Below are 57,671 nucleotides of genomic sequence, written 5' to 3' on the forward strand. Positions count from 1 at the left end.
CGCTGCTGTGGTGAATTCCAACCCTGCCTGTTGCAACAACTGCTTACGAAAAGGGCTGGTGGATGCCAGCACGAGGGGTAGAACCATAACAGCCTCGAAACGTTAAAAACCTGAATTTGGCTTAGCGCAGCTTGCTGCGCAGAGCAACGATTGCGGCCGCCGTCTCTTCAATTGAACGGCGCGTGACATCAATAATCGGCCAATTGTGGCGCGCGCACAGCATTCGCGCATATTTCAGCTCTTCGGCAATGGTGGCGCGATCTGTGTAACCGCTCATATCCAGCCCCGAAACTGTGCCCAGCTCACGATGACCACGCACCTGCGAAATCCGGTCCGATGTGGCAATCAGCCCCACGATCAGAGGCGTGCTGGCGCTCAGCAAACTTGCGGGCAAAGGAACACCGGGAACAATGGGAATATTGGCGGTCTTGATGCCCCGATTGGCAAGATAGATGCTGGTGGGTGTTTTGGATGTGCGGCTGATGCCCACCAAAACCACATCAGCCTGATCATAATCATCCGTCATCTGGCCGTCATCATGATCCATCGTGTAGTTCAAGGCTTCAATGCGGGCGAAATAATCGGCGTTCATCACATGCTGCGCGCCAACCCGCCTGCGTGCCAGCGGGCCGAGATAGGTTTGAAAGGTGCCAATAATCGGCTCCATCACATTGACACTCGGCACGCCAATTTCCACACAGCGCTTATCAAGGAAATCAGCCAGCTCCGGATCAACGATTGTGTAGAGAACAATGCCTGGTTCTTTATCGATGGCGCTCAGCACAGCGTCGGCCTGTTTGCGGTTTCGCACCAGCGGATAGACATGCTCAATCGGGCTGGCGTGCAGAAATTGCACCGCAGCGGCGCGCCCCGCCGAGATCAGCGTTTCTCCTGTTGAGTCAGAAATCAAGTGAAGATGAAAGAAGTTTTTGCGGTTCTCCACGTTATCCTGCCCCCTCTGTTGATAAGCTTGTACAAAAGCAGGTAGCGTCGGGAAGCGATTTTAGGCAAGTGGAAAACCCCCAAGTTGTCCACAGAAGTCACCCGTCGGGACCAAGTTTCTACCGGCCTGTGGATAGAGTTTGACGCCGCACGTTTCAAATCAGTCATACCCAGCTTATCCACAGGGTGGTTCATCCAGAAAGCGCAAATCAATTCTTTGATTTTTCGAGATTTTTTTGAACCATTCCCATTGTTCTTCCAATGAGACAATATGCCATTCCACAGTGTGGATATAATCCCATAACATGGCCGCGATTTGTGGATAGTCTTTAACCCGTGCTAATCACAGACTCTTAGAAATAGAAGAAAAAAGATTCTCTCTTTTATAATTTGAAAGGTACGGATGTGAGCGTCGAAAACCGTAAGATCTTGAAGGTGCTCCAAGGCGAAACCCTGTCTCCGCCACCCATCTGGCTCATGCGTCAGGCTGGCCGATACCTTCCCGAGTATAGAGAAACGCGCAAAGTCGCCGGAAGTTTCCTCGATCTCTGTTATTCTCCAGAACTTGCCACTGAAGTCACCTTGCAGCCGATCCGCCGCTATGGCTTTGATGCGGCCATTCTGTTTTCTGATATTCTGGTCATTCCAGACGCATTAAAGCGCAATGTCACCTTCAGCGAAGGTGTCGGCCCTGAGATGACGCCCATTACGGCCGATGAGATTTATGCGCTTTCGATCAACTCGGTCTTTCCGCACCTGAACCCGGTTCTAGACACCGTTGAGAAGCTCAGAGCCACCCTCCCCCATAATACCACCCTGCTGGGCTTCTGTGGCGCTCCCTGGACGGTGGCGACCTATATGATTGCCGGTCATGGTACGCCCGATCAGGCCCCGGCCCGTTTGTTTGCCTATCGCGAACGGCAGGCATTTTTACGACTCCTGGATATTCTGGCGGATCTGTCGGCAGAATATCTTATGGGTCAGCTGGAAGCGGGCGCGGATGCTGTTCAGATTTTCGATTCCTGGGCAGGTGTTCTTGGCGAAGATGAGTTCGCTGATTTTTGCGTCGCGCCGGTCAAGCGCATTGTCGATACAGTGCGTGCCCGCCGTCCGGACGCCAAAATCATTGCCTTTGCCAAGGGTGCCGGCATTTTGTTGAAAGACTATGCGCGCAAAACCGGCGCGGATGCCATTGGTCTTGATTGGAGCGTGCCGCTGTCGTTCGCAGCGGATCTTCAAAAAGAAAGCCCGGTGCAGGGCAATCTCGATCCCATGCTGATGATCGCCAGTGGCCAACCGATGAAGGATGGTGCCAGCCGCATTTTGGATCGGCTTGGCAATGGCCCGCTGATTTTCAATCTCGGCCATGGCATTACCCCTCAGGCTTTGCCGGAAACAGTCAGCGAGCTGGTGCGCCACGTGCGTGGGGAGACGGCGTGAGATGAGTGAGAGCCAAAAGAGCGCAAAGGTCGGAAAAAAAGCGCAAACTCGCGCGGTGATAGCCCTGTTGATATTTTGCGCAATCGGGCTGTGGTTGTTTTGGCTGGGTCCGGATGAGGCCTATCTCTGGATCAAAGCGCTTCATATTATTGCGGTGATGTCTTGGATGGCCGGGCTTTTGTATATGCCCCGGCTGTTCATTTATCACTCCGATGCGCCCAAAGGATCGGTGCAGGCAGAGACGTTTGCGGTGATGGAAAGGCGGCTGATGAATGTCATTATGCGGCCAGCCATGGCGATTTCATGGATACTGGGCCTGTATATGGCCTCTGCTTTTTTTCATTTTCAAGGCGGATGGTTGCATGCCAAGATCGCAGCCGTTCTGGCACTGACCTTGGTGAACGAATATTTCGGCAAAAGCGCCAAAGCTTTCGCCAGAGGCGATTATGTAAAAACCCCGCGCTTTTGGCGGGCAATGAATGAAATACCCACAGTGCTGATGATCGTCATTGTGGTTCTCGTGGTGGTCAAACCCTTTTAATTGAGGGGGACAGGTCGGAGATTTTGGTTATTTTGCGCTGAAATCGCCGTGTCCCCTTGCGGCGCAGTCTGGTTTTGGCTATTTTCGCCACACAATTCTTCGAGGCATGCATATCACGTTCTTATCGGTCCACCCGAGAGGGCCGAATTTCCCCCGCACGCCCTTCCCCAAACCGATAGATTATGGTCCCCTTCATGGCTGAAATGAAGCTACAAGAACTTAAAAGCAAATCGCCAACCGATTTGCTGGCCTTCGCTGAATCGCTTGAGGTCGAAAACGCCTCCATTATGCGCAAACAGGAATTGATGTTTGCAATTTTGAAAATGCTGGCGGCTCAGGACGTCGAGATCATCGGTCAGGGCGTGGTTGAAGTTCTTCAGGATGGCTTTGGATTTTTGCGCTCGGCAAATGCCAACTATCTGCCGGGTCCAGATGATATTTACATCTCTCCCTCCCAGTTGCGCCGCTTCTCACTGAAGACGGGCGACACGGTTGAGGGTCCGATCCGGGGTCCCAAGGAAGGCGAACGCTATTTCGCCCTTCTCAAGGTCAACACCATCAATTTTGAAGATCCGGAAAAAATCCGGCACAAGGTTCACTTCGACAATCTCACACCGCTCTATCCGAATGAGCGGTTCAAGATGGAGTTGGAAAATCCAACCACCAAGGATCTTTCCGCCCGTGTGATTGATTTGATTGCTCCGCTCGGCAAAGGCCAGCGCGGCCTGATTGTGGCACCGCCACGCACCGGTAAAACGGTTCTTTTGCAAAACATCGCTCATTCCATCACTGCCAATCATCCGGAATGCTACTTGATCGTGCTGCTGATTGATGAGCGGCCGGAAGAAGTCACGGATATGCAGCGCTCCGTGCGTGGCGAGGTTGTCTCCTCGACCTTTGACGAACCCGCCGTGCGCCACGTGCAAGTTGCCGAAATGGTGATTGAAAAGGCCAAGCGCCTGGTGGAACATGGACGTGATGTTGTCATTCTGCTCGATTCCATCACCCGCCTCGGCCGCGCCTACAACACTGTTGTTCCATCATCGGGTAAAGTTTTGACCGGTGGTGTTGACGCCAACGCCCTGCAACGCCCCAAGCGCTTCTTCGGTGCGGCGCGTAATATTGAAGAAGGCGGATCGCTGACCATCATTGCCACGGCCTTGATCGATACGGGCAGCCGTATGGACGAAGTGATCTTTGAAGAGTTCAAGGGCACAGGCAACTCGGAAATCGTTCTCGATCGCAAGGTTGCCGACAAGCGCATCTTCCCATCAATGGATATTCTGAAATCCGGCACGCGTAAGGAAGATCTGCTGGTACCGCGTCAGGATCTGCAGAAGATTTTTGTTCTTCGCCGAATTCTCGCGCCAATGGGCACCACCGATGCCATTGAATTCCTGATCGACAAGTTGAAGCAGACCAAGACCAACGGCGATTTCTTCGAATCGATGAATACATAAAGTAAGCCGGATTCTTTTTTACGACAAATGACCTCTGGTTTGAAAAAACTGGAGGTCTTTTCGTTTATCTGGATAGAGATTCGGTCCGAGAATTGAGGACCGAGAGCGCAATACAGATGACGCAACGAAATAGCGGTGTGATCTGATGCGGTTGGAAATGAGGATGCCTATGGCAGGTGATACAATTTTTGCTTTGTCCACGGGAGCTCTTCCCTGCGGCGTTGCCGTCATACGTCTCTCAGGATCATCCGTGCAAGACGTGCTTCGCGCCGTATGCGGCACACTTCCCTCGCCGCGCGTTGCAGCATTGAAATCGATTCGGGACCGTGACGGTCAAACCATTGACCGCGGACTGGTGTTGTTTTTTCCAGGCCCCGCCTCCTTCACGGGCGAGGATTGTGCAGAATTTCATGTTCATGGCAGTCGTGCGGTTGTCGCCTCTCTGTTGTCGCGGCTGAGTGATGAAGCCAATTGCCGCATGGCTGAGGCCGGTGAATTCTCCAGACGCGCGTTTGAAAACGGAAAACTGGATCTTGTTGAGATCGAAGGTCTGGCTGATCTTCTGGCTGCTGAAACCGAAATGCAACGGCGGCAGGCCATGCAACAAGCCGATGGCAAAGCGACAGCGCTCTACAATGGTTGGCGGGAACGTCTGATCTACTGCCGCGCCATGATCGAGGCCGATCTGGATTTTTCAGATGAGGGAGATATTCCGGGGTCTGTTGCTCCCATTGTCTGGAAGGAATTGTCGGCCTTGCGGCAATCCATCCATGAGGCCAGTCTTGATGAACGTCGTGGCGAGATTATTCGCGACGGGTTTAACGTGGTGATTGCCGGTCGTCCAAACGCTGGCAAGTCCAGCCTGCTGAATGCTTTGGCCGGGCGCGACGTTGCAATTGTGACGCATTACGCCGGCACCACCCGCGATATCCTTCAATGCGACATTGACCTTGAAGGTTACGTCGTTCGCCTGTATGACACCGCCGGTATTCGCGAGACTGAGGAAGAAGTCGAGCAAGAAGGCATTCGTCGCGCTCTTCGCAAGATAGAAGAGGCTGACCTTGTTCTCTTGCTTGAAGATTTGTCGTCAGAGCGGGCGGATAGTGCAAAAGGATTCGTTTCGGTTCCGTATCTATCCATTGGAACAAAAGCTGATCTGATTGAAGCTGAAACTCAGTCTGATCGATTCGATTTGATGCTATCCAGCCAACGAGCAAGTGACATTGAATCGCTCAGAACGCTTCTCCTAAAAACGATTCGGAACCGTATCGGTTCGGGAGAATCGATTATTCCGAGCCGCCAAAGACATATTCAATGTCTTCGACAGGCGCTGGATTATATCGACAGCGCGCTGGATAGCCGCTTTGGTCTGGAAATACGCGCGGACTATCTGCGCTTGGCGTCAGATAGCTTGGGTCGGTTGATTGGTCGAGTCGATACCGAAACATTATTGGGCAAGATTTTCTCTGAATTTTGCGTTGGAAAATGACTCACGTGAAACATTGGTGATCAAGATGGCAGTGGCAAAGCAAAAATTCGATGTTGTGGTGATTGGGGGTGGCCATGCGGGTACCGAAGCTGCTAGCGCCGCTGCACGCATGGGTGCTTTAACTGCGCTGGTGACCCATAAGCGGGATACCATCGGGGTGATGTCGTGTAATCCCGCCATCGGAGGCTTGGGCAAAGGTCATCTTGTGCGTGAGATCGACGCCCTCGGCGGCGTGATGGGTCTGTGCGCTGACGCTGCGGGCATCCAGTTTCGTCTGTTGAACAGAAAGAAGGGCCCAGCTGTCCGTGGTCCTCGAACGCAGGCTGATCGGAAACTCTATCGCAATGCTGTGCAGGCCACTCTGTTCGGCCAGGACAATCTTTCCATTGTTGAAGGCGACGTGTTTGATTTGACGATCATTGATGGTCAGGTTCGAGGCGTGGTGCTGGCTGATGGGCAGGAAATTTCGGCGGGCGCCGTCATTCTCACGTCTGGCACATTCTTGCGTGGACTCATTCATATTGGTCAAAAGAAAATTCCAGCCGGTCGTGTCGGTGAAGCGCCATCTTTGGGTTTGAGTGAGACTCTTGGAAAGTTGGGTTTGAAGCTGGGCCGTTTGAAAACCGGCACACCTGCGCGTCTTGATGGCCGCACAATTCGCTGGGCCGAGTTGGAAATGCAGTCTGCCGATGCTGATCCTGTGCCGTTCTCGTTCATGACCGATGCGATTACCAATCCGCAGATTGATTGTGGGATCACCCGCACAACAGCGGCAACCCATAAAATCATTCGAGACAATATCCATCTCTCGGCCATGTATTCTGGCCAGATTGAGGGCGTCGGCCCACGCTATTGCCCGTCCATTGAAGATAAGATCACGCGCTTTGGCGATCGTGATGGCCACCAGGTCTTTCTTGAGCCGGAAGGACTGGATGACTTCACGGTCTATCCGAATGGCATTTCGACATCCTTACCCGAAGACGTTCAGCACGCCTTTATGCGCACCCTGCCCGGACTTGAAAATGTAACAATTTTGCAGGCGGCTTACGCGATTGAATATGATCATGTTGATCCGCGTGAGCTGTCTCCGAGCCTGGAGTTGAAACGACTAAAGGGGCTCTATCTGGCCGGCCAGATCAATGGCACGACCGGTTATGAGGAAGCGGGTGCGCAAGGTCTTGTGGCAGGCATCAACGCGGCGCGTGCGGTCGGTGGTTTGGATGCGGTTCACTTTAGCCGGACACAGTCTTACATCGGCGTGATGATTGACGATCTGACCAGTCGCGGTGTTGCCGAACCCTATCGAATGTTTACCTCGCGCGCTGAGTTCCGTCTGTCTCTGCGGGCTGATAACGCCGATGAACGGTTGACACCGCTGGGTATTGAAATTGGCTGCGTGGATAGCCCGCGTGCCGAGAAATTCGGCCGCTACAGTGCGGATGTAAGGCAGGCAATTGCAGAGCTGCAGAGTAAGGTCGTCACTCCCAATGAAGCACAGGCGCGCGGCATTGCGATCAATCAGGACGGACGCCGACGTTCGGCCCTTGAATTGCTTGCTTACCCGGATTTGGACCTCGCAAGCCTGACCAAGATTTGGCCGGAACTCTCGGATCTTGAACCGAAGATTGCCGAGGCCGTCGAAATCTATGCCACTTATGCTGTCTATATGGATCGGCAAAATGCCGACATTGCAGCCACCAAGCGCGACGAAGAGCGGCGCATTCCACCCGAATTTGACTTCGCGTCTTTGTCGGGACTATCGAACGAATTGAAGCAGAAGTTGGAAAAAGCCCGGCCCTTGAATTTGGCACAGGCCGCGCAATTGGACGGAATGACGCCTGCGGCGATTTCACTTCTTATTGCATATTTAAACAAGGAAACAGTGCGTCATGCCAGCTGATACAATGTCCGCGAGTCTTCTGGCTGATCTTACCGGGCTACGTGTTTCACGTGAAACACACCAAAAGCTGATCCATTTTGTTGACCTGTTTCAAAAATGGTCGAAGACCATGAACCTTGTGGCCAATTCCACCCGAGATCAGGTGTGGCACCGACACGTGGCTGATAGTGTACAATTGTTCAAGCTCTCGCCGGAACCAAAGCATTGGATCGATCTGGGCAGCGGAGGCGGATTTCCTGGCGTGATCACGGCAATTCTTCTCAGCGAATTCGCGGATGGTTGGGTTGATCTGGTTGAGAGCAACCATAAAAAAGCGGGCTTTTTGCGTACAGCTTTGATGGAGACCGGAGCGCGCGGCAAGGTGCATCCCGTTCGAATCGATGATGCCTATAAAACCCTTCCTCACTGCGACGCAGTTTCAGCACGCGCACTGGCTGACCTTGATCTGCTTTTTGATTACAGTGTGCCTTGGGCGGTCGAAAACCCCAAGGCAAAGCTCTTTTTGCATAAAGGCCGGGATTATCTCGCCGAAGTGGAGAAAGCGCGTGGTCGTTGGGCTTTCGATCTGGTAATACATCCAAGCGTGATCGAGAGAGACTCCGTAATCCTCGAAGTTGGCGGTCTCGCGCGATCAGATTAAGATCAGTCGGGTGACCTCATGGCTTACGAGAAAAATCGCATCATTACCATTGCAAATCAAAAAGGCGGCGTCGGTAAAACCACGACGGCCATTAATCTTGCGACGGCCTTAGCAGCGATTGGCGAACGTGTGCTGATTGTTGATCTTGACCCGCAGGGCAATGCCAGCACGGGTCTGGGCATCGAGCGGAAAAACCGCAAGCTGTCATCCTATGACCTGTTGATTGGCACGCACACAGTGGATGAAACCGCGGTCGAAACGGCTGTTCCCAATCTTTCGATTATCCCATCGACGCTCGATTTGCTGGGCCTTGAGATGGAAATTTCGCAAAAAACCGATCGTGCATTCCGCTTGAAAAATGCTTTGGCGTCGCCCGAAGCCCTGGGCTATTCTTATGTTTTGGTGGATTGCCCACCGTCCTTCAATTTGCTGACAATGAATGCGATGGCGGCAGCCCACTCTATTCTCGTTCCGCTGCAATGTGAGTTTTTTGCCCTCGAGGGTCTTAGCCAATTGCTGGAGACGATCAGTCAGGTGCGGCGCAGCCTCAATCCAACCTTGGACATTCAAGGTATTGTGCTGACAATGTTTGATTCCCGAAACAATCTTGCTCAGCAGGTTGTCAGCGACGTGCGCACGCACCTTGGCGAGAAAGTCTATCATACGCTGATTCCTCGGAATGTGCGCGTATCAGAGGCACCGTCCTATGGTAAGCCAGCCATTCTGTATGATTTGAAATGCGCGGGCAGCCAGGCCTATCTCCAGTTGGCCTCTGAGGTTATACAGCGCGAGCGCCAGCGCAAAGCGGCCTGATTGAATTTCGACGAAAGAGGTTCGTTATGAATGACGATATTTCAAAGCGGCGTCTGGGCCGTGGTCTTGCCGCGTTGATTGGCGAGATGGATCAACCCATCCCAGTTGATGAGGCGAGAGCGCCTGTTTCGCCTGATCGGATGACACCCATCGAGTTCGTATCACGCAATCCGCGCAACCCCCGTCGCTATTTCGACGAGACTGTTTTGCAGGAGCTTGCTGGTTCCATCCGTCAGCATGGTATCGTGCAGCCCGTTGTTGTGCGCACTGTTGGCACCGGACGGTATGAAATCATCGCCGGTGAGCGTCGTTGGCGCGCAGCGCAACTGGCAGGTTTGGTTGAAATCCCTGTCATTATTCGGGATGTGGATGACAGAACCGCTCTTGAGCTGGCTATCGTTGAAAACGTTCAGCGTGCTGATCTTAATCCGCTGGAAGAAGCCATGGGTTATGATCAGTTGATTGAAGATCACGGCTACACTCAAAATGATCTCGGTGAGATTATTGGCAAAAGCCGAAGCCATGTCGCCAACAGTTTGCGATTGTTGAAACTGCCAGAACCGGTGCGAGACATGCTGGCGGATGGCTCACTGTCCGCAGGGCATGCAAGAGCGTTGGTTTCCACGTCTGACCCAACTGCCCTCGCCCGCCAGATCGTGGCAAAAGGCATGTCTGTGCGCGATGCAGAGCGGATCGCACAAAACGATATTCGCGGCGTGACCCAAGGCCGTCAGACGGTTGCCAGCCAGAGCAAGGATTCTGACACGGTTGCGCTTGAGCGGAGCCTGACGGATCGCCTCGGTCTGGACGTTACGATTAGTCACAAAGGAAGTGGCGGCCAGTTGCGGATCAATTATAAAACCCTTGAGCAATTGGAGGAAATTTGTCGCCTCCTCGAAGCACGCTGAGATCAATCGGTCTTGGAGTGATCACACGAGCTCCGGCTTTGATCAGAATTTTAACCCGGTGATGCTTCGCGTCGCCGGGTTTTTCATGCGCTATCACTCGATTGTTTGAGTTTGTCTGATCAGAAACCGGGTTCCACTTTTCGCTGACAAACTCTAGCCAGCTAATAATTTCTTATCGGTTGCGCCGTGCTGATTGCAATGTGATCGCCAAAAGGCTGTGTAATGCCAATGTGTCTTCCAGTGATTGTTGGCGTCGGCTCGCCAAAATCGTGGCCTGCAGGCGCTGCATTTCTTGTGTGATGGCGGCGAGCGGCCAGTTTCGCAACGCCTTTTCAAACAGCGGTTTGCGCTTGAAATGGATGCCCCTGCCCAAGGTCTGCATGACCTGGGCTGGCTGCTGGCGCTTCTCTTCCATTTCACTGCGCATAACATCGAGCAGCTGGAATTGGCGCAGGCACCCCTGAAGCACCAGAAACATCGGTGTCTTGGATGTCGAAATCTTTTGAATGGCGTGAATCAATGCATCCAGGTTGCCGGCCAGCACGGCATCCACGGCTTCATCGGTGGAAATGGCGCTGGCATCGCCAATAATGGCTTCGACATGTGCCTCATCGATCAGCTCATCGTGGAGGCAATAGAGCAGCAATTTGGAAATTTCATTGCGGGATGCGCGTCTGTCTCCGCCCAGGGATTCCGATAACAGGGTGCGGGCGGCGGGTGTGATTCGCTTGTTGGCAGCAGCGCATTCAGCATCGATCAACGCATTGATGGCGCGTATGTCATCCTGATAGCAAGGGATGACGGCGATATTGCGGGCTGGTTCTGCGACCTTACGCGTCGCCGCCGTTTTCTTCAAATCACCGGCTTCAAGGATCAGGCAGGCCGTTTCGGGTGGGTCTTTTGAGAGCAGTTGAAGCGCATCCACCACAGATTTTTCGTTGGCAATGCCGCGCACCCACACCAAACGTTCGCCACCGAATAGACCCAGTGCGTTCATTTCATCAAGAAGACGGCCAGGATCGCCTTGCAGATCGCTGCTGTCGAGGCGAATAATCGAGAAAGGATCATCCAGTGCTATGCCGGTGGATTTCGCCAAAGCGGCAGCGCGCTCAGCAACAAGGCCAACATCTGGTCCGTAAATCAGGAAAAGCTTATAGTGTTGCGCCGATTTTTGTAAAAATCCATCGAACTCGTGCGACTTGATTTCAACCATGTGCCTCGTGTCCGAACCAACCGCATTCGCTTACCAATCGCAATTGGTCTAGGCAATTTTGCGGCGGATTTAAAGTGTTACAGCATGTTCGTGCGTATTATAGCACGCGCCATGCTGTAAATTTCATAGTGAATTGAACACGATGGTTGAAAACAGCATCGTGTTCAAGCAGGGTCGTGACTCTCGCGCTTAGCGGGTCAGCACGGCAGCGAGATCCGCTGAGATCAACTCAGCCAACTCGTTGGCGGCACGGTTTTCGCCATCGCGGATTGCCCGAAGCTTTGCATATTCCTGGCCGGGGAAATCCAGCAGTGCCACCGATTGCCGATGGGCAATCCGCAGAACGGTGCCTTCCTTGGCTTTTTTAAGCACATAATCGCCGCGCACAACAACGCGACCCGCGCTAAGCGTGTTGGTTGATTGGTCCGGAAGCACTTCGCTGACGCTGGTGCTGACGTTCAAATTGACAATATATTCCGGATGCGCAGGCTCCCCTTGGCCGCCAGCGGCCAGGAAAATCAGTCGATTGCGCACAACCTGACCGACGCGATCTGTCGCATCGGAGAAGGCAATGGATGCCATCAAGCGGCGTGTGCCTTTGGCTTCGCTATAGAGAGGGCGAACCTGACAGCTTGCCAATCCACCAAGAAGACCGGCCGTGCCGATCAGCATGGCACGGCGGGTGATAGTGTTGCGTGAATCAAACGACAATGTTCACAATCCTCTGCGGAACCACGATAATTTTCTTCGGGCTTTGGCCCTGAAGAGCGGCTTTGACGGCATCCAGATCAAGCGCCGCTTGGCTGACGGTATTTTGATCTGCATCGCGCGCGATTGTCAATTCAGCCCGCTTCTTGCCATTGATTTGCACCGGCATCATGACATCGTTTTCAGCCACGAGATCAGCGATAAACACCGGCCAGTCGGCCTTGGCCACCAGACCCTGATTGCCCAACACGCTCCAGCATTCTTCCGCTAGATGCGGTGTCATGGGGGCAACGATCTGGATCAGGATTTCGGTGGCATTGCGCACGGCAGCAGTAAAGGCTGCGTCGGCCGTGCCAGCAGCCACCTTGGTGAGTGGGTTGGCAAGGGTGTTGACCAGCTCATAAATGCGCGCCACAGCCTTGTTGAAGGCCAGTTTATCAAGATCGGCTTGCACCGCTTGCAGCGTCTTGTGCGCAGCCTGAGACACGGCTTTGCCTTCGCCATCCAGCGCGGGCTTTGCCGCAACAGCCGAGAGATGGATTGCCGCTTCCGAGATCAGGCGCCAGACGCGCTGCACGAAGCGGTGCGCACCCTCGACACCGGCCTCAGACCAGATCACGTCGCGGTCTGGCGGAGAGTCAGACAACACGAAGAAACGCGCGGTATCAGCACCATAGGAGGCAATAATATCATCGGGATCGACGACATTTTTCTTCGACTTCGACATTTTCTCGATTGAGCCGATGGTGACTTCTTCGTCGGAGCTCAAAAGATAGGCCTTGCGGACGCCGTCTTTTTCTTCAATGCGAATGTCAGCGGGCGCAACCCAATGACCATTTGCGCCCTCGCCTAAGCGATAGGTTTCATGCACCACCATGCCCTGCGTGAACAGGCTCTTGAACGGCTCGCTCACCGCCACATGGCCGGTTTCGCGCATGGCGCGGGTGAAGAAACGCGAATAGAGCAGATGCAGGATCGCGTGTTCAATACCACCGATATATTGATCGACTGGCAGCCAATGGTTGGCAATGGCCGGATCGGTCGGATTAGCCTCGTTTGGTGCCGTGAAGCGGGTGTAATACCAGCTGGAATCGACGAACGTATCCATGGTGTCGGTTTCACGCCGGGCAGGCTTGCCGCAGCAGGGGCAGGCAACAAAACGCCAGGTGGGGTGGCGATCCAGCGGATTGCCGGGCACATCGAATGTCACATCATCGGGCAGCTTGACCGGCAGATCGGCCTTGGGCACCGGCACCACGCCGCAGTCTTCGCAATGGATGACCGGGATTGGGCAGCCCCAATAACGCTGGCGCGAAATGCCCCAGTCGCGCAGACGGAAATTGACCTTGCGTTCGCCCACCGGGGCACCATTCAGCTGTTCAGCGCTGAGCTTACTGGCCACTGTTTCAAACGCTTCATCGGTGGTCATGCCGTCGAGGAAGCGTGAATTGATCATCACGCCGTCTTCGACATAGGCGGTGTCGCCGACGGTGAAGCTGGCTGCATCGCCATCCTTTGGCATGACAACAGGCACAACGGGCAAATCATATTTGCGAGCGAAATCAAGGTCGCGCTGGTCGCCAGACGGGCAGCCGAAGATGGCGCCCGTGCCGTAATCCATCAGCACGAAATTGGCGACATAGACGGGCAGCTCCCAAGCAGGGTCCAGCGGGTGCTTGACCTTAATGCCGGTGTCGATGCCCTTTTTCTCGGCGGTTTCGAGTGCTGCCAGCGAGGTGCCGGCGCGGCGGCATTCGTCACAGAAAGCAGCAACGGCTTCGTTGCTCTCGGACACGGCCTTGGCCAGCGGATGGTCTGCAGCGATGGCGAGGAAAGACGCACCAAACAAGGTGTCAGGACGGGTGGTGTAGACTTGAACGTCAGAGAAGCCTTCTGGAGCCTTTCCGGCCAAAGCCCAACGAACCGTCAGGCCTTCAGAGCGACCAATCCAGTTTTTCTGCATCAGGCGCACTTTTTCCGGCCACTGATCCAGCGTGTCCAGGGCATCCAGCAGGTCTTGGGCAAAATCGGTGATCTTAAAGAACCACTGCGTCAACTCGCGCTGCTCAACCAGCGCGCCAGAGCGCCAGCCGCGGCCATCAATCACCTGTTCATTGGCCAGAACGGTGTTGTCAATCGGATCCCAGTTGACCTTGGATTGTTTGCGATAGATCAGGCCCTTTTCCATCATATCGATGAAAAGATGCTGCTGCTGCTGATAATATTCCACGTCGCAGGTGGCGAATTCACGGGTCCAGTCCAAAGACAGGCCCATGGATTTCAGTTGCGCGCGCATGGCGGCGATATTCTGATAGGTCCAATCCTTGGGATGGACATTGTTTTGCATGGCGGCATTTTCGGCCGGCATGCCGAAGGCATCCCAGCCCATCGGATGCAGAACATTATAACCACGGGCGCGTTTATAGCGGGCAACGACATCGCCCAGCGCATAATTGCGCACGTGGCCAATGTGAATGCGGCCCGATGGATAGGGAAACATCTCGAGGACATAATATTTTTCGCGCGGGTCTTTGCTGTCGGTTTCAAAGACCTTGGCCTCAGCCCATTTTTCCTGCCAGCGAGGCTCTGTATCGCGCGGATTGTAACGTTCTGTGCTCATCAATGTGCGTCCGGATTCAATCTGTATCTTTGGTGTCAAATTTGGTTGGACCTTCATCATGAAACAAGCCTAACGTCAAGGTTTTGGGCTTGAACAAGCCTTTTTCCTGCCTGTGCTTGCGGCTCTGGCTCTTGTGTTTCTTCTCGGCTATCGTGAAAACAGCATGGAATGAGACAAGATGGGTTTGGATGATGACGATTGAAGAACGACTGGCCGAGGTGAAGGCCAATATTGCGCAAGCTGCAAAAGAGGCAGATCGCAAGCCGGAGGCCGTGCAATTGGTTGCCGTGTCGAAAACCTTCGATGCTGACCATATCCGGCCTGTGATTGCCCAGGGCCAGCGGGTATTTGGTGAAAACCGGGTGCAGGAAGCACAGGGAAAATGGCCAGAGCTGAAATCCGAGACAGTCGGAATTGAGCTGCATCTGATTGGCCCCCTGCAATCCAACAAGGCCGCCGATGCAGTTGCGCTGTTTGACGTGATCGAAACGGTGGACCGTGAAAAAATTGCCCGCGCACTGGCGGATGAAATGAAAAAGCAGGGAAAAACCCCTTTGCTTTACGTGCAGGTCAACACCGGGCTTGAGCCACAAAAGGCCGGGATTGATCCCCGCGAAACCATTGCTTTCGTTGAGATGTGCCGAAAAGAGCTTGGGCTTTCCATTGAAGGCCTGATGTGTATTCCGCCAGCCGATGAAAACCCCGGCCCTCATTTTGCGCTGCTGGAAAAGCTTGCACAGCAATGCGGTGTTGGCAAATTGTCCATGGGCATGTCGGGTGATTACGAGACGGCCATTGCTTTTGGTGCCACAAGCGTCAGGGTTGGGTCTGCTATATTTGGCAACCGTTGATTTTGTTTATAAGTAATATAGAATAAAAAGGCGACGGCCTGAGCATCAAAGAAAAACCCCGGAGCCATGGCTTCCGGGGTTTTTTGATATTTCAGTTTTATGAATCGAAAACAATCAGAACTGATCGTCTTCCTCTTCATCCTTGCGGTCGGAAGACAGCGACTTGAGCTTGGCAAATACGGCGTTGGCGTCGATTTCCTTCTCTTCTTCCTGCGCGTAGAAATCGAGATGTTCGGTGGCAGACGCTGCCTGCAATGTGGCGCCCAGTTCGGCGGCCGTTGGCAGAGGACGGCCCTTGGAGGCCTTTTCAACTTCCATATCCAGATCAATCTGGCTGCACAGGCCCAGCGTGACCGGGTCCATCGGTGCAAGGTTGGTGGAGTTCCAGTGGGTGCGCTCGCGGATCTGCTCGATGGTGCTCTTGGTGGTGCCAACCAGGCGCGAAATCTGCGTGTCTTTCAGTTCAGGATGATTGCGCACCAGCCAGAGAATGGCATTGGGGCGGTCCTGACGCTTGGACACTGGTGTGTAGCGTGGGCCGCGGCGCTTGGATTCTGGCACGCGCACCTTTGGCTCTGAGACTTTGAGCTTATAGTTGATGTCTTTTTCGGCGCGGGCAATCTCATCGCGGGAGAGCTGGCCTGTCGAAATCGGATCAAGCCCCTTGATGCCTGTCGCTGCTTCGCCGTCCGCAATTGCCTTGATTTCAAGCGGGTGCATTTTGCAGAACTGGGCAATCTGATCGAATGACAGCGCCGTGTTGTCGACGAGCCATACAGCTGTTGCCTTGGGCATGAGCAGTGTTTGGGCCATGAACTTACAATCCTTCTGTAGGTCCGCGGCGGGTGTCGCGGGCCGTGGATCAAACCACAATTTCCGGGAATTCGGTCTTCTCATACTCTTATTGTCGCAGAAATGCAATTCTTTGCAGCAGAAATGACCTTCGTCTAATTGATGCAATGCGTTGAACTGCTATGAATCATTCGAGGATGTACGAAAGTGTGACGTGATTTTGCCAAGGCATCATGCTCTACATGGGTGAGCAAGCATGACCATGGCGTGGCAAATTCGCCTGTGCATCAAGGCATAATTCGGAGAGCGTGGAGATCTCCGCAAGCCCTTTCGGGCTAAATCATATGAGGAGGATTGCGATGTCGGCCAAGATTTATCCCGTTTTGAAATCGGCCAAAGCCCAGGCGATGATCGACAGTGACAAGTATCTGAAATGGTACGAAGAAAGTGTCGAAGAGCCTGAGAAGTTCTGGTCCAAGCATGGCAAGCGCATTGATTGGTATAAGCCCTACACCAAGGCCAAGAACACCAGTTTCAAAGGCAAGGTCTCCATCAAGTGGTTTGAAGATGGCCTGACCAATGTGTCTTACAACTGCATTGATCGGCACTTGAAAACCCATGGTGAGCGCACGGCCATTATCTGGGAAGGGGATAATCCCTATATCGACAAGCGCATCACCTATAATCAGCTTTATGAAAATGTCTGCCGCCTGGCCAATGTGCTGAAAGCCAATGGCGTCAAAAAGGGTGATCGCGTCACCATCTATATGCCCATGGTGCCGGAAGCGACCTATGCCATGCTGGCCTGCGCGCGCATTGGCGCTGTGCATTCGGTGGTGTTTGGCGGCTTTTCGCCCGAAGCTCTCGCTGGCCGCATTGTCGATTGTGAATCGACCTTTGTGATCACCTGTGACGAGGGCGTGCGCGGCGGCAAGCCTGTGGCGCTGAAAGAAAACACCGACATCGCCATTGATATTGCTGCCAAGCAATATGTGATCGTCAACAAGGTTCTGGTGGTGCGCCGCACCGGCGGCAAGGTTGGCTGGGCACCGGGTCGCGATCTTTGGTATCATCAGGAAGTCGCCAAGGTGAAGCCGGAATGCCCGCCAGTGAAAATGAAGGCGGAAGATCCGCTGTTTATTCTCTACACTTCTGGCTCCACCGGCAAGCCCAAAGGCGTGTTGCACACCACGGGCGGCTACCTTGTCTACGTCGCCATGACCCACGAATATGTGTTTGATTACAAGGATGGTGAAGTGTTCTGGTGCTCGGCCGACGTGGGCTGGGTGACGGGCCATTCCTATATCGTCTATGGGCCGCTGGCCAATTGCGCTACCACGGTGATGTTTGAAGGTGTGCCGAATTTTCCCGATCAGGGGCGGTTCTGGGAAATTGTCGACAAGCATAAGGTCAATATTTTCTACACGGCTCCCACCGCCATTCGTTCCCTCATGGGGGCCGGTGATGAGTTTGTGAAGCGGTCTTCGCGGTCTTCCTTGCGCCTGCTGGGATCGGTGGGTGAGCCGATCAATCCGGAAGCCTGGGAATGGTATTACAACGTGGTGGGCGAGAAGCGCTGCCCGATTGTCGATACCTGGTGGCAGACGGAAACCGGCGGTATTTTGATTAGCCCCCTGCCCGGCGCAACCGATATGAAACCCGGATCGGCCACGCGGCCTTTCTTTGGTGTCAAGCCGCAACTGGTTGATAATGAAGGCAATATGCTGGACGGTCCAGCCGATGGCAATCTGTGCATCACCGACAGCTGGCCGGGTCAGGCCCGCACGATCTATGGCGATCACAGCCGGTTTGTGCAGACCTATTTCTCGACTTATAAGGGGAAATATTTCACCGGCGATGGCTGCCGTCGCGATGAGGATGGCTATTACTGGATCACGGGCCGTGTGGATGACGTTCTGAATGTATCGGGCCACCGTCTCGGTACTGCCGAAGTTGAATCAGCACTAGTGTCGCATCATCTTGTGTCTGAGGCCGCCGTGGTGGGCTATCCCCATGCCATCAAGGGCCAGGGCATCTATTGCTATGTCACGCTGATGGCGGGTCATGAGAGCAATGAGGAGCTGCGGCAAACCCTGATCAAGCATGTACGCGCCGAGATTGGGCCAATTGCAGCACCCGACAAGATCCAGTTTGCACCGGGACTGCCCAAAACCCGGTCGGGCAAAATCATGCGTCGAATTCTGCGCAAAATCGCAGAAGATGATTTTGGTGCCTTGGGGGATACATCCACATTGGCCGATCCGGGCGTTGTGGATGATCTGATCGCCAACCGCCAAAACAAGATCAATGCCTGATCACGGGATAAGCTTGGCAAGAGGGGAAGGGATGGGTATGCGCCCGTCCCTTTTTCAAATGGCTACTGCTCTTTTCCCAATTGCCTTTCTCAGCGGCCTTTGGCCGTTATACTCAATTGACACAGGGCAGAGTGGGAATGGTACTCGTAATATGGGTGTAAAGAGATTATATGGAGAACTCTTAGGGTAGTTTTCGCGCCTCAGCCTCGGCAAGGTGAGATAAGCTATTGATTGTAAGCATGCCGTTTTCGCAAACATCTGCACGTTTGTGAGCGATATGCTGTAGCAGGAGTTTCCATGGCCCGGATCGATCAATCCGATGACTGGCGCGAAAAGCATGCGCCGACCATTAGCACCTTCGAATCCCTTGCGATCGAGGCTTTTGGCACCTTGCCGAAAGAATTTCGGGATCTGACCGGTAATCTCACCATCGAAGTGGCTGATTTTCCAACGGATGATGTGTTTGAAGACATGGCATTGGAAACACCTTTCGATTTGCTTGGCCTGTTTGAAGGTCAGGGCTTGTCGGAGCGTTTCACCATGGACACGGGCGATTTGCCCAATAAGATTATTCTCTATCGCCGACCTATTCTCGATTACTGGGCCGAAAATGACGAAACCTTGGGCGACATCGTCACCCACGTGCTGATCCACGAGATTGGCCACCATTTCGGCCTTTCCGACGATGACATGGAGCGGATTGAGGAAAACGATGATTCACCGTTGGGTGATCATTCCTGATAGGATCAAGGTTCTTGAAATAGCGCCGCTGTCTCATTCGAAACAGCGGCGCTTTTGTGTTTTATCCTTCAATCACGATCAACAGATCCTTGGCGTCGATCTGATCACCGTTTTTCACCAACACTTCTGCCACCTTGCCAGCTTTTTCGGCATGTAGCGCCGTTTCCATCTTCATGGCTTCAATCGAGAGCAGCACATCGCCTGCCTTGATCTGCTGGCCGCTTGAGACAAACACCCGCGAGATCACACCGGGCATCGGCGCACCGACATGGTTAGTGTTCTCAGCCTCTGCCTTGCGCCGCACAGCCGCTGTTGCCGCCTGGCTGCGATCCGGCACCTTGATGCGCCGTGGCTGGCCGTTCAGCTCAAAAAACACCGTGACCAGACCTTGGGCATCCGGCGCGCTCGACGCCTGATTGACAATCACCAGCGTTTTGCCGCGCTCAATCTCGGCAAACAATTCCGCGCCATCGGCAATGCCATAGAAGTAAGCGGGCGTTGGCAGAACGGAAACCGGACCATAGGTATCCGAGGCCAGAGCAAAATCTGTGAACACCTTGGGATACATCAGATAGGAGGCAAATTCGAAATCATTGACGGGGCGTTCCAGCTTGTCTTCGATCACCTTGCGCTCGGCCTCAAGATCGGCTTCCTTCAACAGTGAGCCGGGGCGGACCGTGTAAGGCTGCTCACCCTTGAGGGCTTTCTTTTGCAGGGCCTGCGGCCAGCCACTTGGTTGTTGGCCAAGATCACCCTTCAGCATGGAGACAACCGAATCCGGGAAGGCAATGTCCTTTTGCGGATCTTGAACATCCTCGACTGTCAGATCCTGCGCTACCATCATTAGCGCCATATCACCGACCACCTTGGAAGATGGTGTGACCTTGACGATATCACCAAACATCTGGTTGGCGTCGGCATAGGCCTGCGCCACTTCGTGCCAGCGGGTTTCAAGGCCAAGAGACCGTGCCTGCTCCTTGAGATTGGTAAACTGGCCGCCTGGCATCTCATGCAGATAGACTTCCGATGCCGGGCCTTTGAGATCGCTCTCAAAGGCCGCATATTGGCTGCGCACGGCTTCCCAATAGAAGGAAATGCGGCGGATCCATTCGGGATCAAGGCCGGATTCCCGCTCAGTGCCGTTGAGCGCTTCGACAATCGAGCCAAGGCAAGGCTGCGATGTATTGCCAGACAGTGCATCCATGGCCGCATCCACGGCATCCACGCCCGCATCAATGGCCGCCAGCACGGTGGCGGCCGAAATGCCGGAGGTGTCATGGGTGTGGAAGTGAATAGGCAGGCTGGTGGCCTCGCGCAGCGCTTTGAACAGCACCCGTGCCGCCGCAGGCTTGAGCAATCCGGCCATATCTTTCAGCGCAATGATATGGGCACCGGCTTTTTCCAACTCTACCGCCAGATTGGTATAATATTTCAGGTCGTATTTGGGCCGGGCGCTGTTGAGAAGATCGCCGGTGTAGCAAATGGTTGCTTCACACAGCTTGTTTTCTTCCTGCACGGCATCCATGGAGACGCGCATGTTATCGACCCAATTGAGGCAATCGAACACGCGGAACAGATCAATGCCGCCCTTGGCTGCTTGTCGGACGAAATATTTAACAACATTATCCGGGTAATTGGTGTAGCCCACGCCATTGGCACCGCGCAGCAGCATTTGCAACAGCAGGTTTGGTGCTCCTTCGCGCACCAGCGCCAGACGCTCCCACGGATCTTCCGTCAAAAAGCGCATGGACACGTCAAAGGTGGCACCGCCCCAGCATTCCAGCGACAACAGATTGGGAAGCGCGCGTGCATAAATTGGCGCAATCCGGGCAATATCGTGGGTGCGCATGCGGGTGGCCAGCAAGGACTGGTGGCCGTCGCGCATGGTGGTATCGGTGATCAGCACGCGCTTTTCATTGCGCATCCATTCGGAAAAGCCCTTTGGACCCAGGGCATCGAGCTTTTGCTTGGTGCCGTCTTGAATGGTCCCCTCAATGTAGGGAAGCACAGGCTTTGCGGCCTTTTCCGATGGCTTTGGCCGGTTCTTGGTTTCCGGGTGGCCGTTCACGGTGACATCGGCCAGATAGGTCAACAGCTTGGTGGCGCGGTCTTGGCGCTTGACGTGCGAGAACAGTTCCGGTGTCGAATCGATAAACCGGGTGGTGTAGGTGTTATCGCGAAATTTCGGATGGGTAATAATGGCTTCAAGGAAGGTTAGATTGGTAGCCACGCCGCGAATACGGAACTCGCGCAGCGCCCGGTCCATGCGGCTGATGGCCTCTTGCGGTGTGCTGCCAGCGGCTGTGACCTTGACCAGAAGTGGATCATAATACCGGGTAATGATCGCGCCGGTGTAGGCGGTGCCACCATCGAGCCGGATTCCGAAACCGGCGGCAGAGCGATAGGCAGTGATTCGGCCATAATCGGGAATGAAATTATGCTCGGGATCTTCCGTGGTCACGCGGCATTGCAGCGCATGGCCGTGCAGGCGAATGTCTTCCTGTTTGGGCACGCCCGATTCAGGTGTGCCAATGGCAAAGCCATCGAGAATGTGAATCTGTGCTTTGACAATATCAATGCCAGTCACCACTTCCGTGACGGTGTGCTCCACCTGAATACGGGGATTGACCTCGATGAAATAGAATTTTCCGGTGTCGGCATCCATCAGATATTCGACGGTACCAGCACCAATATAGCCTGTGGCGCGGGCAATTTTCAAAGAATAATCGGCCAGTTCCTGCCGCTGGGTCTCGTTGAGGTAAGGAGCAGGCGCGCGCTCGACCACCTTTTGATTGCGGCGCTGCACCGAGCAATCGCGCTCAAAAAGATGCACGGCATTGCCATGGGTGTCGCCGAGAATCTGGCTTTCCACGTGGCGGGCGCGTTCCACCAGCTTTTCAAGATAGACTTCATCCTTGCCAAACGCGGCCTGCGCTTCGCGCTTGGCTTCCGTTACTTCTTTCGCCAGATCGCCTTCGCTGCGGATCACGCGCATGCCGCGGCCGCCGCCGCCCCACGACGCTTTCAGCATCAGCGGATAGCCAATCTCGGCGGCCATTTTGGCAACCTCGGCCATATCCTCTGGCAGGGGTTCTGTGGCCGGAACCACGGGAACGCCGATTTCAATGGCCAGGTTGCGGGCAGCAACCTTATTGCCCAATCGCCGCATGGTCTCAGACTTTGGGCCAATAAAAATCAGACCTGCATCGTTGCAGGCGTCAACAAACTCTGGACTTTCCGAGAGAAGACCATAGCCGGGGTGGATAGCATCGGCCCCGGAAAGCTTGGCAACGCGGATAATTTCCTCAATCGAGAGATAGCTCTCAATCGGTCCAAGATCGCGCTTGAGGTGCGGGCCACGGCCAACCTGATAGCTTTCATCGGCTTTGAAGCGATGCAAGGAGAGCTTGTCTTCTTCCGCCCAGATGGCGACGGTTTTTATGCCAAGTTCGTTGGCGGCGCGAAATACGCGAATGGCGATTTCGGAACGGTTGGCAACAAGAATTTTCGAAATAGACAATAGACCCTCCTCGGCAGCAGGCGTAACCTTTCGCGTCTGCGAAAAGAATTGATAGCTGTTTGTAAGGACATACGCAATTTCTGCGCAACGCAACATAGAAAATATTCATCGTCTATGAAGAGGCATTTTTATCGCATATACCATTAAACTCGTATTAGTTGAACGGTATCGATAATAAATCCTATAGGATGCATAATATTTGATGCCTGCGCCTTTGGAGGCAATTGTGCCAATAAGCGAAAGGCTTTGGTTTTCGCATTCGATGATCCGAAAACCATTTTTGCCTGATGGGGATGTTTGCAGGGGTCAGGTTCCATTTGAACCTGACAGACTCTAGTGAATTAATCCGAGCCGAATGGCCAGTCCAACCATGTGCTGGCGGTTTTTGGCGCTCAGCTTGTCCTGCAATTCATTGACATACCAATCCACGGTATGATTCGAAATTTCGAGCAGCTTGCTCATTTCGTTTGAGGTCATGCCTTCGCCGAGATAGTTGAGAATCTCCAGTTCACGGCGCGTGAGGCGAACGTCCACTTTGGGCGCGCTGTTCAAAGCGTCTGCTTCGCCGTTCAGCTCCATCAGCCGCCAGAAGGCGCATTTCGCCACGGCGTCAAACAGCATGATTTCAATTGCCGACAAGTCTACCGGCCGCCCGCCGATTGTCATATTGCCCAGAATGCCACCGCGGCCGTGGATTGGGAAAATATAGCCTTCCTCCAGACCAAATTTATAGGCGTCTGCCATCATTTTCTGCATGCGCTTGAAATGCGGGTCATCCTTGAACGCGGGCAGCGCCTCACTCCAGCGGAACGGGCGATGGGCCTGGGCCAGATAGCGCACGGAAGGATCAATCAATATCAGCTTCTTGGTCACATAGATCTGCGGCCATTTTTCCGGCCAACGACCCGCCAGCACCAGACTTAAAGGGTTTTGATCCGGTTTTGGTGTGCGCACCACGCCGTAATATTCGAAGCCATAAACGCTAAGGACCTTTTCCAGCTCGGCAATGAGCTCTTCACGATTCCTGCACCCCTGTGCGACAGCCATGAACTGTATAAGATGGTTGACCGTCACAAGTACCCCCTTGATCTGACCTATGTCAGTAAATCATGTTGTTCTAATTAGCATTAAATTTTATCAGGTCAAAACATACGTGTTCGACGTCTGTCACTTCAATCTTGAGTATTTATTAATTTTACCGTTCCCACCTTGTCCATAACCTCCAATTTGAAAAATTGAATCTGCAAATTGAGATTTTGCACAATTGATAGGGAACTGTACAGGCGATGTTCATGTTTGTTTCCCTATAACAATCATACCTATGGCAGATCTATGCCCCCAGCGGGCAAATTACCGGATAATTTCGGTATGGAATGGAGAATTCGACGGCATGTCCTTGTTGCAAATCTATTGGCGTGCTCTGCAGTATCTCGGGGCTTATCGCTTAAAGGTTGGCGTCGTCGTTGCCGCTAACATCATCCTTGCTGTGATCACCATTGCTGAACCTGTGTTGTTTGGCTGGATCATTGATGCGATTTCCACAGGCAAGCCTGTCACGGATATTTTGATCATGTGGGGCGGTTTCGGCGTTTTCAATACGGTCGCTTTTGTGTTGGTGGCCCGCGAGGCAGACCGCCTTGCCCATGGTCGCCGCGCTTCCTTGCTGACAGAGGCCTTTGGTCGAATCATTTCGATGCCTCTATCATGGCACCACCAGCGCGGCACATCCAATGCATTGCACACATTGCTGCGCGCCAGCGAGACATTGTTTGGTCTGTGGCTGGAATTCATGCGCACACACCTGGCAACGCTTGTGGCGCTGGCGCTGCTTATTCCCACGGCTTTGTCGATGGACGTGCGCCTGACCGTGGTGCTGATTGTGCTTGGCCTGATTTATATCGTGATTGGCAAAGTGGTGATGGACAAGACCAAGGATGGTCAGGCCTCTGTCGAGGGCCACTATCACACAGTTTTTTCCCATGTCAGTGATTCGATCAGCAATGTCTCGGTAGTGCATAGTTACAACCGCATTCAGGCGGAAACAGCCGCGCTCAAATCCTTCACCACCAATCTGATCAATGCGCAATATCCGGTGCTGGATTGGTGGGCCATTGCCAGCGGCCTCAACCGTATTGCCTCCACAGCTTCGATGCTGATCATTCTTATTCTAGGCACCATGCTGGTGCAAAAAGGCGAGTTGCGGGTGGGTGACGTCATTGCCTTCATTGGCTTTGCCAATCTGTTGATCGGGCGCCTGGACCAGATGCGCCAGTTCTCGACCCAGATTTTCGAGGCCCGTGCCAAGCTTGAAGACTTCTATCAGCTGGAAGATTCGGTGAAGGAACGCGACGAGCCTGCCGGAACAGTGGATCTTCCCCCTGTGCGTGGTGATGTGGAGTTCAGGGATGTGTCGTTTGACTTTGCCAACACAACGCAAGGTGTGAAGCATGTGTCCTTCCAAGCCAAGGCTGGCCAGACGATTGCGATTGTCGGGCCTACGGGTGCTGGAAAAACCACATTGATCAATCTGTTGCAGCGGGTGCATGAACCTCAAGAAGGGCAAATCCTGATTGATGGGGTGAATATCACCAGCGTGACACGCCATTCGCTGCGTCACAGCATTGCCACCGTGTTTCAGGACGCAGGCATTCTCAATCGCTCGATTGCCGACAACATTCGCATTGGCCGTGAAAACGCGACGGATGAGGATATTGTCAAAGCGGCGGAGGCTGCCGCCGCCACCGACTTTATCGAGAGCCGACTAAACGGCTTTGATACCAGCGTCGGCGAGCGTGGTAATCGCCTCTCCGGTGGTGAGCGCCAGCGCATCGCCATTGCGCGTGCGATTTTGAAGGATGCGCCCATTCTGGTGCTGGATGAAGCCACCAGCGCTTTGGATGTGGAAACCGAAGCGCGGGTGAAAGAAGCAATTGATCGCCTGCGTAAAAATCGCACGACCTTCATCATCGCCCACCGTCTTTCCACCGTGCGCGAGGCGGATCAGGTGTTGTTCCTCGATCATGGCCGCATCGTTGAAATGGGCACCTATGATGAATTGAGTGCCAAGGGCGGCCGTTTTGCCTCGCTGTTGCAAACCAGCGGTCTGCTCAAGGAAGCCGATGAAGGCCCGCACATCTGATCGGGCCAGATCTGATCAAGCCTGGCGACGCAAACATTTTCAAGAAAGGCGCGACTTTGCATGTCGCGCCTTTTTTATGTCAGGCTTTCGCCAGCCATTTTTCTGCAAGCTCGACCCAGAATGTGGTGCCGGTGGGAATAATATCGTCGTTGAAATTATAGCGCGGGTGGTGAAGCTGTGGGTCGTCGGCGGTTTTTTGCGTGCCGAGGAAAAAATAGGTTCCGGGCTTGTTTTCCAGCATATAGGCAAAATCTTCACTGCCCATGATCGGGTTTTCCATGTCGAAGACTTTGTCATTGCCGGCAAAGCGCTTGGCCAGATCACGGACAAAGTCTGTTTCTGACTTGTGGTTGACGGTTGCCGGATAGCCGCGCTGATAGTCGATCTCAACCCGCATGCCGTAGCTTGCCGCCTGCCCTTCGGCGATTTGGCGAATGCGCGTTTCCAGTGCATCGCGCACGCCAGCATCGAGGGCGCGGATGGTGATAGCCATCTCAGAACGCTCAGGGATAACATTGCTGGCGATGCCGCTGTTAAAGGCACCCACGGTGATAACGGCTGATTTCAGCGGATGGATGTTGCGCGACACCACCGTTTGCAAAGCCATGATGATGCTGGCACCCGCCACAATCGGATCGGCTGCATCTTGCGGCTCGGCACCATGGCCGCCCTTGCCAATCACGGTGATTTTGCATTCATCCGCCGATGCCATGATTGGCCCTTCACGGAAGACAAATTGGCCGAAAGGGATGCGCGGATCATTGTGCAGGCCAAACACGGCGTCACAGGGAAAGCGCTCAAACAGACCATCTTCGATCATCAGCTTTGCACCGCCAAAATTTTCTTCGGCGGGTTGGAAAATCAGATGAATGGTTCCATCAAAATTGCGGCGCTCAGCCAGAATTTTGGCAGCACCCAGCAGCATGGCCGTGTGGCCATCGTGGCCGCAGGCATGCATAAGGCCGGGATGCTGGCTGACATAGTCCACGCCCGTCTCTTCGGGGATGGGCAAGGCATCAAAATCGGCTCGAATACCAATGCTGCGGGGGCTATCGCCATTTTTCAGTGTTGCAACAATGCCGGTTTTGGCCAGACCGCGGGTGATGTCATAGCCCATTTCTGTCAGCTTTTCAGCGACGAAATCGGAGGTTTTGAATTCGGACAGTCCGAGTTCCGGGATTTGGTGCAGATGGCGGCGGATGGCAACGATATCTTGCATTTCATTCGACAGGGGGAGAGACATGATGGACCTGAAATTGCGGTGGAACCATGGGCGCGGCACAGAATGTGTCGGCAGGCGTGTCTGTTTACGATGACATTTGTTCAGCTTCCATTCAAGCAAAGCAATGCAAACTTTCAAGCTTGATGTCTTGTGGTGAAGGACGCTTCATCACCCTTATATGGGAGAGACCCTATGAATATGGCAGGATTTTTCAAAACCCAATCAAACGTGACGGTTTTGTCGCAGCAAGGGATTGGGTCGACTGCTCGTGTTTTTTGCCCGATTTGTGCTGACCAAAGATCTCTTTAAGGCCAATTTGTTTTGCTTGTGGCCTTTACTGGAAACCAAAAGCAAACGGATAAACGATATAGACTGCAACATAGCTTGGCGCATCTGCCATAAAATGCTGTAGGACTTTAAAATTGCTGCATGATTTTTTGGGGAACTGATTTGGTTTTTCAAGCGTTGTGCAGAACACCCCACTCTTGCTGGTAACAGAATTCGAGAACATGTCCCCATCTATGACGCCTTCTGCTGCGCCGCGCGACACTGAAACCCGAAACATTGACCACAATGATTCGATCAGAGGTGTCTATCTGACAATTGATGAATTGAAGGATAAGTCCAAGAGCCTCGCCACAGATGTTGTGGCAACGCTTCCGGCTTTCTTTGCCTTCGATTTTTTTGCGCGGCATAAAGAAAACGAGCGGGAAATCCTGCGCGTTTACCGCACCACGGCAGCCGATCTGGAAGCCGGTGCGACCATTACGCCCGCCGCAGAATGGTTGCTCGACAACCATTACATCATCGAAGAAGCCATTCAGGAAGTGCGTCGTGACTTCCCTCGCCGCTTCTATGGCCAATTGCCCACGGTGAAAATTGGCGATCAGGTGATCCCGCGCGTCATGGCACTGGCCTGGCTCTATGTCGCCCACACCCACAGCACCGTGACCCGTGAGGGCATGACGGCACTGGCCGAGGGCTATCAGTCGGAACAATCTTTGGAAATCGGCGAGCTTTGGGCACTGCCGTCCATGGTGCGCTTTGTGCTGGTGGAAAATCTGCGCCGCATTTCCACCCGCGTGGAACGCTCGCGCCAGATGCGCCGCAAGGCCAATGAGGCCGCCGATGAAGTGATTCGTCTCAACGACGAGGCTGCGTGTCGCGAGTATCTCAAGACCATTGAAGCGCTGGTTGACGACAATACCTTTGCCACGCAATTCCTGTATCGCATCCGCAATGGCTCGCAAACATCCACGCTCGCCGTCAACTGGCTTGAGCAGCGGATGGCTGCCAAGGGCCGCAGCAGCGAAGAGGCCATGGCGGCGGAGCACAACCGTCTGTCGTCGGGCAATGTCACCATGGGCAGCATCATCAAGGGTCTTCGCACCATTGATGATACGGAATGGTCGGTGTGGGTGGAAGAAGTCAGCCATGTTGACAAAATCCTGCGCTCGCACAGCGATTATGAAGCGCTGGATTTCGGCTCACGCAACAGCTACCGCAACACCATCGAAAAGTTGGCACGCCGCTCCGACAAGACCGAGTTGCAAATTGCCCAAGCTGCCATTGATCTGGCTCAGTCTGAAGCAACAGCGGCCGGCCAATCAGATTCGATCTCCAACGTCGGCAGCGTGCTGGTGGGGGCGCGCAAGCAGGAGCTTGAGCGCAAGATTGGCTATCGTGTGCCTGTGCACATTGCCATAACCCGCAGCTTCAAGCGTCTGCACTGGTTGGCCATTGCCCTGCCTATTCTGGCTTTCACCGCTTTGGCTTTGGCTTTGGTGGCCTGGTATCTTTCCTATGCGGGCCTCTCGGTGCCGTTGATTGTGCTGTTGGTGGTGCTGTTTGCCTTGCCGGCGTCTGAAGGGGCCACGGGCCTTTTCAACACGCTCTCCACCTTTGTGCTCAAGCCTGCCCGTCTGGTCGGGTATGAGTTCAAGGAAGGCATTCCCGATGAGGCGCGCACGCTGGTGGCGGTGCCCTGCATGATTTCCAAGCGCGACCATGTGGATGAACTGGTGCGCAATCTGGAAGTTCATTACCTCACCAACCCGCGTGGCGAGGTTTATTTTGCGCTGCTCAGCGACTGGCCGGATGCCAAGGTGGAAGAAACTGCCGCTGATCTGGAAGTGTTTGAATATGCCAAGCGCGAAGTGGCCAATCTCAATGCCCGTTACGATGACGATGGCAAGACCCGTTTTTACTTCCTGCACCGTCGCCGCCTGTTCAACCCTCAGGAAGATTGCTGGATGGGTTGGGAGCGCAAGCGCGGTAAGCTGCATGAGCTGAACCTGCTTTTGCGCGGCGACAAAGACACATCTTACATGACCGGTGCCAATACGGTGCCGGATGGCGTGCAATATGTGATGACATTGGACGCCGACACCCGTTTGATGCGCGATGCCGTGACCAAAATGGTCGGCAAGATGTATCACCCGATCAACCGTCCGGTGCATGATCCAAAGACCGGCCGTGTTATCAGCGGCTACGGCATTTTGCAGCCGCGCGTGACACCATCGCTGACCACCGGCAAGGACGCCTCCGTGTTCCAGCGCGTGTTCTCGATCAATCGCGGCCTTGATCCTTACGTTTTCACCGTCTCCGACGTCTATCAGGACATTACCGGCGAAGGTAGCTTCACGGGTAAGGGCCTCTATCACGTTGATGCATTCGAGACCGCCATCAAGGGCCGGATCGACGAAAACACCATTCTCAGCCATGACCTTTTGGAAGGCTCGTTTGCTCGCTGCGCGTTGGTGACTGACGTTGAGCTGGTCGAAGACTTCCCAACCCGCTATGAGGTAGAAATCTCGCGTCAGCATCGCTGGGCGCGTGGCGACTGGCAGCTGCTTCCTTATATTTTCGACCCCAATCGCGGCATTACCTCGCTTGGCCGTTGGAAAATGGTCGATAACCTGCGTCGCTCGCTGACCCCTATTGCGTGGTTTGCAGCATCCGTCATTGGCTGGTACGCCATGAACCCGCTGGACACTTTGGTCTGGCAGCTGATGTTGATCTTCTCGCTGTTTGTGGCTCCGACCATTTCGCTGATCAACGCGCTGGTTCCACGCCAGACGGATATTGTGCCAAGTGCGCATTTCCAATCCTTGTGGGCTGATGTGCGCGGTGCCAATGCGCAAGTGGCGCTCCGCATCGTGTTCATTGCGGATATGGCCTGCATGATGGCCGATGCCATCATTCGCTCGATGTATCGTCTGCTGGTCAGCCGCAAGATGCTGCTGGAATGGCGCACCGCCGCCAGTATTCAGTCTGCCGCGCAAGGAAGCATTCTCACCTATTACAAGACCATGCGCTATGCGCCGATCTTGGCAATTGTCGCCTTTGCTCTGTCGTTCTGGGAAGCAGGCTTTGGTGCCTTTGTTGGTCTGCCGTTTACGCTGATGTGGGTGCTGTCACCGCTGGTGGCCTGGTATGTCAGCCAATCGGCAGAAACCGAAGACCGCATGTTTGTGCCGGAAGACACGGTGATTGAGCTGCGCCGGATCGCCCGTCGCACCTGGCGCTATTATGAAACCTTCACCAATGCCGGTGAACACTTCCTGCCGCCGGACAATTTTCAGGAAACACCAGAGCCGGTTGTGGCGCGGCGCACCTCGCCCACCAATATCGGTGTTTATCTGCTGTCCGTGGTTTCGGCCCGTCATTTTGGCTGGCTCAGCTTTGAGCAGACCATTGAAAAGCTGGAACAGACCATCGGCACGCTCGACAAGATGGATAAATTCCGGGGCCATATCTACAACTGGTATCACACCGATACGCTGAAGCCTTTGGGCAACCGCTACATCTCGGCCGTGGACAGTGGCAATCTCGCGGGTCACCTGATTGCCATTTCATCGGCCTGCCGTGAATGGGCAGAAGCGCCATCGGCGCACCTTCAGGCCAGCCTCGACGGCATCAGCGATGTCGGCGGTATCCTGATGGAAACCTTGAGCGAGCTGCCGGATGACCGCAAGAACCTGCGCCCGCTGCGTGGTCGCCTGTTTGAGCGCATTCAGGGCTTCAACAACGCCGTGGAAGCGGTGAAGCGCGAGCATGAATTCGCCTCCATTCAGGTGATGAACCTCGCTGTTCTGGCCCGCGACATTCAAAAGCTGGCCGCCAACCTTCACCATGAACTGCGCTCGGACAAGAGCACGGACATCATGCGCTGGAGCGAATCGCTGGTCAGCGTGTGCGAATCGCACATTGCCGATAGCGCGTTCGATTTGTCCAACATTGAGCCGCTGCGGGTGCGTCTGAGCCATCTGCGTGATCGCGCCCGCGATCTGGCGTTTTCGATGGACTTCTCCTTCCTGTTCCGCAAGGAACGCCGCCTGCTGTCCATCGGCTACCGTGTTGAAACCATGGAGCTGGACGAAAGCTGCTACGACCTTCTCGCTTCGGAAGCCCGCCTCACCTCGCTGTTTGCCATTGCCAAGGGCGATCTGCCCACTGAGCATTGGTATAAGCTGGGCCGTCAGGTGGTGCCGATTGGTTCGCGTGCCGCGCTGGTGTCGTGGTCCGGTTCGATGTTTGAATATCTGATGCCGCCACTGGTCATGCAGGAGCGTCAGGGTGGTATTCTCAACCAGACCAACAATCTGATCGTCAAGGAACAGATGAACCACGGTCGCCGCCTGAACATCCCTTGGGGTATTTCGGAAGCTGCCTTTAACGCCCGCGACCATGCTTTGGCCTATCAGTACACCAACTTTGGTGTGCCAACCCTTGGCCTCAAACGCGGCCTTGGCCAGAACGCCGTTATCGCCCCTTACGCTTCCATTCTCGCCAGCCAATACGATCCAAAGGCTGCGGCTGAAAACCTGAAAAAGCTGCGCTCGCTGGGTGCGCTGGGTCAATACGGCTTCCATGACGCCGTGGACTTCACCCCGACCCGCGTGCCCAAGGGCAAGACCTGTGCTGTGGTCTATAACTACTATGCCCACCACCATGGCATGTCGATTGCGGCCATTGCCAACGTGACCTTCAACGGCCTGCTGCGTGGTCTTTTCCATGCTGACCCGGTGATTGAAGCGGCTGAACTGCTGTTGCAGGAAAAGGCACCGCGCGAAATTCCGGTAATGAGCGCGAAATACGAGCCGCAGACCCCCGGCAAGGGACAGGCAGACCTGCTGCGGGCAGAAATCCGCACCATTACCGATCCGCTTTCCAAGGATCGCGAACTGGTGCTGCTGTCCAACGGCCATTACTCGGTGATGTTGACGGCCACAGGTTCGGGCTTCTCGCGCTGGAACGGCCTCTCTGTTTCGCGCTGGAAGGCAGACCCAACCGAAGACCGCAACGGGACCTTTATCTTCCTGCGCGATATGACCTCGGGCGAATGGTGGTCCACCACCGCAGCTCCGCGCCGTGCTGCGGAAGAAAAGACCCGCGTGGTGTTCTCCGACGACAAGGCCGAGTTCACCAAGACGGTGGGCGACATTACCTCCACCGTGGAATGCGTGGTTGCCACCGAGCATGATGCCGAAGGCCGTCGCGTCACCATTCTCAACACCGGCACCGAAGATCGCTTCATTGAAGTGACCTCCTATATGGAGCCGGTACTGTCGAGCGATGACAATGACAACGCCCATCCGGTGTTCTCACGCATGTTCATCAAGACCGAGCTGGGCCGTAAGGGCGATGTGATCCGCGTCGAGCGCAACAAGCGTTCGCCAAGCGATCCCGACATCTGCGTGGCGCATCTGGTGTCGGATACCTCAGGCCCCGGCCGCAACACCGAGTTCGAAACCGACCGTTACAAGTTCATCGGTCGTGGCAGAACGCTGGGTGAAGCCGCAGCCTTTGATCCGGGTGCAACACTGTCGGGTACCCAAGGCTTTACACTGGACCCAATCGCCAGCTTCCGCCGTGTTCTTCGTGTGCCTGCTGGCAAAAAGGTCAGCGTAGTCTATTGGACCATTGCCGCCCCAAGCCGTCCAGAACTGGATGCGGCCATTGAGCAATATCGCCACGCCGACGCCTTCAACCATGAAATGCTGCACGCCTGGACCCGCACACAGGTAGAGATGCGCCATATCGGCATTACCTCGCAGCAGGCGGCAGCGTTCCAGCAGCTCGGACGCTATCTGGTCTACCCGGATATGCATCTGCGCGCCGACCCGGAAACGGTTCGGGCAGGCCTCGCATCGCAATCGGCGCTGTGGCCAAACTCGATCTCGGGCGACTATCCAATCTTCGCCGTGCGCATCAATGATGACATGGACACAGAAGTGGTCCGTGAAGCCCTGAGCGCGCAGGATTACCTGATCCGCCATGGCGTGGTCAGTGATGTGGTCATCCTCAACGAGCGGGCAGCCTCGTATGCTCAGGATATGCAGCACGCGCTGGAGCAAATGGCCGAAGGCATCCGCTCCAAGCAGACCGATGGCGGCCAGCAGCATGTGTTTGCCGTGCGTCGCGATCTGATGGATGACAGTGGCTGGAATGCCGTGCTGGCAGCCGCGCGCGTCGTGCTTCATGCTCGAAACGGCAAGATCACCGATCAGGTGACCCATGCCGTCGAGCTGTTCTCGGCACCGCGTGGTGCCGATAGCGTGGATTCGGATTGGTATCCGCCAGTGCCCACCATGGTGAAGCCGGAAGATCAGCCTGTTATCACCATTGATGGCAGCGATCTGGACTTCTGGAACGGTTACGGCGGCTTCAGCAAGGACGGTTCCGAATATGTGGTGCGTTTGGCCCATGGTCAGTCCACACCGCAGCCATGGATCAATGTGATCTCCAACGACAACTTCGGTTTCCATATTTCGGCCGAAGGTGCAGGCTTCACCTGGAGCCGCAATTCGCGCGACTATCAGCTGACCCCATGGTCAAACGATGCCGTCACCAACCGTACCGGCGAAGCCTTCTACGTGGCTGATCTGGACAGTGGCGATGTGATCAGCCCGATTTCGGCAGCGAGCAAGCGTCTGGATGCCGTGTATGAAACCCGCCATGGCCTCGGCTATTCGGTGTTCAGCTCAACGGGTTCTGATCTGGAAGTCGAGTTGACAGTGACCGTTGATCAGGTCGAGCCAGTGCGCTTTACCAAGCTGACGGTGCGCAACACCGGCACCACGGCACGGCGTTTGAGAAGCTACGGTTATGCCGAGTGGATTCTCGGCAACAACCCGCAGAAGACCGCCGCTTTCGTGCTGACATCAAAGGATGAGGAAACCGGAGCGCTTCTGGCCACCAACCCCTATAGCATCGACTATTCGGGCCGGTTTGCCTTCATGGCGGGCGTCGAGACGGCTTCGGGCTTTGCCTCCAGCCGCCGCGAGTTCATCGGTCGCCATGGCGATATCAAGATGCCACAGGCTGTTGCCAAGGCATCGCCGCTGTCGGGTTCGATTGACCCCGAAGGCGATCCATGCGCGGCTCTGGCCTTTGATATTGAGTTGCAGCCGGGTGAAGAAAAGTCCGTCACCTTCCTGATGGGCGATGCAGCCACTCTGGAGGCTGCCCGCGGCGTGATTACCGCTGCGCGTAAGAAGGGCTTCGAGAAGGCCCTCAATGAGGCCAAAACATTCTGGGGCGACTTTACCGGCCACCTAAAGGTCAAGACCGGCGATGCTGGCTTTGACAATATGGTCAACCATTGGCTGCCCTATCAGACGCTGGTTTGCCGCATCAAGGCGCGTGCTGGCTTCTATCAGGCCTCGGGTGCCTATGGCTTCCGCGACCAGTTGCAAGACAGCCTTGCCTTCCTGCTGTATAAGCCGGAACTGGCCCGCAACCAGATCCTCAATGCGGCATCGCGCCAGTTCAAGGAAGGCGATGTGCAGCATTGGTGGCTACCGCAGAATGGTGCGGGTATCCGCTCCAGCATTTCCGATGACGTGGTGTGGCTGGCCTATGCCATCGATAGTTACGTCACCGCCACCGGCGACGCCGCCATTCTGGATGAGCAGATCAACTTCCTCGATGGCCCAACCTTGGCGCTGGGCCGTCACGATGCCTTCTTCACACCTGAGATTTCCAACGAGTCGGTGGCGCTGTATGAGCACGCCGCCCGTGCGCTGGATCTCGCCATCACCCGCACCGGCACCAATGGCTTGCCATTGATCCTCGGCGGTGACTGGAACGACGGCATGAACCGCGTGGGCGTGGCAGGCCGTGGCGAAAGCGTGTGGCTGGGCTGGTTCCTGGCCAATGCGCTCACAGTGTTTGCGCCTTACGCCAAGCAACGCAATGACGATGCCCGCGTGACCCGTTGGGAGAAGTATCTCACCAGCCTGAAGGCTGCGCTTGAAAAGGCTGGCTGGGATGGTGACCACTATCGTCGCGGCTATTTCGACGATGGCGATCCGTTGGGCTCTGATCTGTCGGATGAGTGCAAGATCGACGCGATTGCCCAGTCCTGGTCGGTTCTGTCGGGTGCAGGCAAGCCTGAACGGCAGGAAATCGCCATGGATTCGGTGGTCAAGCGGTTGATCGATGATGAGGTTGGCATTGTGCGCCTCTTCACCCCGCCGTTTGAAAACACCCGTCTGGATCCCGGCTATATCAAGTCCTACCCACCGGGCGTGCGTGAAAATGGCGGTCAATATACCCATGCCGCTATCTGGACAGGTTTGGCACTCTCCAAGCTCGGTCGTGCTGATCAGGCGTGGAAAGTGTTCTCGACCCTGAACCCGATCCACCACGCCGAGACCACCGAGGCCGCAGACCGTTACCGGGTAGAGCCATACGTGGTTGCTGCTGACGTTTACGGCGGTCCCGGCTATGAAGGCCGTGGTGGCTGGACATGGTACACCGGCTCGGCTGGCTGGATGTATCGCTTCGCCATCGAAGGCTTCCTCGGCATTCACCGCAACGGCGAACACTTGAGCCTGCGCCCTGCCCTGCCTTCGCACCTCAACGCCTATGAGGCCGAGGTCAGCATTGGCGGCAAGGCTGTCAAGATCAATGTGGCACGCAAGGGTAATCGTTATGAGGTCAGCGCCAATGGCAAGGCCGTTGAAGAGCGTGACGGTGCCTTTGCTGTGAGCTTCTGAAGCAAGCCCATCGAGACATGAAAAAGCCGGCGTTCGCGTCGGCTTTTTTTATGCTTTTCTGTTTGCTGGATACGGCGTCTTCAACAAAAGAATCAGCCCAAGGCCAAGGAAAATCAACAGACAGGCCATGCCCGCCCGCGCGGAATGGGTGGCGGCGGTAACAAGTGAGAAGGACAATGTGGCCATGAAGCTGGTGGCCCGGCCTGACAGGGCATAGATGCCAAAATAGCGACCCGCTTCATCGGGCGTAATGCTGCGGGCCAGATAAGAGCGAGATGAGGCCTGCACGGGCCCAAAGGCAAGGCCAATGAACACGCCATAGAGAATATAGACCTTTTCTGCCGTGGTACCAAACAAGCTGCCGGTGCTGAGGGTGGAGAGCGGCACAAGGCCAAAGGCGGTAAAATCCGGCCCCGTTGAGACAATGCCGAAGACCGCAAACAGTAAAAAGCATAGGCTGATCACCACCATAGTTTTAGAGCCAAGCGCGTGGTCCAGACGGCTGGCTAGCAGGCAGCCAAAGATCGCGACAATATTCAGAATGATGCCGTAAAGACCGATTTCCATGGTCGACCAGCCAAACATGCCCGCTGCAAACACGCCGCCCAGAATGAGAACGCCATTGACGCCATCCTGATAGATCATCCGTGCGATCAAAAACCGAAAGATACCCGCCCTCGCCCGCACTTCTTTCAGTGTTTCCTTGAGGTCGGAAAGCCCGGCGCGCACGGCTTTGCCCAAAGGCTCGCCCTTTGCCTGGTCGGGCGTGAAGAAAAACATCGGCAGAATGAAAAGCAGATACCACAGGGCCGCGATTGGGCCGGTGATGCGGGCATCTTCGCCGGTTGTCGCATCAATACCAAACAGCGGGGTGATGCCCAGGATGGTTTTTCCTGTGGCCGGATTGGCCGCCAGCAGTGCCACCACGGCAATCAGCACAATCATGCCGCCCAGATAGCCCAGACCCCAGGCGGCATTGGAAATGCGGCCTACGTCTTTGGCGCTGACCAGTCTTGGCATCATCGAATCATTGAAGACAATGGAAAATTCAGCGGCAACCGAGGCGAGGCTGAAGAAAATCAACGGATAGATCACGGCAGAGCCGGGAGCGGCAAACCACAGCAAGCACAGACAGGTGATCTTGATGGTGGCGAAAAAGGCAATCCACGGCTTGCGCGCCCCGCTGCGATCGGCAATGGCCCCCAAAATCGGAGAGAAAAGCGCAATGATCACAGATGCGACTGTGGCTGCATTGCTCCAGGCCGCTTGGGCTGCAACGGGATCGTGGGTGAACCGCGCAACAAAATAAGGTCCGAAGATAAAGGTGGTCACAACCGTAAAAAACGGCTGCGCTGCCCAATCAAAAAACATCCATCCCCAAATCCCGGCTTTGGTGGCTGGAGTGATTTTTTGTTCTGCTGTCATTATTGTACCGCCGTCCCACTATGCTGTGACGGCGACATTGGCATTATGGCATGACAGGTTCAACAATGATTGAGATGAAACACTGTACTGCCGAGATGATGACATCTCGGCAGCTTGTCGTGTTCAAGTGCTGGCCCTTCGCTTCTGGCCTTTAGCTTCGAGCTTGCGCAATGTCGGTGAGCAGGCTCGCCGCAACTGTCAAACGTGACAGGCTTGGCTCGCCATCAGTCAGCGCGATCAACTCGCTGCCCAGCCTGTTGATGCGCACCGCATCTTGGGCCTGCCAGCTTGCAATGGCATTTTTTGCCTCGCTATTGGCTGTAAGCGCCTGCACAACAATGTTGCGCCGGGCCGACAGGATCAAATCCAGACTGCGCAGCAAGGCCAGATTGTCATAATGATCGCTGGTCTGGATTTTTTCCAACGATGCCAACAACCGCCCGACACGGAATATCTCGCTGACCTTGTAGTAATTTTCGGTGGCGCGCTGCAAACTGGCATTGGCGCGAAGCGAGATGGCCATAACCTCTGGGACCACAATGAAAGCCGACAGTTCTGCAATGGACTGTGCCAACTCATCAGGCACGCTGGCTTCCTTCATCTGGGCGGCATCCGATTCGATGTGATGCGAGAAATCGGCCGGCATCACCGATTTGCTGAAGCCCTTGAAGGATTTGATCGCCGTTTTCAGTTTGCGCACCGTGTCCGAGAGATCTCCATCCGTCAGTTTGGTGTCGATCGCCAGTTTTGTGAAGGCACGATAGACATATTCAATCCGGCTATAGAGATCGTTTTGCGCATCGCCCGAAATTTCGCCATCCAGAGCATCAATCTGCTCCCAATAGCTGTGCAGATCCAGCCCGTCGCCGGCCAGAATGGCACCCTTGACGATATCGGCTGCTTGCGCGCCGGTGGCATCCATCATCCATACCATAAAGCTGGGGCCGCCACGATTGATCACGTGATTGGCCAGTGCTGTTGCGATGATTTCGCGCTTCAGCCGGTGTCCTTCAATTTCACCCTCGTAGCTGCGGCGCATTTTTTTCGGGAAATACTCCTTCAAAAGGCTGTCGCAATAGGGGGCATCTGGCAGATCGCTTTCAACCAGATCATCAAACAGCGAAATCTTGGCGTAAGACAGCAACACGCCAATTTCGGCACGGGTGAGGGCCTGACCGCCCACGTAACGCTCGGAAATCGCCGCATCATCGGGCAGCATTTCAACTTTACGATTGAGGCGGCCGGATGCTTCCAGCACGGTCATCAACCGGGCCAACTCATCACGGTTGCTGGCGCGCTGGCGCTCGGTCAGGGAAATTGCCAGCGATTGCAGATAGTTGTTGCGCAACACCAGCTCGCCAACTTCTTCGGTCATCGAGGCCAGCAATTTGTTGCGGGCGGGAAGATCAAGACGGCCAGAGGCCAGAGCCGAGGAGAGGGCAATCTTGATATTGACCTCAACGTCTGAGGAATTGACGCCTGCCGAATTATCAATCGCATCCGAATTGCAACGCCCGCCCTTGAGACCAAAGGCAATACGGCCCTTTTGGGTGACACCCAGATTGGCCCCTTCGCCAATCACCTTGGCGCGCACCTCATCAGCTGTCACGCGGATCGGGTCATTGGCGCGGTCGCCCACCTCGGCATCTGACTCGGACAGGGCTTTGACATAGGTGCCAATGCCGCCAAACCACAACAGATCAACAGGGGCTTTCAAGATGGCGCTGAGGATTTCCAGAGGGGTTGCCACCAGCTTGCCAAGATCAATGGCATCTGCGGCTTCCTGGGTCAGCTTCACCGATTTTTCCGAACGCGAAATGATCATACCGCCTTTGGAGAGCAGGGCGGTGTTGTAATCCTGCCAGCTGGAGCGGGGCAGGGCGAACATGCGCTTGCGCTCTTGGAAGGATTTTTCCATATCCGGGTTGGGATCAATGAAAATATCGCGATGATCAAAAGCGGCAATCAGCCGGATCTTGTGCGACAGCAACATGCCATTGCCAAACACGTCGCCCGACATATCGCCCACACCCACCACCGAAAACGGGGTTGTCTGGATATTGGTGTTCATTTCGCGGAAATGCCGCTTCACGGCTTCCCATGCGCCGCGGGCGGTGATGCCCATTTTCTTGTGGTCGTAACCGGCAGAACCGCCCGAGGCAAAAGCGTCGTCCAGCCAGAAGCCTGCCTCGCGCGCCAAGCCATTGGCGGTGTCGGAGAAGGTGGCTGTGCCCTTATCAGCCGCCACCACAAAATAGGGGTCATCGCCATCTAGCCGCACGGTGTCCACTGGTGCCACAACCTCACCATCCTTGATGTTGTCGGTAATGGAGAGCAGCGTGCGGATATAGGTCATATAGGCTTCACGCCCCAGCCGCAGATAGTCCTCGCGGTTGGTAATACCCGCCAATTGTTTGGGATAGAACCCGCCCTTGGCACCAACCGGCACAATCACCGCATTCTTGACCTGCTGGGCTTTGACGAGGCCGAGCACTTCGGTGCGATAGTCCTGAGCGCGGTCCGACCACCGTAAGCCGCCACGGGCCACTTTGCCAAAGCGTAAGTGCACACCTTCCACCTCGGTGCCGTAGACGAACATTTCCCTGAAAGGCTTGGGCTGGGGCAGGCCGTCGAGCAGTTGCGGATCAAATTTGAAAGCCAGCATGGGCTTGACGCCAGTCGATCCCTTTTGGAAATAATTGGTGCGCAGCGTTGCATCAATGGCATTTTGATACCGGCGCAAGATGCGGTCGTCATCGAGGCTCGGCACATCTGCCAGCGCCGTTTCAATCTGGGCTCGCAGCTCTGCGAGCTTGCGATGGCGGGTTTTGTCTGAGGCTTTGATATCAAAGGACTGGTGGAACAGGCTGAACAGATCGGCGGTGATCTGCGGATATTTGTTGAGCGTTTCAGCAATATAGGTCAGCGAATAGACCAGCCCGCCTTGGCGCAGGTAAGCGGCATAGGCGCGCAGCACCGCCACTTCAGCAACCGAGAGATTGGTGCTCAAAACGAGGCGGTTGAAGGCATCATTGTCCACCAGCCCGCTGAAGGCGGCGAGGAACGCGTCTTCCACCCGCTTGGCATGCTTGCCAAATTCAAAGGCCTGCCCGTGGCGAACAGTCAATTCCATGTCGTGCAACACAACATGCTGCGGCTGATCGTTGCTCTTGGGTTTTTGAACGCCAACATCAAAGGTTCGCTCGCTGATGACGTTAAAGCCAAGGTTTTCCAACAGCGGCACGCGGCGTGACAGCGGCAGATGATGGCCAGCATGAAACACCTTGAGGTAGAGCGTATCGCCGCCATCCGTCTTGCGACCATGGAAGGCAATGGCAATACCGGCCCGCGTCAGGCTGGCTTCGATCAAGCTGAGATCAGCAACCGCTTCTTCCGGGGTAAAGGCATCTTCAAAGGCGCGATTGACCAGAAGCTGTGGGGCGTTTGCAGGAGCAAGCGTTGCAAAGCGGTCATCCCAGCGCGAGGTGATGGCCTTGACGGCCTCTTCCAGCCTGGCTTGGGGAATGCGCGGTGTTTTGCCTTCAGAACGGCCAATGATAAAATGTACGCGTGCCACGCCACCTTCGGGGAAGGCGGGATAATAGGCGGAAACACGCCCGTCATAGGCTTTGACAAAATAATCGCCAATGCGCTCCCGCACCAGCGAGTTATATTCTTCACGCGGCACATAGACGAGCAGGGAGACGAAGCGGTCGAAATGGTCGATACGGGGCAAAACCCGCACGCGCGGACGCTCGCCCAGATCGGTAATTTGCTCGCAGAACCGCGCCAGAAGATCAGCATCAATCTGGAACAGGTCATCACGCGGATAGGATTCCAGCGTGTTTTGCAGCATGCGGCCAGAGTGGCTTTGCGGATCGAAGCCAAAATGCGCCACGACCTTTTCCACTTTTGCCCGCAACAGCGGGATATGATTGACGGAATGGGTGTAAGCGGTGGCGGTGAACAGGCCAACGATGCGCAATTCGCCAATGACTTTGCCGCTCGCATCAAAGCGTTTGACGCCAATATAATCCATATAGGCGCGGCGATGCACCACCGATTTCACATTGGCTTTGGTGACAATCAGATCATCCGGGCCTTGCAAGAAGGCCAGGATTTCGGGTGTGGTGGTGACGGCATTGCGGCCCTGGCGCAGCACCAGAACATCCGGATCGGACAACATGCCAAGGCCGCGACCCTTGCCGCGCTCCACTGTGGCGTTGGCTCCCTCGCCGGAATAGATATATTCACGCATGCCGAGGAAGGTGAAATTGTCGTCGCGCAGCCACTCGAGGAAAGCCAGCGATTCGGCCCGTTCCGCTTTGCGTCGGCTGGCGGGCTGTGCAGTCAAATCCGTCACCGCACCCTCAAGCAATGCAATCATCGGCTGCCAATCGTTGGCTACGGTGCGCACCTGTTTGAGCACATCTTCCAGCCTGGCAATCAGGCCGTCGGCCTGTTCGGTGCTCAAGGCTGCCAAGTGCACCTGAATATAGCTTATTCGGCTGCCAGCCTCTGTGTCCTTATCGGCCAGCGCCCAGCCTTGCTCCGTGCTGGTTACGATGGGGTGAACGGCCAGATGAATGTCGCGGAACTGGCTGGTGATTTCGCCCATGACGGAATCATACAGGAAGGGCTTGTTGCTGTCGGCGATCGACAAAAGGCTGATCGGGGAGCCGTCAATCACAATGTCCGCTTTTGTTTCAATTGTGACCTTGGCTGTTTTGCCATCAAAGCTCTGGAGGTCATCAAAGGCGCGCTTTGCGGCCTCGGCCAGCATGGGAGGTTCATAGCGCTGGAGGTCGTCGTCGCTGGCGCGTCCAAACAAAACCTCCGGATCAAGGGCGCTGATGACTTGTTCTTTGAGCACCGAGCGGGCACCATCAAAAAGCTGATCCCGTTTTACCCGTTTACCTGCAACCACGATTATCCTCCCGTGATGGAATTTTGTGTTGTCTTCGCAGCAGTCTGCCTTAGCAATGATGTCTGAACTCTATACAATACGCTCATGATGGATCGAATTTGTCGAAACACGCACCATGTTTGGCATATTTTTCAAAAAATCACCGATTTTTTCCTGAATTGGCGATAAAAATTGAAAAGATAGCGACAAAAACATGGAAATGACCCCAAATTTAAGGCCCAAAACCTAGTCAGGAATGTCCTTCATGTCAGATTATTCGGCAAGCGCCGTCATTGCCATTTCGAGTCACGTTGTTCGTGGTTCTGTCGGAAATCGTGCTGTGGTTTTTGCGCTGGAAAGTCTTGGCTTTCCTGTCTGGGCCATGCCGACCGTGGTTTTGCCCTGGCATCCGGGTCATGGGCCTTCAACCCGCATGAATTTCAACGACGATGTGTTTGACAAGGCCATTGATGATCTGATTGCTGCTCCATGGCTGGGTGAGGTCAAGGCCGTCATCACCGGCTATTTCGGCAGTCCAAAACAACCCTTGGCCGTGGCGCGTCTGGTGTCGGCCCTGAAAGAGCGCAATCCCGATCTGGTCTATCTGTGTGATCCGGTGGTGGGCGATCTGGGCGGGCTCTATGTGCCGGATGCTACGGCGCAGGCCATTCGCGATCACCTTATTCCGCTTGCGGATATTGCCACCCCCAATCGCTATGAACTTGCGTGGATGGTGGGGGCGCCGCTGGAGACCAACAGTGCCATTATTGATGCGGCGCTTTCGCTTGGGCCTGCGCGTATGGCGGTGACATCGGCGGTGCCGATGATGGCGGGCAGCATTGGTAATTTGCTGTTGTCCAATCGAAATGCATTGTTGGCCGAGCATCGGGCCATGGATGGGGCACCCAATGGTTTGGGCGATCTGTTCTCGGCATTGCTGCTGGCGCGGTTGCTGGAGAGCCATGACGAGGAAAAGGCTCTGCAATTGGCAACCGCCAGTGTTTATGAGATCCTTGCCCGGTCCATGAAGCGCCAAAGCGATGAGCTGACCTTGGAGCAGGATCAGTCAAGCTTGAAGACGCCGATGGCTCTGGTGCAACTGCGACGGTTGTTGCATCCGGCCAGCAAGCCCAAAAGGTTGTAATCTCCAAAATGGGAAATTATAGATTTCTTTGCCTTGTCAAAGATATTGCAACGCGGTAATCAAAAACCATGACACAGTTTCCTTCTTCACTTTCGACCGGCTATCGTGCCTTCATGAGTGGCCGTTATGTTGATGAGCGGGAGCGCTATCGCGTTCTTGCCGACCAAGGCCAAAATCCTCAGACCATGATTGTGGCCTGCTGTGACTCGCGCTCTGCGCCGGAGACCATTTTTGACTGCGGTCCGGGTGAATTGTTCGTGGTGCGCAATGTTGCCAATATGGTGCCGCCCTACGAGCCGGATGGCCAATATCACTCCACATCGGCAGCCCTTGAATTTGCGGTTCAGTCGCTGAAGGTGAAAAATATCATTGTGATGGGCCATGGCCGCTGTGGTGGTATCCGTGCAGCGCTTGATCCCAATGCAGAGCCGCTTTCGCCCGGCGATTTCATTGGAAAATGGATGAACCTCGTGAAGCCTGCGGCTGAGCAGCTGCAAAATGCCTCCGTGATGACGGACGCTGAACGCCAGACGGCCATGGAGCGGATTTCGATCCGCAATTCTATTGAGAACCTGCGCACCTTCCCCTATGTGCGGGCGCAGGAAGAGGCTGGCGAGATCGCCATTCACGGTGCCTGGTTTGACATTTCCAATGGTGAGCTGTGGGTGATGGATTCGGACACCCGCGATTTCAAGCGGCTTGATCCTTGATCAAACCTCATGAGAGTTACAAAAAAAGGCCGGTTTTGATACCGGCCTTTTTTGTTGTTGTGATTATTGATCAATCTGCTTGCCGATATAGGCAATGGCCTGCTGATACACCACAGCGGCATTCCAGCCGGCAATGGCATTGAAATTCGGCTCACCCGGCTGATAACCGGCACCTGCGCGCCAGCCATGGCCCTTCAGGAAGTTGGCGGTCGATGCCAAGGCGTCGGCGCGGGAGCCGATCAGATCGATATGGCGGTCGCCATCGCCATCAACCCCGTAGAGCAGCACGTTTTTCGGCAAGAATTGGGTCTGGCCCACTTCACCGTGGGCGGCACCGCGCGATGAGCTGCTGAGCGTGCCATCAGCCACCAGCTTGAGGGCAGCATAAAGCTGATCGGTAAAATATTCGGTGCGGCGGCAGTCAAAGGCAAGCGTTGCCACGGCCGACAGGGTGGGCTGGGTGCCCATATAATTGCCAAAGCCGGTTTCCATGCCCCAGATGGCAATCAGCGGGCCAGCAGGCACGCCGTAACGGCGCTCAATCGACGCAAAAAGTGCGGCGTTGGCGCGTTTCATGGATTTGCCACGGCTGATAATGGCGGCACCGCCGCGCTTCTTCATGAACTCGTCAAACGACAGCTTGAAACTTTTTTGGCCGCGGTCGGCGCGAATGGTCGGGATATTATAGTGAACCCCGGTGAAGGCCCGGTCGAGAACCGAACGGCTGATGCCCTGGCCTTGCGCCTGCACTTTGAAATCATCCACCCATTGCTCAAACCCTGCAGCGGTGCTGCTGCATTTGGGGGCAGCCGTGGCGCTCTGTGTGGCTGCCGTGAGAGCTGTTGCGGCCACAAAAGCCAGTGCAAAAAACCGCGAAAGTCGCATCGATACCTCGTTTGGGGAAGGGGTGAAAGGGATGGGGAGCGAGCTGCGACAATGTCAGCCAAAGTGGTTTTTGTCACCTACCCATGAGCCTGTCTTTGAGCCGGTCTTTGGTTCAACACCAAGACGTGATCGCTCATCATGGAAAAACGACCGAAGGTTTGCACCCCCGGTCGCTTCAAATCTCAAAAGCCTCAGGCCGCATTGGCCTTTGGCGTGATCAGGCCGCGGTTGATCAGCAATTCAGCAATCTGAATGGCGTTCAGCGCGGCACCCTTGCGCAGGTTGTCGGAAACCACCCAGATGTTCAGGCCGTTTTCAACGGTTGCATCTTCACGGATGCGCGAGATGTAGGTGGCATCTTCGCCAGCGCACTCAATCGGGGTGATGTAGCCGCCGTCTTCATGCTTGTCGACCACCAGACAACCTGGTGCTTCGCGCAGGATTTCGCGGGCTTGATCCGCAGAGATCTCGTTTTCGAATTCGATATTGACCGATTCCGAGTGACCAATGAAAACAGGCACGCGCACAGCCGTGCAAGTCACCTTGATCTTCGGGTCCAGCATTTTCTTGGTTTCGGCCAGAACCTTCCATTCTTCCTTGGTGTAGCCGTCTTCCATGAAGCTATCGATATGCGGAATCACGTTGAAAGCGATGCGCTTGGTAAACTTCTTGCCCTGAATCGGATCGGCGACAAACACGGCGCGGGTCTGCTGAAACAGCTCATCCATGCCTTCCTTGCCAGCGCCGGACACGGACTGGTAGGTGGACACCACCAGACGCTTGATCTTGGCAAAATCATGCAATGGCTTCAATGCCACAACCAGCTGGGCTGTCGAGCAATTGGGATTGGCAATGATGTTGCGACGCTTGAACGCCTCAATGGCATCGGGGTTCACTTCCGGCACGATTAACGGCACGTCGGAATCATAACGCCAGGCAGAGGAATTATCGATGACAACGCAACCTTGCGCGCCAATCTTGGGCGACCACTTTTGCGACACGGTGCCGCCAGCCGACATCAGGCAAATATCGGTATCGGAAAAATCGTAGTTTTCGAGATTCTGAACCTTCAGGGTCTTGTCACCATAAGACACTTCCGTGCCTTGCGAACGGGCCGAGGCCAAAGCCACGACTTCGCTGGCGGGAAAACCGCGCTCAACCAGAATATTCAGCATTTCCCGGCCTACATTGCCGGTGGCGCCTGCTACTGCAACTTTGAAACCCATAATCTCGCTCTCTTTCTGTCTCTCCTCGGGCTGGTTGAGGGGGAAGCGCGCAAGCTTTGCGCCCTTCCTTGTCCCCGGCCGTGCCGGGGAGAGAGCGGTGGCCAGAGACGTCAGACGGTTTTGGTCGTCGTTTTGGCCGTGGTTTTGGAAGGAAGGGAAAATGCGATGCGCACATCACGATGAAACACACCGGCATTGTCTGCCAGTGCATCGTGTGCAGCACTATCAAAGCTGAACGCAAGCATTCCACATTTCCTCTATGTCCCCTTGCCTTTAGCGTTTTTTTTCCGCGTGTCAAGAAAACTGCATCGATTTTGGCGGGCTGCGTGCCGTAAAATCGGCGCAGATGCACAAGCGGGCGCTAATGTATATTAGACGAAAGTCATGCGTCGAAAGCATATCTCTGCGTTTGAGTTAATTTCTGTCAGTTTAGAGAGAATTCGACATCGACGCATAAACCCTGGAGGAGGGGGCGTGGTCTTCGGAGAGCTTGTTTTGGAGGAACAGCAATGGCAAATGGCGCAGTGTCTCGTGCAGCACCTCGCAGCATGACGCCCGAAGAGCGAAAGGTTATTTTTGCCTCATCGCTCGGTACGGTTTTTGAGTGGTATGATTTTTATCTCTATGGTTCGCTTGCCATCTACATCGGGGCAACATTCTTCTCGCAATATCCCGAAACCACACGCAATATCTTCACGCTGCTGGCCTTTGCGGCAGGCTTTCTGGTGCGCCCGTTTGGTGCGCTGGTGTTTGGCCGTCTGGGCGATCTGGTGGGTCGCAAATATACGTTTCTGGTCACCATTCTTATCATGGGCGCATCGACATTTCTCGTCGGTGTCCTGCCCGGTTCGGCCACCATCGGCATTGCCGCTCCCATCATTCTGATTGTGCTGCGCATGTTGCAAGGCCTGGCATTGGGCGGCGAATATGGCGGTGCTGCAACCTATGTGGCCGAACACGCGCCGCACGGTCGCCGTGGCTTTTACACCTCATGGATTCAAACCACTGCGACACTGGGTCTGTTTTTGTCGCTGCTGATTATTCTGGGTATCCAGACCCTGCTGGGCGCAGAAGCCTTTACCGCCTGGGGTTGGCGGGTTCCGTTCCTGCTGTCATCCATCCTGCTAGGCGTTTCTGTCTGGATTCGCATGCAGATGAACGAATCGCCCGCCTTCAAGAAAATGAAGGAAGAGGGGACGCGCTCAAAAGCGCCGCTGTCTGAAGCGTTCGGGCAATGGAAAAATGCAAAATTTGCCCTTATTGCCCTGTTCGGTGCCGTCGCCGGTCAGGCTGTTGTCTGGTATGCTGGCCAGTTCTATGCGCTGTTCTTCTTGCAAAACGTGCTGAAGGTTGATGCGCAGGCCGCCAATATCATGGTGGCGATTGCTCTTGCGATTGGCACGCTGTTTTTCGTGGTGTTTGGCTGGCTGTCCGACAAGATCGGTCGTAAACCCATCATCATGGCAGGTCTGTTGCTGGCCATGGTGACCTATTTCCCATTGTTTAAGGCCATGACCTGGGCGGGCAATCCGGCTCTGGCGCAGGCGCAAGACACCATCAAGGCTGTGGTGACGGCCGATCCTAAAGATTGCAATTTCCAGTTCAACCCGACCGGCACTGCAAAATTCACCACCTCTTGCGATATTGCCACAGCACTTTTGACCAAGAATTCGGTGCCCTATGAAGTTGTGGCTGGGCCTGCGGGTTCGACAGCCACCGTCAAGATCGGCGATAGCCAGATTGAAAGCTATGATGCCGTCAAAGCGGCCGCCAATGCCAAGGCGCTGGACACTGTGTTGCAAAAGAAAATCAACATCGCGCTGCATGACAGTGGCTATCCGCTGGTGCGTGGTTCGGTGCGCGTACCAGACAGCAAGCTGGACGCCTTCATTGCCGCAAACCCTGAGCTGAAGCTGGATGCCGCGACTGTTCGGGCCGGTGCGAACACCATGGTGCCAACCGCAAAGCTGGTTGGCGACAAGCTGCTGACGGCTGATGAAGCCGCCAAGGCTGCAGCGCCAGACATGGCCGTCTACACCGTTGCCAATGGCGGTGCCTTCAAGATGGTGGCAGATCCTGCACGGGTCAACTGGACCTCGCTGATTGCCATTCTGACGGTTCTGGTGATCTATGTGACCATGGTTTATGGACCCATTGCCGCCATGCTGGTGGAAATGTTCCCGACCCGCATTCGCTATAGCGCCATGTCTTTGCCCTACCATATCGGCAACGGCTGGTTCGGTGGTCTGCTGCCAGCAACGGCCTTTGCCATGAGTGCAGCCAAGGGCGATATTTACTACGGCCTTTGGTATCCGATCATCATCGCTGGCATTACTTTTGTCATCGGCATGATTTTCCTCAAGGAAACCAAGGATAATGATATTGATGGCTAAATAAAGCGACGATTATTATGGAAATCGATGCCCGGAGAAAAACCCTTCGGGCATTTTTTATGCGAGCTCAGTAAGAGGACAGCGCGCGGGCGCTACTCTCTCTCTATTGGGTTGTCCGCCGTCCACGCCTGTCATTGCATCTTTCGGTGCAGCGGGAGCAAGTTTTTGCAACCTCTGCCGCAAAACCGGTCTTCCCTGTTCGTCCGTGCGGAAAACCAGACCATAGCGGGCAAACAGGCGGGCCATGATCCAGGCAAAGCCCGCGCCAAAACAAAGACCCGCGATAACATCACTGGGATAATGGGCACCCACCATAACCCGTGTCATGCCCAACCAGAGCGCGGTGATGGCAAAAGGCAGGCGGTATTTTGGCACAAGCAGCGCCGCGATCATGCAGAAGGCACCAATGGTTGTTGCATGGCCCGAGGGAAAGCTTTCAAAACGCGCGTTGCTCGAAAAGGGCGAAAAATCAAAGGGGCCAGCGCCGAGAAATGAGTTGGGTCTTGCACGGCCAATGGCTCTTTTGAGCAGATTTGCACAGAGGCCTGACAGAGCAATCGTCAGGAACGCATAAACGCCGATGCTGGTCACAAACAGGGCGTGGCAGCGGTGCCGCAGCGTTTTGGCCAGATGCGACACGGCGCTCGCTTCAAGCACCAGAACGAGGCTGATGACAAGGCACCAGTCTGCTTCACCAAACCGGGTGAATGTGGCGGCAAGCGCCAGCAAGATGGGGTTTGCAAGGCGGCCAGCGTGGCCGCTGGCGGCATCAAACACAAGGGCCGCAAGGGGAATCAAGCTGATAAGGGCAAGAATTTGGCTGTCGATTTTTTGCTGCATGAGCAGACGACAACGTGCCCGCTTTCGAAATCGCGCAAAAATTGCGTTCATTCCTGTTCCCCTGTAATATAACCCGCCGAAAGCAGCTCTAGCAGGTCAATTTACAAGGCATATGACGTCGCATCGCTCTTTTTACATTATTTCCAAGGAGGTTTTTCTTGAAACTATGCAAAGAGAGCGATGCAACAATATTGTTGTTATTGCATCAAAGATTTGAATTCGGCGAGGATTGCGTCGCCCATTTCAACGGTACCAACCTGTTTGCAGCCCTCTGCCATGATGTCGCCTGTGCGAATGCCACGGTCGAGAACATTGGCAATGGCCTTCTCCAAGGCATCGGCCTGAGCGACTTCGCCAAACGAATAACGCAGGCACATGGCAAAGGATGCGATCATGGCGATCGGGTTGGCAATGCCCTTGCCAGCAATATCGGGGGCAGAGCCATGCACAGGCTCATACATGGCCTTGCGCTGGCCGGTTTTGCCATCTGGCGCACCCAGCGAGGCAGATGGCAACATGCCGAGCGAGCCGGTCAGCATCGAGGCAACGTCAGACAGCATATCGCCAAACAGGTTGTCGGTGACAATCACGTCAAACTGCTTGGGCGCACGCACCAGCTGCATGCCGCCAGCATCGGCCAGCATGTGGTCCAGCTTCACATCGGCAAATTTGGCCTTGTGGAGTTCGGTGAGCACCTGGTTCCACAACACGCCGGATTTCATGACGTTGCGCTTTTCCATCGAGCACACGGCATTTTTACGGGTGCGGGCCAGCTCGAAAGCAACGGCGGAAATACGCTCGATTTCATAGGTGTCGTAGACTTGCGTGTCGATGGCGCGCTTTTGGCCATTGCCGAGATCGGTGATGGTCTTTGGCTCACCAAAATAAACGCCGCCGGTCAACTCGCGCACGATCAGAATGTCGAGACCTTCAACCAGTTCTGGCTTCAAGGAAGAGGCCGAGGCCAGCGCCGGATAGCAAATGGCAGGGCGCAGGTTGGCAAACAGCTCCAGATCTTTGCGCAGGCGCAAGAGACCTGCTTCTGGACGCACATCGTAAGGCACGGCATCCCACTGCGGGCCACCAACAGCACCAAACAGCACAGCGTCTGCAGCCATGGCCTTGGCCATGTCCTCTTCCGAAATCGCCACGCCATGGGCGTCATAGGCGGAGCCGCCAACCAGACCTTCATCCGTCTCATACGTGCCGCCAAGCTCGGCGTTCATATAGGAGATGATCTTGCGAACTTCATTCATGGCTTCCGGCCCAATGCCGTCGCCGGGAAGAAGGAAAAGCTTGCGGACTGTCATGAGCGTAAACCTCGTTGGTGCACGATTGTGCGGGAAACAGGATTGCGGGCGTTTTATCGCTCCCGGTACAGCATTTCAAGGACAGACCGGGGCGATGCGGTACGCATAAATGCTGTAAATTCCATGAAAAAAGGCAGGTCTTGCGACCTGCCTTTGCTTTAAGTCTCTATTCTGTCGGCATTAAGCCCAAGGGCGGCTCTGTGCGTTGGTTTTCTCAAAGCTTGCAATGGATGTGGCTTTTTCCAGCGTCAAACCAATGTCGTCCAGACCGTTCAACATGCAATGACGGCGGAAAGCATCAAGCTCGAAGCTGATGGTGCCGCCATCCGGGCCGGTGATTTCCTGGGTTTCCAGATCAACGGTCAAGACTGCGTTTGAGCCGCGCTGGGCATCATCCATCAGCTTTTCCAGATCTTCTGGGCCGACCACGATGGGCAAAATGCCATTCTTGAAACAGTTGTTGTAGAAAATATCGGCAAAGCTGGTGGAGATGACGCAGCGAATGCCGAAATCCAAAAGCGCCCATGGCGCATGCTCGCGCGAAGAGCCACAGCCGAAATTATCGCCAGCGACGAGGATCTTGGCGTTCTGATAGGCGGGCTTGTTGAGCACGAAATCAGGGTTCACAGAGCCGTCGTCGAGATAGCGGGCTTCGGCAAACAGGCCGGTGCCGAGACCGGTGCGCTTGATCGTCTTCAGGTAATCCTTCGGGATGATCATGTCGGTGTCGACATTAACAACCGGCAATGGCGCTGCGACCCCAGTGAGTTTGGTGAATTTATCCATAGACGTGACCTTCGCTCGGCGTGACGGAACAATTTTCCTCCGCATAGCGGAAAATCGACCGGATTTGAAGGAGAAACTTACAAATCAGCTGTAAGCACACCTTACATATCGATGATCGTGCCGCGGCCGTCGTTCCAAACGCGCATGGGCTTGGCCTCATCACGGCGACGCGCATGGACAGGCACCGGCTTTTGCCTCAGCGTCAACATGCGAAAGGCCAGTGTTGCGCTCAAGATCGCACCTGCAATCAATGTTATAGAGACGGTGAGAACCGCTGTTGACATCAAAGCCACGACACCGAGACCAACCAATCCGAAAACACGAAGATTTTGCATCATGATAATCCTTTCATGATCACAAGGTGGGACTTCTCCTGATGGGTTACAAGGGGTAATAAAGTCGCATCTATTGTCGCAGCCTCTTTGCTCCCTTTTAGAGATAACATGCCATGTCGACGTCCAGTGCCGCTCCATCTGCGCGATTGCGCCGCTCCATCCTCAGCGTTCCTGCTATCAACAAGCGCGCATTGGAGAAATCGCTGTCGCTGGATTGCGATGGCATCATCTTTGATCTTGAAGATTCGGTGGCAATCGACATGAAGGACGAGGCCCGCGACAATCTGCGCCAGCTGTTTGAACACAAGGATTTGAACGGCCGTGAGGCGATTATCCGAGTCAATGGCAGCAATACGCGCTTCATCACTGCTGATCTAGAATTGGTCAGAGCGTGCCGTCCTGATGCTGTTTTGTTGCCCAAAACCGAGCAGCCAGACGAGTTAACGGCATTGCGCCATAATGTCGATGCGGATGTGCGCCTGTGGGCGATGATTGAAACACCAAAAGCGATTTTGAACGCGAGCCACCTTGCAGCAAAGGCAGCAGAGGTCGGGCTCGCGTGTCTGGTGGTTGGTTTGAATGATTTGCGCAAGGAAACCCGCGTGCCGGCTGAGCCCGGTCGGCACTTTCTCATTCCATGGTTGATGCAGGTGGTGTTGGCCGCCCGCGCCTATGGGCTGGATGTGATTGATAGCGTGTCGAATGATTTCAAAGACCTTGCGGTCTTTGCTGCCGAGTGCGGGCAGGGGGCTGCCATGGGATTTGATGGCAAGATGCTGATCCACCCTGCGCAAATTACTGCTGCCAATTCGCATTTCGGCCCATCGGATGCGGAGATTGCCGATGCCCGTGCTCTTGTGGCGGCTTTTGCAGCACCCGAGGCGGCTCATCTCAATATCATCAACCAGAATGGCCGGATGATCGAACGTCTCCACGCGGAGCAGGCTGAGCGCCTGCTTTCAAAACTGTCTCTCCTTGACCATAGAAAGGTTTAAACCCATGAAAGTGTATCGTTTTTTGACCGGACCTGATGATGCATCCTTTTGCCATCGTGTGACCGATGCCCTGAACAAGGGCTGGGAGCTGGCAGGCTCCCCGACGCTGTCGTTCAACCATGCAACAAACACAATGTATTGTGGCCAGCCCGTGGTGAAGACCGTGCATGGCAAAGAGTATGATCCGTCGATGAAGCTTGGTGAACAATAAATGTGATTGGGGTCGCAGTTCACGCGGCCCCTTTACCCCTCTTCCGAGTCCCATAGAATACGTGGCATTTCTGAGTTGTTTTATTTTTCCAATTCTCGCCCGCATTTACTTGTCATTCTTGAATTGGGACTAATGTGTGCGCATATCGCTCCCGTGAGGTGTTTTCGTGCACGCAGTTTTAAAGACACATCCGACCAGAGGGTCTCGTACTGATTTTGAGGTCAAACTCACGACAGCGCATTCCCGCCTTGAAAAGTCTTTCCTCGAGGGCGGTGCCGTTCTGGTATCGGTCGTCGAAATCCTCAATGGTCTGGTGGAGAGCCTGGATCATCTGACAGGTGTTCTCGACGGTAAAACGGCCTCGGAAACGGTCAAGGGTTTGCGGCGGACAGTGTCGGATCTTGCGCTTTTGCCAGAGCGGGCGATTGCGCGGCAAACATCATTTGATCGTATTTTGAGCCTCTGCGCATCCACCTCATCGCATGTTGAAGAAATGCGCGAGACCATTCGTTATTTGCGCACATTTGCCATCACCGTGAAAATCACCGGCGCGGGCCTGGATGAGTTTTCCGGCTTTGCCGATGAAATTCGCGAGCGTATTCAATCGGGTGCGGAAGAAATCGATCGTTTTGCGGATAAACTGGCCCATATGCGTGGCCAGCTTGACACGGCCAGGGCGTTTTCTGACAGCATTTTGACGGATTTCAGAAAAACAATTCCCACCATTGTCAGCTCGCTCAACGCAAGCTCCGAACAATTGGCAGCCCAACATCAGGCCATGACCACCATTGCCAATGATGTGAAGTCGGTCACCCGCAATATTCAAGCCAAGGTTGGCACGGTTTTGTCGGCATTGCAGATTGGCGACATCACCCGACAGCGGATTGAGCATGTGCAAAGCATGTTCCAATGCCTCGAAGAGTTTCTGGCCCAAGGGTCTGTGCAGGATCCTGTTCTGGCCAATGGCGTCCGGCAGGCCGTGGCGCATCTGGCCCATGCGCAGTTGCAGGAATCACTTGATGATTTCCGCATGAAATGCAGTGCCATTTTTGTCAATCTGTCGAGCTTCACCAGCGATGCGGCCCATGTCCTATCCCTGCGTGACGATCTCAACAAATCGGGTGGCAGTGCCGAGCATAGCGTTTTGCGCAAGATGGAGGCCGATATCACCCATGCGTGCTCGCTTTCCAATCGCGTTCAGGATCGCTCGCAAGAGTCTGACTCGTTTGTAAGTTCCGTCACAGAATCCGCGCAAGCACTGCTGGCCGGGATTGAGACCATCCGCGCGATCAAGACGGACATTCATTATATGGCGCTCAATTCCAACCTGCGCTGTTCGCGTCTGGGTGATGCGGGCCGATCGGTCAATGTTGTCAGTGGTGAATTGCGCACATTTGCAGCAAAGCTGGAAACGCCAGCCGATGCGATTGTCGAAGACATGCGCGATGTCGAGGAAGAAACCGCCGTTTTGTCGCGCGATGACAGTGACGACATCAGCCATATCCACGATCCGCTCAATGAAGCCCTGGGCGCTATTCAGAGTGTTTCCGCGGATATGGAAAAGGGCCTTGAGGCTTTTGGTTCGGAAGGGCAAATTGTTTTCAATCGCATCAGCTCTGCCGTTACCACTCTGGATTTTGAGCGTGAACTTGGCGGCTTGCTTTCTGATTGCTTGCAAATTGCTGACCGCTCACGCGGCGAGTTATTGCCGGTGGAGGCTATTTCTGCCATCGCCCAGCCGCTAAGTCAGCGGATCTACGCAATCTACACCATGGCCCAGGAGCGTGACATTCACACACGCTTCCTGCCGATCAGCAATGGCTTTGCGGGAGATACAGCAAGCGTTTCGGCTGCTGCGGATGATGATCAACTCTTTGCCGATGCGCTATTTTAACATGCTTTGAGCCGGTTGATCTCAAAACAGGCTCTCACCTTTTGCACCGATGGACGACGGCCTTCTTTATGCGTTTTTATAAAACGCATAAAGAAGGCCTTTTTCTATGATAATGTTCAGCTTAAATCGAACCCGATTTCAAGAAATACGCAATAGGCTTGAAATTTTTTAAACAGGCATGAAGCATTGCTTCTGTCAGCCTTTGCAAAGGCACAAAAAAACCCGGCATTGCCGGGTTTTTTTGTTGCTCATGAGCGTAAAGCTTATGCAGCTTCTTCCTGGGCGTCTTCTTCTTCCACGGTCTTGCCGCGCTTTGGGCCTTTCGCAAGGTTCACTTCAACCATACGAACAGCCTCGGTTTCCGACATTTTATTGACGGCGGCGATTTCACGCGCCATGCGGTCGAGGGCTGCTTCATAAAGCTGACGCTCGGAATAAGACTGTTCCGGCTGGTGCTCTGCGCGGTAGAGGTCACGCACGACTTCTGCGATGGAAATCAGATCGCCGGAATTGATCTTTGCATCATATTCCTGCGCGCGGCGCGACCACATGGTGCGCTTGACCCGGGCCTTGCCCTGAACGACTTTCAATGCACGTTCGACGAAATCCGTCTCGGAAAGCTTGCGCATTCCAATGGTGACAGCCTTGGTGACTGGCACCTTCAAGCGCATTTTATCCTTGTCAAAATCGATTACAAAAAGCTCTAGCTTCATGCCCGCGACTTCTTGCTCTTCGATTGCGGTGATCGTACCGACGCCATGAGCCGGATAAACGATTGCCTCACCGGTCTTGAAGCCCTGACGCGTTGAAGATTTTTTCTGCTGGGTCGTCATTCGCTTTAAAAACTCCCTGTTACTGTATCGACATCAGCCGACACCGGGCCGGACGGTCCGGATAAGACGGGGGAACCGTCGGGTGACTCCATGCTGGTCCAACCAAAACAAGACAAAAATGATTCAATCAGCGACCTAACCGGCAAGGTTGAATTGTCACAGATTAAACTTGGGTGGATTTTTTGGCTTTCGTGGTAGGTTTGGGCACAAAAATGCCCTAACGGTGGAACAGTTTTAGAGGTATAGCATAAAAATGTGAGGAAATCAATGTTTTGCTACCCAATCGCGTCTTGACGGTTGAGTTCTTTGCTCGGTAGGAGATTCTCCAACCGCGTTTTTGCAAACGGTATGCTGTCTTTCTTCAGAAAATCTATAATTATTTGAATTTATTGTATTATTTTTATTCTACTGATTCGTTTGTGGGCCTGACCATATTCATACGACTACGTGCGTAAAATGTAAAATACTCTTTTGCTGTGGAAAAACGCATAGCAGCTGTCACAAAATCACAAGCTTGCCAAAGTTATCAGCAGTGCCATCTGCGAATAATTCTCAAAGTTTTTGTAAGGGCGTCACAACACGCTGCCACCCAAGCCTTGCCTCAATCGGGCCAAGGCATGGGCTAACATCTGATGAGACCGTTACATTTTCTCAATTGCCGCGCAGCACTGCGTTGCGGCAATCTTTCGCATAAAGTCTGTCCCCCAAAGGGGCGCAGGTTAAATCAGTCGCCAGCGCCGGGCTTTTCCGAGAAATAAAGCTCGAACTTGCCTTCAACCCCATCCATTTCCTTGGCTTCTGGCATGGCATCCCGTTTGGTGGTGATGTTCGGCCAGCTCTGGGCGTAGTCGGCGTTGATCTTCAGCCACTTGTCCAAGCCTGGTTCCGTGTCTGGCTTGATGGCTTCTGCCGGACATTCCGGTTCGCAAACGCCACAGTCGATGCATTCATCCGGGTTGATGACCAGAAAATTCTCGCCTTCATAGAAGCAGTCAACCGGGCACACTTCCACGCAATCTGTATATTTGCAGCGTATGCAGTTGTCGGTCACGATATACGTCATGCGGTACTCCAGAGGTCTCTAGAATGGCCTTGTCTCGGCAAACTAAGTCTTGGCAAAATAACTTTTGAGAGGAATGCTCCGCGTTGAGGGCAACGCATGCATTTTCCACAGGGCAGTGAGCTAATGCTTTCTGCGCGTGTTAGCAAGAATAAATCATCCCCAAGCCGATCACGGCGGGGTAGAATTTCCTAAAACCCATCTCTTGCCACTCTGAAAGGCGGCTTTGGGTGCCTCTGGCATGTCGCATTCAACCGTGGCCGTTGAATGATAACGTTCGTGGGCGAGAAAACGGCAAAGCCTTGTTGTCTCAACCCTAACAAACTGCTCCGGGCTAATCGTCGCTGTCCATCAAGCGATCCAGCAATCGACGGTCGCGCTTGGTCGGACGCCCGGCTCCGGGTTCTCTTTGGGCGTTGGCACCGCTGAGAAAGGGGTCGCGCGGTTCGGGTGGGGGCG

At 54.7% G+C, this 57,671-nt stretch carries 40 protein-coding genes (2 of these 40 cut by a window edge); 19 read left to right on the forward strand and 21 right to left on the reverse strand.

What is annotated here, in order from left to right:
- A protein-coding gene (locus tag BJF95_RS20240; RefSeq protein ID WP_075641306.1) for a Maf family protein crosses the window boundary here: on the reverse strand, positions 1-87 show its start. 513 nt of this gene lie to the left of the window's left edge; only the first 87 of its 600 coding nucleotides appear in the window; it begins with the start codon at positions 85-87; the stop codon falls past the left edge of the window.
- Between the two features lie 34 nt (positions 88-121).
- Positions 122-943: a pyruvate, water dikinase regulatory protein gene (locus tag BJF95_RS20245; RefSeq protein WP_075641307.1), complete on the reverse strand. Its 822-nt coding sequence runs from the start codon at positions 941-943 to the stop codon at positions 122-124.
- A gap of 404 nt (positions 944-1,347) precedes the next feature.
- On the opposite strand from BJF95_RS20245, the gene hemE reads away from it, so the two are divergent.
- From hemE to BJF95_RS20285, 8 genes are all read left to right on the forward strand, one after another.
- Complete coding sequence (hemE, locus tag BJF95_RS20250; protein ID WP_075641308.1) at positions 1,348-2,382, forward strand: uroporphyrinogen decarboxylase; 1,035 nt, start codon at positions 1,348-1,350, stop codon at positions 2,380-2,382.
- A 1-nt stretch (position 2,383) separates the two neighbouring features.
- Positions 2,384-2,923, forward strand: a complete 540-nt coding sequence (hemJ, locus tag BJF95_RS20255; protein ID WP_075641309.1) for a protoporphyrinogen oxidase HemJ — start codon at positions 2,384-2,386, stop codon at positions 2,921-2,923.
- A 194-nt stretch (positions 2,924-3,117) separates the two neighbouring features.
- A complete protein-coding gene (rho, locus tag BJF95_RS20260) occupies positions 3,118-4,383 on the forward strand; it encodes a transcription termination factor Rho (RefSeq protein WP_139317581.1) in 1,266 nt (421 codons plus the stop codon).
- 163 nt (positions 4,384-4,546) lie between these two features.
- Positions 4,547-5,872 carry a tRNA uridine-5-carboxymethylaminomethyl(34) synthesis GTPase MnmE gene (gene mnmE, locus BJF95_RS20265; protein ID WP_175577299.1) on the forward strand — a complete coding sequence of 442 codons (1,326 nt, stop codon included), beginning with the start codon at positions 4,547-4,549 and terminating at the stop codon, positions 5,870-5,872.
- A 25-nt stretch (positions 5,873-5,897) separates the two neighbouring features.
- A complete protein-coding gene (mnmG, locus tag BJF95_RS20270; RefSeq protein ID WP_139317583.1) occupies positions 5,898-7,772 on the forward strand; it encodes a tRNA uridine-5-carboxymethylaminomethyl(34) synthesis enzyme MnmG in 1,875 nt (624 codons plus the stop codon).
- A 4-nt stretch (positions 7,773-7,776) separates the two neighbouring features.
- Positions 7,777-8,412 carry a 16S rRNA (guanine(527)-N(7))-methyltransferase RsmG gene (gene rsmG / locus BJF95_RS20275; RefSeq protein WP_075641607.1) on the forward strand — a complete coding sequence of 212 codons (636 nt, stop codon included), beginning with the start codon at positions 7,777-7,779 and terminating at the stop codon, positions 8,410-8,412.
- Between the two features lie 18 nt (positions 8,413-8,430).
- The gene (locus tag BJF95_RS20280; protein ID WP_075641311.1) at positions 8,431-9,225 is read left to right on the forward strand and encodes a ParA family protein; all 795 of its coding nucleotides are present in this window, start codon (positions 8,431-8,433) and stop codon (positions 9,223-9,225) included.
- Between the two features lie 26 nt (positions 9,226-9,251).
- Positions 9,252-10,133, forward strand: coding sequence for a ParB/RepB/Spo0J family partition protein (locus BJF95_RS20285; RefSeq protein WP_075641312.1), 882 nt, complete (start codon positions 9,252-9,254; stop codon positions 10,131-10,133).
- A gap of 172 nt (positions 10,134-10,305) precedes the next feature.
- Here BJF95_RS20285 and holA read toward each other — a convergent pair whose 3' ends face one another.
- The 3 genes from holA to leuS all read right to left on the reverse strand — a co-directional run bounded on the left by holA (position 10,306) and on the right by leuS (position 14,674).
- Positions 10,306-11,346, reverse strand: a complete 1,041-nt coding sequence (gene holA / locus BJF95_RS20290; protein WP_075641313.1) for a DNA polymerase III subunit delta — start codon at positions 11,344-11,346, stop codon at positions 10,306-10,308.
- A gap of 189 nt (positions 11,347-11,535) precedes the next feature.
- Positions 11,536-12,057 carry a hypothetical protein gene (locus tag BJF95_RS20295; RefSeq protein ID WP_139317584.1) on the reverse strand — a complete coding sequence of 174 codons (522 nt, stop codon included), beginning with the start codon at positions 12,055-12,057 and terminating at the stop codon, positions 11,536-11,538.
- Positions 12,047-14,674 carry a leucine--tRNA ligase gene (leuS, locus tag BJF95_RS20300; RefSeq protein WP_075641314.1) on the reverse strand — a complete coding sequence of 876 codons (2,628 nt, stop codon included), beginning with the start codon at positions 14,672-14,674 and terminating at the stop codon, positions 12,047-12,049. Before leuS ends, BJF95_RS20295 begins: the two co-directional genes overlap by 11 nt.
- A 191-nt stretch (positions 14,675-14,865) precedes the next feature.
- Here leuS and BJF95_RS20305 point away from each other — a divergent pair, with 191 nt between their 5' ends.
- Positions 14,866-15,525 (forward strand): YggS family pyridoxal phosphate-dependent enzyme, encoded by a 660-nt coding sequence (locus BJF95_RS20305; protein ID WP_075641609.1) that lies wholly within the window; start codon positions 14,866-14,868, stop codon positions 15,523-15,525.
- A 114-nt stretch (positions 15,526-15,639) separates the two neighbouring features.
- On the opposite strand, the gene BJF95_RS20310 is transcribed toward BJF95_RS20305, so the two are convergent.
- Positions 15,640-16,338 (reverse strand): DUF1013 domain-containing protein, encoded by a 699-nt coding sequence (locus BJF95_RS20310; protein WP_075641315.1) that lies wholly within the window; start codon positions 16,336-16,338, stop codon positions 15,640-15,642.
- 338 nt (positions 16,339-16,676) lie between these two features.
- Between BJF95_RS20310 and acs the strand changes: the two genes are divergently transcribed.
- Both acs and BJF95_RS20320 read left to right on the forward strand, forming a co-directional pair.
- The gene (acs, locus tag BJF95_RS20315; RefSeq protein ID WP_075641316.1) at positions 16,677-18,632 is read left to right on the forward strand and encodes an acetate--CoA ligase; all 1,956 of its coding nucleotides are present in this window, start codon (positions 16,677-16,679) and stop codon (positions 18,630-18,632) included.
- Positions 18,633-18,929: 297 nt separating this feature from the next.
- The gene (locus tag BJF95_RS20320) at positions 18,930-19,373 is read left to right on the forward strand and encodes a metallopeptidase family protein (RefSeq protein WP_075641317.1); all 444 of its coding nucleotides are present in this window, start codon (positions 18,930-18,932) and stop codon (positions 19,371-19,373) included.
- 61 nt (positions 19,374-19,434) lie between these two features.
- Here BJF95_RS20320 and pyc read toward each other — a convergent pair whose 3' ends face one another.
- Both pyc and BJF95_RS20330 read right to left on the reverse strand, forming a co-directional pair.
- Positions 19,435-22,893: a pyruvate carboxylase gene (gene pyc / locus BJF95_RS20325; protein WP_075641610.1), complete on the reverse strand. Its 3,459-nt coding sequence runs from the start codon at positions 22,891-22,893 to the stop codon at positions 19,435-19,437.
- Between the two features lie 333 nt (positions 22,894-23,226).
- Entirely contained in the window at positions 23,227-23,967 is a 741-nt protein-coding gene (locus BJF95_RS20330; protein ID WP_075641318.1) for a LuxR family transcriptional regulator, read from the reverse strand.
- 316 nt (positions 23,968-24,283) lie between these two features.
- Here BJF95_RS20330 and BJF95_RS20335 point away from each other — a divergent pair, with 316 nt between their 5' ends.
- The gene (locus BJF95_RS20335) at positions 24,284-26,032 is read left to right on the forward strand and encodes a glucan ABC transporter ATP-binding protein/ permease (RefSeq protein WP_075641319.1); all 1,749 of its coding nucleotides are present in this window, start codon (positions 24,284-24,286) and stop codon (positions 26,030-26,032) included.
- Positions 26,033-26,111: 79 nt separating this feature from the next.
- On the opposite strand, the gene BJF95_RS20340 is transcribed toward BJF95_RS20335, so the two are convergent.
- Entirely contained in the window at positions 26,112-27,275 is a 1,164-nt protein-coding gene (locus BJF95_RS20340; RefSeq protein ID WP_245297389.1) for a M20 aminoacylase family protein, read from the reverse strand.
- A 488-nt stretch (positions 27,276-27,763) separates the two neighbouring features.
- Here BJF95_RS20340 and BJF95_RS20345 point away from each other — a divergent pair, with 488 nt between their 5' ends.
- The gene (locus tag BJF95_RS20345) at positions 27,764-36,259 is read left to right on the forward strand and encodes a glycoside hydrolase family 94 protein (protein WP_075641321.1); all 8,496 of its coding nucleotides are present in this window, start codon (positions 27,764-27,766) and stop codon (positions 36,257-36,259) included.
- A gap of 48 nt (positions 36,260-36,307) precedes the next feature.
- On the opposite strand, the gene BJF95_RS20350 is transcribed toward BJF95_RS20345, so the two are convergent.
- Together BJF95_RS20350 and BJF95_RS20355 are read right to left on the reverse strand one after the other, a co-directional pair.
- Positions 36,308-37,684, reverse strand: a complete 1,377-nt coding sequence (locus tag BJF95_RS20350; protein ID WP_075641322.1) for an MFS transporter — start codon at positions 37,682-37,684, stop codon at positions 36,308-36,310.
- A 151-nt stretch (positions 37,685-37,835) separates the two neighbouring features.
- Positions 37,836-42,611, reverse strand: coding sequence for an NAD-glutamate dehydrogenase (locus BJF95_RS20355; protein ID WP_075641323.1), 4,776 nt, complete (start codon positions 42,609-42,611; stop codon positions 37,836-37,838).
- A gap of 244 nt (positions 42,612-42,855) precedes the next feature.
- Here BJF95_RS20355 and pdxY point away from each other — a divergent pair, with 244 nt between their 5' ends.
- Positions 42,856-43,734: a pyridoxal kinase PdxY gene (pdxY, locus tag BJF95_RS20360; protein WP_075641324.1), complete on the forward strand. Its 879-nt coding sequence runs from the start codon at positions 42,856-42,858 to the stop codon at positions 43,732-43,734.
- A gap of 68 nt (positions 43,735-43,802) precedes the next feature.
- Positions 43,803-44,444: a carbonic anhydrase gene (locus BJF95_RS20365; RefSeq protein WP_075641325.1), complete on the forward strand. Its 642-nt coding sequence runs from the start codon at positions 43,803-43,805 to the stop codon at positions 44,442-44,444.
- 63 nt (positions 44,445-44,507) lie between these two features.
- On the opposite strand, the gene BJF95_RS20370 is transcribed toward BJF95_RS20365, so the two are convergent.
- From BJF95_RS20370 to BJF95_RS24580, 3 genes are all read right to left on the reverse strand, one after another.
- Positions 44,508-45,329: a lytic murein transglycosylase gene (locus BJF95_RS20370; RefSeq protein ID WP_075641326.1), complete on the reverse strand. Its 822-nt coding sequence runs from the start codon at positions 45,327-45,329 to the stop codon at positions 44,508-44,510.
- Between the two features lie 191 nt (positions 45,330-45,520).
- Positions 45,521-46,555: an aspartate-semialdehyde dehydrogenase gene (locus BJF95_RS20375; protein ID WP_075641327.1), complete on the reverse strand. Its 1,035-nt coding sequence runs from the start codon at positions 46,553-46,555 to the stop codon at positions 45,521-45,523.
- 110 nt (positions 46,556-46,665) lie between these two features.
- Positions 46,666-46,800, reverse strand: a complete 135-nt coding sequence (locus tag BJF95_RS24580; RefSeq protein WP_280950454.1) for a hypothetical protein — start codon at positions 46,798-46,800, stop codon at positions 46,666-46,668.
- Between the two features lie 264 nt (positions 46,801-47,064).
- Between BJF95_RS24580 and BJF95_RS20380 the strand changes: the two genes are divergently transcribed.
- Positions 47,065-48,948, forward strand: a complete 1,884-nt coding sequence (locus tag BJF95_RS20380; RefSeq protein ID WP_075641328.1) for an MFS transporter — start codon at positions 47,065-47,067, stop codon at positions 48,946-48,948.
- 57 nt (positions 48,949-49,005) lie between these two features.
- On the opposite strand, the gene BJF95_RS20385 is transcribed toward BJF95_RS20380, so the two are convergent.
- From BJF95_RS20385 to BJF95_RS20400, 4 genes are all read right to left on the reverse strand, one after another.
- On the reverse strand, positions 49,006-49,839 hold the full coding sequence (locus BJF95_RS20385) for a phosphatase PAP2 family protein (RefSeq protein WP_075641329.1): 834 nt from the start codon (positions 49,837-49,839) through the stop codon (positions 49,006-49,008).
- 146 nt (positions 49,840-49,985) lie between these two features.
- Positions 49,986-51,098, reverse strand: a complete 1,113-nt coding sequence (gene leuB, locus BJF95_RS20390; RefSeq protein ID WP_075641330.1) for a 3-isopropylmalate dehydrogenase — start codon at positions 51,096-51,098, stop codon at positions 49,986-49,988.
- 180 nt (positions 51,099-51,278) lie between these two features.
- Positions 51,279-51,884, reverse strand: a complete 606-nt coding sequence (leuD, locus tag BJF95_RS20395; RefSeq protein WP_075641331.1) for a 3-isopropylmalate dehydratase small subunit — start codon at positions 51,882-51,884, stop codon at positions 51,279-51,281.
- Positions 51,885-51,985: 101 nt separating this feature from the next.
- Positions 51,986-52,219, reverse strand: a complete 234-nt coding sequence (locus tag BJF95_RS20400; protein ID WP_075641611.1) for a hypothetical protein — start codon at positions 52,217-52,219, stop codon at positions 51,986-51,988.
- Positions 52,220-52,332: 113 nt separating this feature from the next.
- Between BJF95_RS20400 and BJF95_RS20405 the strand changes: the two genes are divergently transcribed.
- The 3 genes from BJF95_RS20405 to BJF95_RS20415 all read left to right on the forward strand — a co-directional run bounded on the left by BJF95_RS20405 (position 52,333) and on the right by BJF95_RS20415 (position 55,319).
- Positions 52,333-53,214, forward strand: coding sequence for an HpcH/HpaI aldolase/citrate lyase family protein (locus BJF95_RS20405; RefSeq protein WP_075641332.1), 882 nt, complete (start codon positions 52,333-52,335; stop codon positions 53,212-53,214).
- A gap of 4 nt (positions 53,215-53,218) precedes the next feature.
- Positions 53,219-53,425 carry a DUF1737 domain-containing protein gene (locus BJF95_RS20410; RefSeq protein WP_075641333.1) on the forward strand — a complete coding sequence of 69 codons (207 nt, stop codon included), beginning with the start codon at positions 53,219-53,221 and terminating at the stop codon, positions 53,423-53,425.
- Between the two features lie 166 nt (positions 53,426-53,591).
- Entirely contained in the window at positions 53,592-55,319 is a 1,728-nt protein-coding gene (locus tag BJF95_RS20415) for a chemotaxis protein (RefSeq protein ID WP_075641334.1), read from the forward strand.
- A 263-nt stretch (positions 55,320-55,582) separates the two neighbouring features.
- Here BJF95_RS20415 and BJF95_RS20420 read toward each other — a convergent pair whose 3' ends face one another.
- The 3 genes from BJF95_RS20420 to BJF95_RS20430 form a co-directional block, all read right to left on the reverse strand.
- Entirely contained in the window at positions 55,583-56,152 is a 570-nt protein-coding gene (locus BJF95_RS20420) for a CarD family transcriptional regulator (protein WP_075641335.1), read from the reverse strand.
- Between the two features lie 724 nt (positions 56,153-56,876).
- Complete coding sequence (fdxA, locus tag BJF95_RS20425) at positions 56,877-57,215, reverse strand: ferredoxin FdxA (protein WP_075641336.1); 339 nt, start codon at positions 57,213-57,215, stop codon at positions 56,877-56,879.
- 331 nt (positions 57,216-57,546) lie between these two features.
- On the reverse strand, positions 57,547-57,671 hold the 3' end of the coding sequence (locus BJF95_RS20430) for an RNA-binding S4 domain-containing protein (RefSeq protein ID WP_075641337.1). It continues 277 nt past the right edge of the window; only the last 125 of its 402 coding nucleotides appear in the window; its start codon lies beyond the right edge, outside the window — the gene reads right to left on this strand; the stop codon is at positions 57,547-57,549.

The organism is Rhizobium oryziradicis (assembly GCF_001939045.1).
Classification (GTDB): Bacteria; Pseudomonadota; Alphaproteobacteria; order Rhizobiales; family Rhizobiaceae; genus Allorhizobium; species Allorhizobium oryziradicis.

Bases quoted from the DNA above. Each gene is read 5' to 3' on its own strand.
- BJF95_RS20310 (WP_075641315.1), bottom strand. From the start codon at position 16,338: ATGGCCCAAACACTGCTCATGCCCAAGGCAACAGCTGTATGGCTCGTC.
- BJF95_RS20365 (WP_075641325.1), top strand. From the start codon at position 43,803: ATGACACAGTTTCCTTCTTCACTTTCGACCGGCTATCGTGCCTTCATG.
- BJF95_RS20335 (WP_075641319.1), top strand. From the start codon at position 24,284: ATGTCCTTGTTGCAAATCTATTGGCGTGCTCTGCAGTATCTCGGGGCT.
- BJF95_RS20420 (WP_075641335.1), bottom strand. From the start codon at position 56,152: ATGACGACCCAGCAGAAAAAATCTTCAACGCGTCAGGGCTTCAAGACC.
- mnmG (WP_139317583.1), top strand. From the start codon at position 5,898: ATGGCAGTGGCAAAGCAAAAATTCGATGTTGTGGTGATTGGGGGTGGC.
- BJF95_RS20370 (WP_075641326.1), bottom strand. From the start codon at position 45,329: ATGCGACTTTCGCGGTTTTTTGCACTGGCTTTTGTGGCCGCAACAGCT.
- BJF95_RS20305 (WP_075641609.1), top strand. From the start codon at position 14,866: ATGACGATTGAAGAACGACTGGCCGAGGTGAAGGCCAATATTGCGCAA.
- holA (WP_075641313.1), bottom strand. From the start codon at position 11,346: ATGGTTGAAATCAAGTCGCACGAGTTCGATGGATTTTTACAAAAATCG.
- BJF95_RS20410 (WP_075641333.1), top strand. From the start codon at position 53,219: ATGAAAGTGTATCGTTTTTTGACCGGACCTGATGATGCATCCTTTTGC.
- BJF95_RS20345 (WP_075641321.1), top strand. From the start codon at position 27,764: ATGTCCCCATCTATGACGCCTTCTGCTGCGCCGCGCGACACTGAAACC.
- leuS (WP_075641314.1), bottom strand. From the start codon at position 14,674: ATGAGCACAGAACGTTACAATCCGCGCGATACAGAGCCTCGCTGGCAG.
- BJF95_RS20285 (WP_075641312.1), top strand. From the start codon at position 9,252: ATGAATGACGATATTTCAAAGCGGCGTCTGGGCCGTGGTCTTGCCGCG.
- BJF95_RS20320 (WP_075641317.1), top strand. From the start codon at position 18,930: ATGGCCCGGATCGATCAATCCGATGACTGGCGCGAAAAGCATGCGCCG.
- BJF95_RS20375 (WP_075641327.1), bottom strand. From the start codon at position 46,555: ATGGGTTTCAAAGTTGCAGTAGCAGGCGCCACCGGCAATGTAGGCCGG.
- hemJ (WP_075641309.1), top strand. From the start codon at position 2,384: ATGAGTGAGAGCCAAAAGAGCGCAAAGGTCGGAAAAAAAGCGCAAACT.
- mnmE (WP_175577299.1), top strand. From the start codon at position 4,547: ATGCCTATGGCAGGTGATACAATTTTTGCTTTGTCCACGGGAGCTCTT.
- leuB (WP_075641330.1), bottom strand. From the start codon at position 51,098: ATGACAGTCCGCAAGCTTTTCCTTCTTCCCGGCGACGGCATTGGGCCG.
- BJF95_RS20340 (WP_245297389.1), bottom strand. From the start codon at position 27,275: ATGTCTCTCCCCCTGTCGAATGAAATGCAAGATATCGTTGCCATCCGC.
- rsmG (WP_075641607.1), top strand. From the start codon at position 7,777: ATGTCCGCGAGTCTTCTGGCTGATCTTACCGGGCTACGTGTTTCACGT.
- BJF95_RS20385 (WP_075641329.1), bottom strand. From the start codon at position 49,839: ATGAACGCAATTTTTGCGCGATTTCGAAAGCGGGCACGTTGTCGTCTG.
- fdxA (WP_075641336.1), bottom strand. From the start codon at position 57,215: ATGACGTATATCGTGACCGACAACTGCATACGCTGCAAATATACAGAT.
- BJF95_RS24580 (WP_280950454.1), bottom strand. From the start codon at position 46,800: ATGCTTGCGTTCAGCTTTGATAGTGCTGCACACGATGCACTGGCAGAC.
- pdxY (WP_075641324.1), top strand. From the start codon at position 42,856: ATGTCAGATTATTCGGCAAGCGCCGTCATTGCCATTTCGAGTCACGTT.
- BJF95_RS20400 (WP_075641611.1), bottom strand. From the start codon at position 52,219: ATGCAAAATCTTCGTGTTTTCGGATTGGTTGGTCTCGGTGTCGTGGCT.
- leuD (WP_075641331.1), bottom strand. From the start codon at position 51,884: ATGGATAAATTCACCAAACTCACTGGGGTCGCAGCGCCATTGCCGGTT.
- BJF95_RS20380 (WP_075641328.1), top strand. From the start codon at position 47,065: ATGGCAAATGGCGCAGTGTCTCGTGCAGCACCTCGCAGCATGACGCCC.
- acs (WP_075641316.1), top strand. From the start codon at position 16,677: ATGTCGGCCAAGATTTATCCCGTTTTGAAATCGGCCAAAGCCCAGGCG.
- BJF95_RS20350 (WP_075641322.1), bottom strand. From the start codon at position 37,684: ATGACAGCAGAACAAAAAATCACTCCAGCCACCAAAGCCGGGATTTGG.
- BJF95_RS20280 (WP_075641311.1), top strand. From the start codon at position 8,431: ATGGCTTACGAGAAAAATCGCATCATTACCATTGCAAATCAAAAAGGC.
- rho (WP_139317581.1), top strand. From the start codon at position 3,118: ATGGCTGAAATGAAGCTACAAGAACTTAAAAGCAAATCGCCAACCGAT.
- BJF95_RS20405 (WP_075641332.1), top strand. From the start codon at position 52,333: ATGTCGACGTCCAGTGCCGCTCCATCTGCGCGATTGCGCCGCTCCATC.